This is a genomic window from Ensifer sp. Root142, from assembly GCF_001426785.1.
In the GTDB taxonomy this organism is placed as follows: domain Bacteria; phylum Pseudomonadota; class Alphaproteobacteria; order Rhizobiales; family Rhizobiaceae; genus Ensifer; species Ensifer canadensis.
In genome coordinates this window covers 57,148-113,112 of record NZ_LMFK01000015.1, presented here as the reverse complement: position 1 = coordinate 113,112, position 55,965 = coordinate 57,148, and the positions used below count along the sequence as shown (strand labels likewise).

The following is a 55,965-nucleotide window of genomic DNA, read 5'->3' as shown; positions in this document are numbered from 1 at the left end:
TAGCGATCGCATGCGCCGGGCTTTTCTGCGGGCACTCGGACAGCCGCCCCAGACTATCCGGCGCAACGCCCGCGACAGTGAACTGGCACCCTGAATCGGGAGAACGAGGGTGTCGCGGCACAGAAGAACTGTGCACTGCTGGAGATGGTGATCGAGTTGTCGTGTGATTCCCTAATCTTGGGGTTCATGGACTCTGCTGGCAGGCATAGCGAGGTCGGCGGTTCGAAACCCTTCAAGGCAAGGGTTCACAGCTGGCTTTCCGAAGGGCGGCCGGTTCATCGGCCCGCCCCTTTTCGTCTGGAATGGGTGGGTGCGCCAAGAGCGGACAGGTGCTGAATCTGAGCTAGCATCCCTGTATTGCGAGCTCGCTGAACGGGCGTAGTATGATCGTGCACTGGGCTTCCGATCGCGATGAAACCGCAATGCGCGCTTCTTGTCTGCTTTGGCCTTCTGGGGGGCAGCACGCCCGCTCAGCTTTCTCAATTTGACGTTGATCTTGAGTTGGTTCTTGCCGTCGATGTCTCCTACTCAATGGAGATCGACGAACAGCGTGCGCAACGTCAAGGCTATGTGAATGCATTTCTCCAGCCCGAACTCGTCAATGCAATAGAGGACGGGCCTATCGGCAAAATCGCCGTGACATACGTTGAGTGGGGTGGCTCTGCTGTCCAGATCATGCCTTGGACGCTGATCGATGGCCCCAGCACTGCGGGCCAATTCGCCGATGCTCTGCGCCAGCAACCGATGAGGAGGATATCGTTCACCTCGATTTCCAACACGCTGGCGTTTTCACGAAACCTCTTCTTAGCTAGCCCGTTCCAGGGAATGCGACGCGTGGTCGACATATCGGGAGATGGGCCGAACAACTCCGGTGTGCCGGTACCCGTTGCCCGTAATTCGACTGTCGCCCAAGGCATCGTGATCGATGGACTGCCCATCATGTTGACGCGTCAGGATTCCGCATCGATTCCGGACCTCGACGCTTATTATGAGAATTGTGTGATCGGTGGAGATGGGGCCTTTCTGTTGAAAGTCTCAGATCCTGGCGATTTTGCGGAGGCTATTCTGAGCAAGCTCATTGTCGAGATACTTGGACCGAACGTGAGCGACCTGAAGCGGTTCGAGCCACTGTTGCAACGCGTCGACGACCGAGCAGACTACAATTGCTTTGTGGGCGAAGAAATGCAGGAGCGTCGCATTGGGCAATAGTTCAATGCGCTTTGCGTTCACGCTGAACCGCGACCTGCGGGCTTTGAGAGGCTGACCGGTGCGCCTGATCTGCGCGCGCGTTTCTGGCGGAAGACTTCGGCGGGTGGTTTGTAGCCGAGGCATTTGCGCGGTGTTGCGTTCAGATGATTGCAGATTTCGGTTAGATCGCAGTCGCTGAGCGACAGGGGATCGACCTCTCTCGAAAGCCATTTCCTGGCCCGTCTGTTGGTGTTTTCGACGGTTCCTTTCTGCCACGGGGATTGTGGATCGCAGAACCATGTTTGCGCTCCGATGGTGGCTTGCAGGCAGGGCCGCGGGCGGCAACAATGTCGTGATCGGCGAACCATGGCATCCCGGCTCCTCGCGGTCATCCACGACCTCGACACGGCGTATGGACCGGCGGCGTCATCCCATCGATGGACGCCTGACCACGGTGGCCAACGAAGCCGCGGCTGCAGGCGAATGCGGGCCTCCGGAAAGCTGAGGCCTAGCGTGCCGTCAGCCGAGACCGAAGACGACATCGCTTTCCATGAGAGCCGAGAGCGAAACATGCTCAATCAGAATGCCTTCGACATCGGAGCCGTTGAAGGCGATGAACAAGCCGTCGGTCGTATCGCTGGCGGCGGCAAGAAAATCGGCATAGCTGTGAATGCCTGTGGCGTCCTGGGCCTCTTCGGAAAAGGCGATCCGATCGCCCTGCCTGCCAACGAAATCGAGAATGTGATCGAGGCCCGCCTGGCCGGAGGTTTCCGACGACCACAGAAACGTGTCGGCGCCGCTGTCGCCCTTCAACAGGTCGGCGCCATTGCCGCCACTCAACAGGTCGTCCTGCGAGCCGCCGTCGAGAAAATCCGCACCTTCGCCGCCGAAAATCTGGTCGTTTTCCGAGGCGCCCCTCAGCGTGTCGTCCCCACCACGCCCATCGAGGATATCGTTGCCGCTCGACGAATAGAGGGTGTCATTGTCGTCGGCGCCGCGCAGCACGTCGTCGTAGCGCCCGGATGAGACGTTGAAGTACTCCACATTGGTGAAGGCCAAGCCGGTGTGTGTTGCGCCGCGTGTCGCGTCGAAGTCGGTTACCTGCGGCAAGCCGCCATAGTTGAGGTTCAATAGATCCCGGCCTTCGCCGCCATCGACCTCTCCGAGGTAACGGGCATTGATCGTGTCGTTGCCCGCGCCGCCGCGCAGGATCGACGCGACGCCAAGGGTGCCGCTGCCGGGAAAGGTGTCCTGCAGCCAGTCATCGCCGGCGCCGCCATCGAGCATGTCGCTGCCGCCGTCATTGGCAAGCGTATCCCTGCCGTCGCCGCCAAAAGCCACGTCATCGCCAGCGCCTGTCTCTATCATGTCGTCTCCGGCGCCGGCATCGATGTAGTCGTTGCCCTCCTCGCCATCGAACCGGTCACGCCCGGCACCGCCTTCGAGATGATCGTTTCCCGCGCCGGCATCGACCACGAGATAGGTAAGATCACCCGCGATGACCCGATCGTTGCCGCTGCCAAGCGCGAGGCTTGCCTCCTCTATGCCGCGCAACACTGTGCCGGTCGAGGCCTCACCGGCAGCGAAATCGACAGTGAGGTCGCTCGTGCTCTGCGTCTCCTTGATATAGAGCCAGTCCTGGCCGGCGCCGCCATCGATCTCGGCGGAGTAGAGTGTCGAGACGATCTGGTCGCGGCCGTCGCCGCCAAAAAGACGGTTGGCACCGAGCCCGTCGGTGATCATGTCATCGCCCGCGCCGGCGTCGACGAAATCGTTGCCGCCTGCCGTCTCGATAACGTCGCCAAGTGCGCTACCCGTAATATGATCGCTTCCGCGTCCCGTCGTCAGCACAATCCGCTCGACATCCTGGTACTGGATGAAGAGATGCCGCTCCTCCTGCGTCCCGTATCCGATGATGCCGTGACCATTCTCCAGGTTGAACACGACCGGAGCGGCCGATGCCGAGAGGTCGACGGCCAGCGTATCGTCTCCGGCACCGCCGAAAACGGCGCTGCCCGTCCCGACAAGCACGAAGCGGTCATTTCCATCACCGCCGTCGAGACGGTCGTGACCACCCGTATTGGTGATGATGTCCTGTCCCGCGCCCGCATTGACGACGTCGTTGCCGGCACCGGTCGAAATCCGATCGCCCCCGGCAGTTCCGGTGATCCGGTCGTCACCACTGCCGGCGAGCAGGCGCAGCCACTCGATATCGTGGAAGAAGATGTGCCGGTTTGTGGCGCTCGGGTCGCCAACATAGCCATGGCCGCTGGCACCGTTGAAGACCATCCGGTCTGCGCTTTGCGAGAAGTCGACGACAAGGCCGTCGTAGCCGCTGCCTCCGGTAACTGCGCCGCCGGTCCCGGTGAGAACGATCTGGTCATCACCGGCACCGCCGTCGAGGCGATCGTAGCCGTTCGAACTTGTCAGGGTGTCGCTTTCAGCCCCACCATCGACAAAATCGCCGCCGCCGCCCCCATCGATCGTATCGCTGCCGGGCAGGCCCCAGATGTAGTCGGTTTCCTCCGAGCCTTTCAAAGCATCGTTTGAGTACGAGCCTACGATCTTTGCCATCTCGCCATCCCTTTCGATAGACTTATGCCAATACTTGCGATCACTCGAATAAGATCACCAAGCATTCAAATCTATTTAACTAATTGCGTAAATCAACTCCGAATTAATCTTCCAAATGGAGGCAATTTAATTTGAAATCTATATTAGATATCGAAAGGGAACTGCGGAGAATTGCTTTGAAGTAAAGCCAAGATCTGCGGAAAGACGAAGCCATAGGTCAGGACGTGCTGTGACATGCTCGAGGACGAGAAGAGGTCCGTCATGTTTCTCCAGAGCCCCAGAGAGGATGTGGACAAGGGTGCAATCTGCGGCCTCGGCGGCGCGGCGCGGCGTGTTGAGTTGGATCGCCCCTACCGCTTCTGACTTCTCGATCAATTCGATGGTTGAGGACCGAACGCCGATGCGTGCACCGACGAGAAGCCTGGTCCGTACGTGACCCTATGTCGTGCCGTTGGCCAGAAGCGAGATCTGCATCGAGGATCTGAAGGGCGAGAAGATCATCTCGTTCTCGCGTCAGAACCTGTCGTTCACCGAGCGCTGCTTTGCTGAAAAGTTCGAGGCGCACGATCTTGCAAAGAGCGTCGCCTATACCTGCGACAACACCTTCTCGGTGGTGTCACTGGTCTCGGCCGGTCTTGGCATCGGCTTTGCGCCGGAATGGACGCTGGATCTTCCCAACCGCAATTTCGAGCTCAGGAAGGTGAGGGGTATCGACTTCCGGATCGGTCTTGGGGTCGCCTGGAGTAAGGACGATCCAACCGCGGCCCGGGACGACATCATCGAAATTGCTCGGTCGCGGGTCAGAGCGGGGAAGTCAGGGGCGAGGTCTCGAAAACCTCGTGGTCTGCGATCCCTCAATCAAACGGAGCGGCTTGCCGGGCCTAGGCCTCCCGGATCCCGGCCGTTGGCCGTCGCGATGCTGATCCTCCGAGACGAGGCTTTTAACCGGTCAAGCCGCGCGCGAACGGGCTCTGGCAGCGCTGTTGCCGTCGCCTGGTACGCTCATTATTCTCCCAAGCTGCCGGCGGGGTCCGCGTTCGACCTCACTCAAAAGCTACAGTTCACGACTATCTGACGTTACTGCAGCTGCGATGTTCGAATCTGTCCTCCTGCACCATGACGAAATCGAATGCGGCCTGCCACGAGGTCGCGCCGTCGATGCGCTCGAAATCAGCGATCAGGGAGGATTTGACACCGAAAACGGCGTCGGAAGTGAGGAAGGGGTCGCCGCCGGTGAAGATGTGGGTGACAATCTTCTGGTGGCCCGGAGCAGTTACAAGGAAATGCATGTGGGCCGGGCGACAGGGGTGGCGATGGAGCGCCTCCAACAGGTCCCCAGCAGGCCCGTCGTCGGGAATGGAATAACTGACAGGCTTGATACCGACGAAGCTGTAGGCGCCGTCGGCGCCCGTGACGAAGCGTCCGCGGTTGTTCCATTTCGGCTGCAGGTCCGGCTGCTGAACGTCGTAGAAGCCATCGGCATTGTCTGACCAGACGTCGATCGTTGCCCCTTCTATTGCGTTGCCGTCGAGATCAATCACCCGGCCGTGGAACAGGCAGCTTTCGCCCTTAGCGTCCAGACTGATGCTTTCCCCCATCGCCCGGATCGGCGCGTTGGCGACGTGGAACGGGCCGAAGACGGTGTTCTCCGTCGCGCCTTCGGGACGACGGTTGCCGATGGCGTCGACCAGCATGGAAAGCCCAAGGACGTCGCTGAGCAGGATAAACTCCTGCCGTGTGTCGGTACAGGTCTGGCCGGCGCGGGTGAGGAAATCAACGGCCAACTCCCATTCCCGCTGGGTCAACTCCACGTCCTTGATAAAATCATGCAGATGTCGAACGAGGCTCGCCATGACCTGACGCATGCGCGGTGCCACGTCTACGCCAATCCTGCCGTTCACAGTCTCGGCGGAGTGTTCCTCAGTGAAATAACGGCGCATCAATCGCTCCCTGTCAGGCGGATCGGTCGAGCCGTGCGGCGAACCAGTCGCCGACGAGTGCCGTCCGCTCGAAGCTGTGGTTGTATATCGTGTGCTCACCGTCCGGCCAGACGCGGAGGGCGGCCTCGCCCGTCGCGGCATCGAGGAAGGGTTGCTGGTCCTCCAGTGCCACCAGCGGATCGGCGCCTCCGTGCAGGACGAGAAGCGGGCAGGCGATTCTGTCCCGCGCCGGATCGAAACGCAGCTTTTCCATGACAGCCTCAATCATCGCTCGATCCTCGGTGCCGATCATTGCCGCGCTCTGCTCGAAGGCCGTGCGGAAGGGCAGGATGGCGGGGTGGGCGAAGGAGCCGTTGACGCAACAGGCGCGGATGCGGCTGTCGCTGCCCGCAGTGCGTGCCGCCCACAGGCCGCCGTAGCTGTTGCCCCAGACGCCCGGCGCGCCGAGGCTCGGATCGTCCAGGATTACATCGACCCAGCGGCTATAGGCGGCCTCGACCCCCGCCTGAAGATAAAGGCCTTGCTCGATGCGGGTCTCGCCCTGGCCGGGGCCTTCGGCGAGAAGGGTGGCAAGCCCGCGGCGCGCCAGCTCCCGGGCGATTGGCAGATAGGCGATGCCCCAGCCGCTCTGGCCGCCGAACAGGATGACGGTGCCGTTTGCACTTCCGCTTGCGGGGCGCACCAGCCAGCCGATCAGGCTTTTTCCCGAATATCCGGTCTCGACCCGCTCGAAGGGCAGGCCGAAGACAGGGGTGAGCTTCCGACAGGCGGCGACCAGCCTGCGATACAGCGCGACCTTGCGGGGTTCGTCGAAATTGAAGGCCATCTGGGCGTAGACCAGCGCGGCGATGCCGCGCTGCCGTGCCTCGCCGGCGGTGACGATGTTTCCTTCAGCCTCGGCCCGGTCGGCCTGTTGCAGGCGCTCGGTGGCGATGGTTTCTGCCACCGCATCCCAGGGCTCGCCCTCCGAGATGCGGGCATGAAGCCGGCGCGCATCCCCCGGGTCCATGCCGCAGTCGAGAAGCCGCGTCAGTGGCATGGCCCGCTGATGGGCAAGGTTCGCCTTGATGACCGAGTCCTCGGTCATGCCCGTGCCTCCATGGTGGTCTCAAAGGTGGGTACAGGCTGATGCAGCCAGTGCAGCCTGTCGCGAAGGCCGCGCAGCAGGGTGGGGAGATCGGAGAGATCCCGGACTGCACCATACATCAGGAAATCGGGACGGCGCAGATAGGCGGCGAAACCATTTCTCTCCAGAAACGCCAGTTGCACGCCGTCAAGATCTGCGACTTGATCGGGCGCAGCATCGGTGTCGCCGACGACGATCCAGCGACCGCCGATGGCGTCGAAGAAAGCGTGGGTCGCGGGATCCAGATGGAGGCTCGGGTCGGTCCGGCTGACGATCAGGAAGCCGCGCCCCACCACGTCGTCCATCAAGCCTTCGCGGCCGCCGGCGCGCACGAGGCCCTGTGGCGTTGGTGCACCGGTGGGGGTGAGGAGGTTACCATCGGGCTCCACATGCACCACGCCGGTCTCGATCTTGGGGAAGGGCGGGGGCGGCGGCATGTTTCCGGACAGGAAGAGTGCATTGCGTTCAGCCACCTTCGCCGGGTCGTCCTCGTTGGCGACCTTGCCGAGCATGGTCGAGGTCTTGGTGATCTGCGTGACATGCGGGCGCCGCTCCGCTTCATAGGTATCGAGAAGCTCCGGCTCGGCCTTGCCCCGCAACACGAGGTCCAGCTTCCATGCAAGATTGGCGCTGTCGCGAATGGCCGAACAGGCGCCCTGGCCCATATAGGGCATCATCGTGTGGGCGGCATCGCCCACCAGCATGACCCGGCCTTCCTTCCAGCTTTTTGTGATCGCGGGGTCAAATGTATAGACAACGTTGCGGATCGGCCGGATTTCGTCGAGCCCGATGCCATGCTGCTCGCTGAGCCAGGCAAGGCCATTCTTGATGTCTTCCCAGTAGCTGGTTTCCTCGCCCGGCAGCACGCGCATCTCGAAACGCACGCGGGATTTGCCGATCGGCATGTACATGTGCGCCCGTGCCGGGTCGCAATAGATCGAGGTAATGGCAAAGCGGTCGCCGAGATCCTTGACGTATTCGGAATCAAGATTGAGCCAACGTTCATGATGGCCGTACTGGTGACGCGCGATGCCGAGTGCGCGGCGCGTGAAACTGTTGGCGCCATCCGCGCCGATCACATAGTCCACCTCGATCCTGCGGACTGGATCGCCCCCGTCAGAAACCGCCTTCCACGAACCGTCCCAGGGTTGGGCTTCCAGAACGACCTTATCCGCACTCTGCTCGAGCTTGGAGACTTCCCAGCCGCGTAGGAACTCGACGTTCGGCAGAGGCTGTGCGCGGGAATAGATCGCGTCCTCGATTTCCGGCTGGAAGATCGAAATATGGGCGGGAAAACCGCATTGCTGCCCCTTCCAGTCCAGATCGATCAGAATGTTTCCCTGATCGTCGAGGTAGTGGTAGGTGTCGATCGCCTGCGCGTCGCGAAGGGCATGACCGATATCCCCGGCCGAGGCGACCAGGCGTGCCGTCTCGCCGTCGATATGGCTGAGGCGGGGCAGGCCGTAGGGTTCGGGCCAGCGCTCGATAACGATGACATTATGGCCGGCTTGTCCGAGGAGCGAGGCGGCAGTCAGGCCCGCAGGCCCGCAACCGATAACGGCCACTTGCCGGTGCACCACAGGCGGCGTTGCCTTGGATTGATTCATGTTATCCTCCCGTTTTGCAGATATGTCTCGGCGCGCGCGTTCAGGGCGCGTCGCCTCGCCATGCCGCGGCGAGCAGCGCGTGAATATCGGCCCGTGTCACTTCCCGCGGGTTCCAATAGGGGTTCGCTGTGGCGATCTCCGCGGCGCGGCCGATATCTTCCTCCCGAAAACCGATCTCCCTGAGGGCTGTCGGGGCGCCGATCTTGACCGCAAAACCGTGTATTGCCGCACCGGGGGAGGTTTCCCCGAAAATCGCACTGAGCGGCCGAAGTTCGTCGGCAGCGGCGGCCGCGTTGAAGGCGATTGCGTGGGGCAGAACGATCGCATGGGTCTCCGCATGCGGCAGGTCGAAGGCCCCCCCTAACACATGGCAGAGCTTGTGATGCAACGACATGCCGACTGTGCCAAGCACAGTGCCGCACAGCCAGGCGCCGTAGAGTGCATCGCTTCTGGCCGACAGATCCCGCGGCGCCATAGCGATGCGCGGTAGGGCCTCAGCGAGGGCTCTCAGGCCTTCCGTCGCCATTAGCGAGGAAATCGGGTTACGATCGCGAGCGTAGAGTGCCTCGGCGGCGTGGGCCATGGCGTTTAGGCCGCTGGTCATCGTCATTGGGACCGGCAGGCTGAGCGTGAGTTCCGGATCATAGATCACCAGTTCCGGCAGAATCGACGCTGCACGTACCGTCTCCTTGCGCCCCGCCTGAGTCTGCCCAAGGATGGGTGTGACCTCCGAGCCGGCATAGGTTGTGGGTATGACGATCTGAGGCGTATCGAGGCGATAGGCGATCGCTTTGCCGAGCCCGGTAGTCGAGCCGCCGCCGAAAGCGACAGTGCAGTCCGCGTCGTTGTCGCGCATGGCCTTGAGCGCCTGTTCGGTGATCTCGACGGGCGTGTGCATGGTCGCCTGCGTGAACAATCCGGCGGCGCGATCCGCCAAAAGGTTGACGATGGCACCGGCATCGTTGGCTTGCTGTGGTGTGGAGAGCACGAGGGCACGCTTGCAGCCCAAGGCTTCAACAGCTTCTGCCACCCCCGCGCGGGCGCCGGCGCCGAACCTAATTCTTGCCGGGGACCCCTGATAGTCGAATTCCCTCATCGGTTCCTCCCTGAACGGGGCCGCGAAATCGCTTGCGGCTCCATCTCGAGGAAAACAGTAGCGACGGACGAAGGTGAATTCGAATAATGATATCTCCAGATAACATACCATTATGTTATGTTGTGAGCGGAACACGGAACTTGGGAGAATCTCTTCTTGCAGATTGATCCGCGCCATCTGCTACAGCTCTGGGCGATCGTCGATGCCGGCGGCATGTCCGAGGCGGCGGAAATGCTGGGAATGACGCAGCCCGGCTTGTCACGCACAGTCGCCTTTCTGGAAAAGCGGCTGGGTGAGCCATTGTTTCTGCGCAACCGCCGCCCGATGGAGCCGACTCCCTTGTGTCGGGATCTTGCCGATCTCGGTGCAGCGGTACGGCGCGCAACGGCGCGAGCGAGCGACGTGGCCCAGTCATTCAGGCGTGGCGAGCGCGGCGATATCAGGATCGGCGGCACGCCGTTTTTCATGGACGCGCTGGTCTCGGCGATGGTCGGCCAATTCCAGCGGACAAGGCCGAACGTTAGAATCGAGCAGGTCTATGGTTACACGACGAGCCTTGCCGAAAAGATCAGAGCTGGGCAGCTGGACCTCGCGATCTGTCCGGTCGAGGTCTTCGATGCAGATAGCGATCTGACCTTCGACCCGATCCTGACAGGGCGCAATGTGGTTGCCTGTCGCTCGGGACATCCGCTTCTTGCATCGGACAGGCTCCTGCCTGCCGACCTGCTGCGGTATCCCTGGATCGAGCCACCTGCCGGAAGTCCGCTGAGCGCCGATCTCAGAACTGCGCTAGTCAATCTGGGCGCCGAGCATGTGCGCATCAATTTCTCCGGCGCCTCGCTCGCCGGCATTCTCGCCCATCTCGCCCATTCTGACAGCCTCGCCGTGCTGCCCTTCGGCGTGGTCTTCGCTCGGCGGGAAACCGACAACATCACCGCGTTACCCATCCTGCCGAGCGGCGTGCCGCGCGCGCTTGGCTTCGTGCAATCAAAACTGATGCCGCCTGGGCCGGCAGCGCTGCAACTCAAGATGCACGTGCTCTCGGCTTTTGCCGGGCTGAAGCCCGAGATGGAGGCCTATGCGCAACGGTGCGGCGTTTCTCCAATCAAGGCGACCTTTACGTCGGATTGAGATTAGGCGTTCCACAGGCTGCAAGCGCACGTCTCAAATGTTCTTTGATCCCGTCGTGTGCGAGCAAGCGCAAATGGCGGCGCGAGTTCTTAAATCCCCGACCCGTCGAGCTCTCGCTCGTCTTCGCCTTCCCAGGGTGAGGGCATTGAGGTGCGATTGAGATTGGCCGAGGGCATCGGCATCCAGCACTTCAATTCGGGCTCGGCGTATTCGATGATGCGGCCGGGCGAGGAATCAGAGGCGCGCCAGCCTTCTGCACCGAACTGATCGCCATTCGACCAATACGCGAGGTCAACTTCTGCCGCCCCCTGTTCGGACGGGCGGATCGTAACGAGGATCCGACTGCCGTTTTTCGGCGCGCTTGCCATGTGGCGCCAGGGATCTGGCTCGGCCATCATTTTCCTCCTGTCTTGCTGCAGGTTGCAAGTGTCGCCTCGCCATCGGAAACGGTCAACTCAAACTTTGCACAACCCATCGTCTATCGATTGACTACCCGATCAGGATGGACGCTCCGAATTGAGGTGTACCATCGCTCCTCGGCTGGCATTTCGTAGCGTGGGTCCGCCGATGGCGCCGGCTGGAGGAGTGTCTACGACATTTTGAAGCAGGACGGCTGCACCATCAGCATCGTCCAGAACCCGACGATCTCGCCTGCCGATGACGTTGCCGCCGCCCGCACAAAGGCTGATGGCAAAGCGCGCCGGCTCAAAGTTCACCAACGTCATGTCCTTCGCACACTGGCGGCTCCGGTATCCGAACAACAGACAAATTCCAGGGGCGCAGGCATAATGAACGAACGCCAAAAACGAACGCGCCCGCTTGAAGCAAGCAGGCGCGTGACGGGACGTCCACCGCGGGTGGGCCGAGGGGTTGTAAAATCTCAGCTCCGCGGCTTCAGGTTCTCCGGGTCGTAGAGTGGCTTGTAGCCGACGCCGGCGACTTCGACGGGGTAGGTCTCGGCGAAGTATTCGACGTTCAGCTTGCGGCCGACCTGGCAGTGGGACCAAGGCAAATAGGCAAGCGCGATGTTCTTGCCGATCGTCGGGCCGTAGGCGATGGAGGTGGTATAGGAGCGGCGGCCGAGTTCGTCGACCAGCACCGCGCCGGTTTCCGGGTCCATGACCGGCAGGCTGCCGACCGGGTAGCGCTTCACGCCGTTTCTATCGGTATTCTCCGTGAGGATGAGCGTGCAGAGCATGGCCGGCTGGTGCTCACGTGCCTTGTATTCAAGATGTTTCGCCTTGCCGCGGAAGTCCACGTCCTTCACCTTCGGACGAGCCAGATCGGCCTCGATGAGGTTGTACTGTGTGAGAAGATCGGCATTCTGCAGGCGCAGGCTCTTTTCCAGACGGCGCGAGTTTGCATAGGTTTCGACGCCGAAGGCCATGACGCCGGTTGAGCGCAGTGCGTCCCAGACGGCGAGGCCGTCCTCATATTTCATGTGCAACTCCCAGCCCTGCTCGCCGACATAGGAGATGCGGAAGGCGGTGACCTTCCTGCCGGCGATTTCGATCGGTTTGATCGCAGCGAAAGCAAAGTTCTCGAGATCGAGGCCGGCCGGATCGGCAACCACCTTCTTCAGCGTTTCGCGGGCGTTGGGGCCCCAAATGCCGATGGTGATGAACTTCTCCGAAACGTCGGTGATGGTGACGTCAAGGCCGCGATCTTCGGCGACGCGGCGCATGTACTGGAAGTCGCGCGGGCCGGCATCGGCGCCGTTCACGAGACGGCAGCGATCGGCCATGCGGAAGACGGTGAAGTCGGCCCGTACCATTCCTTCGTCATCGAGGAAATGGGTGTAGATGCCCTTGCCGATATTGCCGTCGCCGCCGATCTTGGCGGCGCAAAGCCACTCCAGCAACTCGACGTGGTCAGGGCCTTCGATGTCAACCATATGAAAGTGCGAGAGGTTGACGATACCGCAATCCTCGCTCATCGCCAGATGTTCGGCGTTGGACACGCGCCAGAAATGGCGGCTGTCCCACTCGTTCTGGCGCACTGGAACGCGGTTGCCGTATTTTTCTAGGAGGTGCTCGTTGGCGGCGTAGCCATGGGCGCGCTCCCAGCCACCGAGTTCCATGAAGTAGCCGCCGAGCTCTTTCTCGCGCTCGTAGAAGGGCGAGCGCTTGACGTTGCGGCCGCTGGCATAGGGCTCGCGCGTGTGCACGGCCGGATAGTAGATCTTCTGCGCCGCCTCGAAGCAGCGGCCCTCGATGAACTTCTCCTCCAGCTGGTGCGGGTAGAAGCGAGAATAGTCGATCGAGGCGTGGTCGATCTCAGTGCGCCCGTCCGTCATCCAGTCGGCGATCAGCTTGCCGTAGCCGGGACCGTCCTTCACCCAGATGGCGACGCAGTACCAGAGGCCGCGCACCTTCTGGCTCTCGCCGCAGGAGGGGCCGCCGGCGGCCGAGACCTGCAGCAGGCCGTTGAAGGAATGGCCTTCATTGTAGCCGAGTTCGCCGAGGATCGGCGTCAGTTCCATGGCGCGCTCGAGCGGCTCGATGATCTGCTCCATATCGAGGTCGCGCTGCGAGGGCGACAGGCGTGCCTCGTGCTTTTCGAGAATGTTGCGCGGATGGCAGAGGCGCGGGTTGGTGGTCTCGTAATAGCCCCACTCGATCTGGCCACCTTCGGTGGTCTTCGGATCGCCGGTGTCGCGCATATAGGCGGAGTTGCCCTGGTCGCGCAGGAGCGGGAAGCCGATTTCCTTGCCGGTGCCTTCGAATTCGTTATACGGGCCGAAGAAGGTGAGCGGATGGTCGACCGGCATCACCGGCAGATCCTCGCCGACCATTTCGGCGATCAGGCGGCCCCAGATGCCGGCGCAGACGACGACATGGTCGGCCATGATCGTGCCGCGATGGGTGACGACGCCCTTGATGCGGCCGTTCTCGACGATGAGCGACCTTGCCGGCGTGTTGCCGAAGATCTGGAGCTTTCCGGATTTCTCGGCCGCATCGACCAGTTTGCCAGCAACTGTCTGCGAGCGCGGGATGACGAGGCCGGCATCCGGGTCGAACATGCCGCCCATGACCTGATCTTCCTCGATCAGCGGGAACATCTTCTTGATTTCCGCGGGCGAGACATAGTGGGCGCGGGTGCCGAAGGCCTTGGCGGAGGAAAGCTTGCGCTTGATCTCTTCCATCCAGACATCGTCGCCGGTACGCGCGACTTCCAGGCCGCCAATGCGGGCGTAGTGACCCATCTTCTCGAAGAAGTCGATCGAATACTGCGTCGTCCAAACCGAAAGATAATCGTGGCTGGTCGTGTAGCAGAAGTCGGACGCGTGCGCCGTCGAGCCGATATCGGTCGGGATGCCGGACTTGTCGATGCCAACGATGTCGTCCCAACCGCGCTCGATCAGGTGATGCGCGATCGAGGCACCAACGATGCCACCCAGCCCGATGATTACGACCTTCGCCTTTTGAGGAAACTCTGCCATTGATTGCGACCCTGATTGAAACTGAAGCCGGATTTTAGGATTTGCGGCGCTGCGATTAGAGCCTGTCTACGACATAATTATCGTGCTGCACGACCAGAGCCTGCACTCTGCAAACAGGATTTCTCCATCACGACAGAGCCGTCGACAAGGGTGCATCTCCTCGAACTCGGGTTTTTTCTTATCACCGCGACGACGCAGGGCCGCTGCAGAGTGGATCGCACGTGGCGCTGGCAGCTTCATAAGTCACAGGCCCTTGACGTCGTTAGCTCTCGACGTCGTTCATTTTCTCCTGATGCGCGGAATGCGCGCCGAAAATTGCGGCATGGGGAGTGTTCTCCGCTGGGGGAAACGCCAAACTTTTCAGATAAATAAGCCGGCCGCGATAGATTGGTGTTGACAATACACAACAGTCTTTGGCAAATGTCATCGCCGGCCTCATCAGGTCGGCCGTCGCGGCATCCGAACTCGAAAGAGGTCCGGGTGCGCGCTCACGGAGCGTGCCTAGGAGCACGCTGGGAGCCGTGATTGCGCTTGCCTGCGAACGACAATGACGGAGGGCGCGCTTTGGAATTTCGGGTTGATCGCCAGTTGGCATTTTTGGCCGTCGTCAACGTTGCTGTGCTGGTAGCGGGCGGCGTGTTGGTCGGTGCCAGTTTCCTCGACATCTACAACCTGCAATCCATGGCGGGCCAAGTGCCCGAACTCGGCCTTCTTGCGCTCGGCGTGATGCTGGCGATGATCTCGGGCAATGGCGGCATCGATCTGTCGGGCATCGCCCTTGCCAACCTTTCGGGTGTCATCGCTTATCTCGTGCTGCGCGACACGGTTTCGCCCGATGACGCGCCGCTGCTGTTCAGCTGGAGCTTTGCCGGCATAGCACTGCTCGTCGGCCTAGTTGGCGGAATGCTGAATGGGTTTCTGATTTCGAGCGCCGGCTTGACGCCGATCATCGCGACGCTTGGCACGCAGCTGTTCTTTACCGGCCTTGCGATCGCTTTCACCAACGGTTCGGCGCTGGGCCTCGGCTTCATCGAGCCGCTCGACGCCTTCGGTAACACACCGGTTCTGGGTGTGCCGCTGTGCTTTGCGCTCTTCTTACTGATTGCTCTCATCCTCGGCGGCGTGCTGCGCTACAGCCCGTTCGGCCTCAGGCTCCTGCTGCTCGGCAACAATGCCAAGGCCGCGCGCTATGCCGGCATTGCGGAAAAGCGCATCCTGTTTTTGACCTATACCGCCTGCGGCGTGCTTGCGTCGGTCGCCGGCATCGTGATCGCCGCGCGCACATCGAGCGTGAAGTGGGACTACGGCAATTCCTACGTGCTGATCGCCATTCTCATCGCCGTCATGGCGGGCGTTCGCCCTGAGGGCGGCTATGGCCGGGTGATCTGTGTCGTCCTGTCGGCGACGTCGCTGCAGATCCTGTCGAGCCTGTTCAACTTCATTGACATTTCCAACTTCTTCCGCGACCTCGCCTGGGGCGTGCTTCTGCTCGTCTTTCTCGCGACATCCGGCTTCGACGCCAAGGCCTGGTTCAAGGCATTGCGCGGCTGATCCAAGTTCCAGGGCCGGCGAGATGCCTTCGCACGCCGGTCGATCTGTCAAAATTCGAAGGTTCTTTGTGAGGAATGCATGCTTGCCATTCGTAAATTCGCTGCCTGCGCCGTCGCGCTTGGAGCAATGACTGCAACCACGGCCGCCATTGCCGAGGAAAACCCCAGCATCGTCACGGTGGTGAAGGTCACGGGCGAAAACTGGTTTACTCGCATGAACGAAGGCGTCGATGCCTATGGCAAGGAAAATCCCGGCGTATCCACCAGCCAGGTCGGACCGGGCAAGGCCGACGCAGCCCAGCAGGGCCGGCTGATCGAAGACCTGGTTGCCAAGAAGGTCGCCGCAATCGCCGTCGTGCCGATGGATGCTTCCGCCCTTGAAGGCGTGTTGAAGCGCGCCGCCCAGCGCGGCATCAAGGTCATCACCCATGAAGCCGATAATATGAAGAACACGCTCGTCGACATCGAAGCCTTCGACAACAAGGTCTTTGGCGCGCGCTTCAACGAGAAGATCGCCGAATGCATGGGCAAGTCCGGCAAGTGGACCTCCTTCGTCGGCTCGCTCGGCAGCCTGACCCATGTGCAGTGGGCCGATGGCGGTTCGGAAAACGCCCAGAAATACCCCGAGATGGAACTGGTCTCCGAGAAGAACGAATCCTTCAACGATGCCAACCGCGCCTATGAAAAGGCGCGCGAAATCCTGCGCAAGTACCCCGACATCAAGGGCTTCCAGGGCGGTTCGGCCATCGACGTCATCGGCATCGGCCGTGCCGTCGAGGAAGCCGGCCTGCAGGACAAGACCTGCGTATTCGGCATCGGCCTGCCCAAGGACACCGGCTCCTACCTCGAATCGGGCGCTGTCGACGGCATCAGCTTCTGGGATCCGAAGGATGCCGGCTACGTCATGAACAAGGTCGCCGACATGGTGCTGAAGGACGAGGAACTGAAGGACGGCATGGACCTCGGCGTTGCCGGCTACGAAAAGGTCACCGTCAAGAAGGGTGCCGGCGACGGCGTGATCGTGGTCGGCCAGGCATGGGTCGACGTCGACAAGTCAAACTACGCCAAGTACCCGTTCTGATTGGGTCGAGATGATGGCGATGCCGGGCCCGACAATGGGCCCGGCGTTGCGCGTCGAGTGCCGCTACAGCGTCGCGCGTCGAATGTGATGCGCCAGAGACACTGTAACGCTTTAGACCTGCTGCAATCGTCTCCTGGATCTATGGCGATCCAAGGAAACGTGCAGCAGGCCCGTTCTTTTTGGTCAGGACAGTGCCATGCAGCTCAAGCACGAAGCCGGCGCGCCGCATCCCGGCGGCGAAACCTCGAAAGCCGCAATTCCCTATCTGGAAATTCGCGATGTCCAGAAACGCTTCGGCGGCGTTCGCGCGCTGAAGGGGGTCAGCTTTTCGATCGAGCCCGGACAGATCTACCATCTCATGGGCGAGAATGGCTGCGGCAAGAGTACGCTCATCAAGATCATTTCCGGCGCGCAGCCGGCCGATGCCGGCGAACTGCTGATCGATGGCAAGCCCGTGGGCCATCTCACACCGGTTGCCGCGCTCGCGGCCGGGATCGAGACCGTCTATCAGGACTTTTCTCTGCTGCCCAACCTGTCCGTCGCCGAAAATGTCGGCCTGACGCAGCAACTGGTCGCAGCCTCCGGCAAGCTTGCCCAGCGGCTTGATCTCGGACGAATGCGCCAGACGGCGGAACGGGCGCTCGCGGCCGTGAACCTGCCGACGACCCGCGCCTTTCTTTCGACCCGCACGGACGAGCTGCCGATGGCCACGCGTCAGCTCATTGCCATTGCGCGCGCCATTGCTTCCGATGCGCGCCTCGTCATCATGGACGAGCCGACGACGGCACTGACGAAGCACGAAGTCGATAATCTCATCTGCATAGTCAACCGACTGCGCGCCAAGGGCGTCGCAGTGCTGTTCGTCACCCACAAGCTCGACGAGTGCAAGTCGATCGGCGGGCGCGCCGTCATCATGCGCGACGGCCAGAAGGTCGCCGAATGCGACATCGCCGATCACACCAAGGCCGAACTCGGCTTCTGGATGACGGGCAAGGTGCTGGACGAGGCGCGCTATCGTTCGGCGCCGAAGTTCGGCGAGGATCTGCTTGTCGTCGACGCGCTGTCGCTGAAGGATACCTTCGCCAATGTTTCCTTCTCCATGCGCCGCGGCGAGATCGTCGGTATCACCGGGCTTCTGGATTCCGGCCGCAACGAGCTGGCCCGGGCGATTGCCGGCGTCGCTCCAGCCGATACCGGACGCATCCGCCTCAATGGAAAGGATGTGACGCCCCGCAAGCCCGCCGACGCCATTGATGCCGGCATCGGCTACGTCCCCGAGGATCGCCTTTCGGAAGGTCTCTTTCTCGAGAAGCCGATCGAAGAGAACATTGTCGTGCCGGTGCTCGATCGCCTGCGCGGCGCCTTCGGCATCCTGGACGGCCGCCGCAGCCGCGCGCTGGCGAAGCGCTCGGTCGAAGACCTGCAGGTGGTCACGCCGGATGTCGCCAACCCGGTGCAGTCGCTGTCGGGCGGCAACCAGCAGCGCGTGCTTATCGGCCGCTGGCTGACCATCAATCCGAAGCTTCTGGTCCTGCACGGGCCGACCGTCGGCGTCGATGTCGGATCCAAGGACACGATCTACCGGATCATCCAGCGTCTCGCGGACGAAGGCATGGGCGTCATCATCATCAGCGACGACCTGCTCGAACTTCTGCAGAACTGCGACCGGATCATGGTGATGCGCAAAGGCGAAGTGGTGGAAACCTTTCAGGCCGAGGCGCTGGAGGAAGAGGCGCTTTACCGCGCCCTTGTAGAAGAGACGACCGTGAGGACCCCGCAATGACCGATACGACATTCAATGGGGCCACCCCAGCTGGCAACGACAAGGTTTCGCTTGGCTCCGCCTGGCGCTGGCTGCTGCGTCATCCGCCGGTCGTGACCTTTGCGCTGATCGTGCTCGTCTGCCTGGTGGTCGGCTCGATCAATACGGACTTCTGGCAGGTGTCGAACCTGTTCGACATCCTGCGCGCTTCCGTCGTGCGCGGGCTGTTCGCGCTCGGGGTCCTGGTGGTGCTGGCGTCCGGCGGCATCGACGTTTCCTTCACCGCCATTGCCGCCTTCGTCATGTATACGGTGACGATGCTGGTCACGAACCTGCTGCCGGGGTTGCCGATGCCGGTGATTTTGCTGGTCGCTGCCGCCGGCGGCGCCTGCTTCGGAGCGCTCAACGGCGTGCTCGTCCACGCGCTGCGCGCGCCGTCGCTGATTGTGACGATCGGAACGCAATACGTCATTCGCAGCTTCCTGCTGACCTTTGTCGGCACTGCCCTGTTCATGAACATTCCGGGCTCGATGGAGGCGTTCGGCAAACTCGCGCTTTTCACCCATCAAAGCGCCAACGGCTCCATCTCGGTGCTGCCGGCCTTCGTGCTTGTGCTCGCTGTTGCGGCCGCGGTGACCTGGTGGATCCTAGAGCGTACTTTGATGGGCCGGGCGGTTTATGCGGTCGGCGGCAATCCCGGCATCGCCGAACGCCTCGGCTTCAATCTGCGCACCGTGCATATCTTCGTCTTTGCCTATGCGGGCCTGCTGGCCGGTATTGCCGGGATCATGCATGTGGCGAGCAACCGGCTTGCCAATCCGTTCGACCTTGCCGGAACCGAGCTTGAGATCATCGCCGCGGTCGTTCTCGGCGGTGCGCGCATCACCGGCGGTTCGGGTAGCGTGATCGGCACGTTGCTCGGCGTGGTGCTGATCACGCTTGTCAGCAACGTCCTCATTCTCGTCGGCATTCCGAGCACGTGGCAGCTCGCCATTATCGGCGTCTTCATCGTTCTTGCCGGCACCGTCTTCTCGCTTCGTGCAAAAGACTAACGGGCTTCGGCCGTCGTCCAGCGGGTCAAGGACTGCTATCCGCGGTCACCAATTCAGTAGGGAAGGTTGAGTGCATGGCGCACGACGTATCTGTAATCGGACTTTACATTCTAGATATTCTCGGCCGACCGGTGGACCGGATCCCGTCCGGCGGCAACGTCGAATTCATCGACGAGATCCGCTTGACCGTTGCGGGCACTGCCGGCGGTACGGTCGTCGACCTTGCCAAACTCGGGCTGAACTGCCTCGCGGTCGGTGCGGTCGGTGACGATGAGAAGGCGGACTTCGTGCTCGCCACGCTCGACCGCTTCGGTGTCGACCGGTCGGAGATGCAGCGCATTGCCGGCGTGCCGACATCCGCGAGCATTCTCAACATCCGCCGCAATGGCGAACGGCCAGCTTTGCACGTACGCGGCGCCTCCGGACATTTCGAGATCCCCGCGGATGCGCGCGAGCGGGTGCTGGCGCCGCCGATCGTCCATCTCGGCGGCACTGGGCTGCTCGATCGCCTCGACGGCGAACCCAGCCGCGTTTTGCTCGAGGAAGCCAAGCGCTTCGGCAGGACCACGACCTTCGACCTCCTGGGCGCGAACGACAACACGCTGTCGCTGATCCGGCCGCTTTTCCCCTTTATCGACTATTTCATGCCTTCAGTGGAGGAGGCGATGCTGATTTCCGGCCAGAAGACCGCCGAGGATGCCGGCCGTTTCTTTGCCGATCTCGGCGTCAAGCACTGCATCTTTACGCTCGGCGGCGACGGCGTCTGCTTCCTCGATGCCGACGGTAAGAGCCTGCGCCTCCCGGCATTCGAGATCGACGTGGTTGACACCACCGGCTGCGGCGACGCCTTCAATGCCGGCTTCATTGCCGGGCTTCATCATCGCATGGAGACGGAAACCGCCTTGAAGTTCGCCCAGGCATCCGCCGCGCTCGTGGCGACGGGTCTCGGCTCTGACGCCGGGATCACCTCTTTCGAGGCGACCTGGGACTTCATGAACAATGCCCGCGTGAAGGCCAACTGACGCCAGTCGTGGCTGCTGCCCGATCCTGTATCGGGCAGCAGGACGGCTATTGCAGCAGCATCTCTGCCGTCGCGATGTCAGTGACAAGATGGGTTGCGTAGCCGCCCTTCAACGTCGCCCTGATGGCCGTCAGCTTGCTGGCGCCCCCGGCAACGCACAGGCGCCGCGGCACCTGGCTTAACTCGTTGAGTTCGATGCCGACCATGCGGTTGTCGAGATCACCGCGCACCGGCCGGCCTTCCGCGTCGATGAAGCGGCAGATCAGCACCCCGACCGCTCCTCCGGCCTGGTAGGCGTCGATGTCTTCCTGCCCGGTGATATTGGCCGAGCGGATCAGCGTCTCGGGGCCGATGTCGCCGACACCGAAGAGGATGATGTTGGAGGAATGAATGAGCTCGAACTGCTTGACCAGCACCTGTTCGGCCAGAAGCGCCTGCTTCAAGGCGGGTGTCGACAGCAGGGCCGGCGCAAGCAGGTTGATGCAGCGGGCGTGGATGCGGCGCGACATCAAGGATGTGCAGAATTCAGGCGCGAAATCCGGATTGGCGATCGAGCTTCCGGAGACCTGCACCACCGTCAATCCCTCTACCGGCTCGGGAAGCGAGATGCTGTCGGCCACGGCCAGCACCGTCCGGCCCCAGGCGACGCCGATCGTGTCGCCTGGCTGAACCATATCGGCAAGCAGGCGAGCACCGGCCTCGCCAAGCCGTTGCACCAGGTCGCTGTTGTCGAGGGCGGGAATGACCAGCGCACCCTCCAGGCTGAACTTGTCCTTCAGACGCCGTGCGATACCAGTCCGGGAGCCGACTTCCGTGTTCAGGCGAATGTTGACCAGGCCACGCTCGCGCGCTTCCTGCAGGTAGTTGACGATCGTTGCCCTGGATACACCGAGCATCTTGGCGATTTCGCTCTGGGTGAGCTGGTCGACATAATAGAGCCAGGCAGCCCAGACGACGCCGTCGTCGAACTCCGCAGGCAAGACTATGCCTTCGCCGACTGCCCGGTTTCCCCGCGCCGTATCCATCATCGTCTGCTCCCCTGGATTGTCATGGCTTCTCCTGAAGCGGAAAAAGTGTCCGCCGTCAAACAAATTTGCCATGCGTGTTGACACATGACACAGCATGGTGGCAATTGTCTCGACGAAGGTTTTGGGAGACGCCGAGATGGAATGCTCGACTATAGGCGCGTGCCAGTGGGTTGGAAACGAACCAATCGGCAAAGCGCGGCTTGGTGTCTTTCCCGCCCCCACAAATCGGCTGCAGCTCGCTCTCGACGTCGACCGCAATCCCGAGGCCATGCAGCCTTGGCGTGATGGCGCAGACGCAGGTTGCCGCCTGCAGCCAACCGACGGATAGCGTCGCCGTTTTGTCCTCACGGCGTGCGGGGAACGGTCGTCCGTTCGGCGCGCAGGCCGAGCAAGGGCTGCTGACGACAGGACTTGATTTTCAAACCCCATGGAAAACGCTGCCAAGCGCGGGAAGACAGGAGCCTTTTATGAAATCCAGATGGTCAGAAACCGAATTCGCCCGTGTCGTCGACACCTACGTCAACGCCGGCGTCAACCGGGACCTAGCGATCCGCACCTACACGACACGGCTTCTGGGTTCGGATTCCGAACTAGTACTGCATGGCGGCGGCAACACCTCCGTCAAGACCACGTTTACCGAGATGGACGGTTCCGAGGTTGCCGTTCTGTGCGTGAAAGGCAGCGGCTGGGACATGGGCACGATCGAACCGGCGGGCCTGCCTGCCGTCAGGCTGGAGCCGCTTCAGGCCATGGTCAAATTCCCGACGCTCAGCGACGACGACATGGTGATGCTGCAGCGCCGGCTGCTGCTTGATCCTGCAGCGCCGAACCCTTCGGTGGAAGCGATCCTGCACGCCAACCTGCCGTTTCGGCATATCGACCACACCCATGCCAATGCGATCGTGTCGCTGACCAATCAGCCGCATGGCGAGGATCTGGTGCGCGAACTGTTCCCCGATTCCATCATCGTTCCCTACGTGATGCCGGGCTTCGATCTCGCCAAGGCCTGCGACGAGGCGTTCCGCGCCAATCCGGGCGCCGACGGCATGATCCTGCTGAAGCATGGCATTTTCACCTGGTCGGAAGATCCGCGTGAATCCTATGAGAAGATGATCGCCACCATCGACAAGGCCGAGCGCCGCATCGCACGCGGCAACCCGCGTCCGTTCATGGTCGTCCAGCCGGCGGCCCCGCTTGCCACGGCAGCTCAGATCGCCCCGGTTCTGCGCGGCGCCATCGCGATAGACAGCGGCATCGAGGGCTGCCCGCGCCGCTTCGTGCTGGAACATCGCTCCGGCCCTGATGTCCTCGATTTCTGCAATGCCGAGAATGTTGCCGATCTGGTTCACCGCGGCAATGCGACCCCTGAGCACGTCATCCACATCAAGCGCTTTGGCGTGGCGCTGCCCGCCCCCGTTGCCGGCGACATGGCCGGCTGGGCCGACAAGGTGCGCGCAGCCGTCGCCACCTACAAGGACGAGTATCGCGCCTATTTCGAGCGCAACAATGCGCGCGTCGGTGGGATCAAGCGCATGCTCGATCCGATGCCGCGTGTCTTCTATGTTGCCGGTGTCGGCCTGTTTGCCGCCGGCCCGACAAAGAAGGCCGCCCGTGTCGGCGCCGACGTTGCCGAGGCGACGATTGCCGTGATCCGCAATGCCGAAGGCATCGAGAGCTTCGAGGCATTGTCGGAAGAGGACCTATTCGACATCGAGTACTGGTCGCTCGAGCAGGTTAAGCTGACGAAGCAGGCGGAGAAGCCGCTGAGCCGGCAGGTCGCGGTGATCACCGGTGGTGCGGGTGGCCTCGGGCTGGCGATTGCCGAGGCTCTGCACGCCGAAGGCGCCGAGATCGCGCTCTTGGACCTTGCCGAGGATGCCTTGCAGAAGGAAGCGGCAAGGCTTGGTGGTGTCGGCCTCGTCTGCGATGTGACGAAGCCCGAGGCGGTCGACGCGGCGCTCGCCGATGTGGCCCGGCATTTCGGTGGCATCGATATCGTCATCTCGAACGCCGGTGCGGCCTTCCAGGGCGCCCTGCTCGATGTTTCGGAGGAGGTCTTCCAGAAGGCTTTCGCGCTGAACTTCTGGGGGCACCACTATATTGCCCGCAGCGCGGTCCGGATCATGAAAGCCCAGAGAACTGGCGGTGCACTGGTCTTCAATGTCTCGAAGCAGGCGGTCAATCCCGGCCCCGACTTCGGCCCTTACGGAACGTCGAAGGCGGCGCTGATGGCATTGATGCGCCAATATGCCGTCGAACATGGCGCCGACGGCATTACCTCGAACGCGGTCAACGCCGACCGCATTCGCACCGGCCTGATGACCGACCAAATGATCGAGGAGCGCAGCCAGGCGCGGAGTATTTCGCCGGAAAGCTACATGCGCGGCAACCTGGTTCGACGTGAGGTAACGGCACGGGACGTCGCGGCCGCCTTCGTCCACCTCGCCAAGGCGCGCACCAGCACAGGCGCGGTGCTCACGGTCGACGGCGGCAATGTCGGGGCGATGATGCGCTGAGTTTAAAGCGTCCGTTATTCCGCCAAGTCCGAAGTAGCTCGGCCCCGGTCAGTCCAACTTGACCGGGGTTGGGCATATCCGTCCTTCAGGGCAGTCGCTCCCATTGGCTGTTCCCGCCGATCCATCTGCCGGCCGCCGCAGTTCCCTGGGGCACAACGATCCATGCGCGGCTTGCAGGGGTGGAGTGAAGTCTTAGCGCTGCTATCTGCGGGGGTGATCGACTATATATCCCTCATNAAAGGGGATCATCATGAACGTAGCACGCTCTTTCAACAACTGGCTCAAGTACCGGCAGACGGTCTCCGAACTGGGCCGCATGTCCACGCGCGAACTGCGCGACCTCGGCATCGACCGCGCCGACATCCCGAGCATTGCCCGCAATGCCTTCGGCCGCTAACCGCGCCTGAGACCATCAAAGATTTCATGAAGCGCCCGCTCGGAAACGAGCGGGCGCTTTCTATTTCTGACGCTGCTCGTTCGGTCCGGACACTGTCGCTGAGCGCCGCGCTTCGAGCCCCGGAGCCATTCGGCAGGTCGGCGCTTGCGTCCCATATTTTCCTCGGACTGGATGCGTTGAGGGCCTGCGACGCTTGGCGCGTCGACGCGGCAATTTCGATCGGCTAGATCAATGCCGCATGCGCGGAGGCATGGTGGCTCGGCCGCCGCAGAAAACCGTGCCCGCTTCCAACTCGACCAAGCCTTAGATTGAGGCATGCCCGAGCCCGACAGCTCGCGCCGTTGACTCGAGGCGACCCAAGCCCGTCGCACCGGCAAAGGATCTTCATGACCGCGCTCATACAACACGGTTCTGCTCTGTTTCGTGACTATTCACTGGAGATTACCGGCAAGGATATCTGGCAAATCGAAGCTGCGAAATCCGAGATTCCTGCCGGCACGCCAATCAATATCGCCTACCTCGGCAACGAGAGCCACGCGCAACGCATCGAGGCGGCCGCGCGTATCCGGCAATGGGGCTTCGAGCCTGTCCCCATCATTTCGTCCCGGCGGCTGAGATCGGTGCAGGATCGGGACGAATTGCTCACGGGCCTGATCAGCGCAGCGCGTCCTGCCCGGTTCATGTTCGTGGGTGGCGATCCGTCGTCGCCAACCGGTCCCTATAAGGACTCGCTCGATCTAATTGCCGGCGGCATCGTCGCGGACCATGGCATCGTCAACGTCGGGATCGCCGGCTACCCGGAAGGCCATCCGAAGATTGACCAGGCGCGCCTGTGGGAGGCCCTTGGCCAGAAGACCGAGCTTCTGAAGGCCCGCGGCTGCAGCGTCGAGATCACCACCCAATTCGGCTTCGATGCGGATGCGGTCGTCGACTGGATCGCGCAGGTCAGGGCGCGTGGCATCGATGCGCCGATCCGCATCGGCGTGCCTGGACCTGCGGATGTGAAGCGATTGCTGCGGTTTGCGGCGCAATTCGGTGTGGCTTCGTCCGCGGCGATCGTCGGGAAATACGGGTTCTCGCTGGCCAACCTCGTCAACAAGGTGGGGCCGGATCGTTTCATGAGCCGGCTTGCAGGCGGCATGGCGGGCCGCGATCTCGGCACGGTCATGCTGCATCTCTACCCCTTCGGCGGCATTGCCGACACGGTCGCCTGGGCTGCGCGCGCCGCTGGCCGGCAAACGAATGAAAGCGTCGGTGCGCTCGACAGGCCCCGATATTATTGATCGGGCGGAAAACACGTCAACCAAGCGGTGCGAATGCCGTCGCCTTGATCTCGACCAGCCCACCGTCCGGATTGAGGTCGGCCACGGCAAGCTCGACCGCGGCGGGGTAGGGGATAGCAAAGAACTCGTCCCGCACCGCGGCGATCGCGGCCAGTTGCCCCGCCGTGTCCAATGCCAGGCGGTCACTTCCGAACACATGAAACATCTGGAGTTCGACGACGTCATCGAGGTGCGCCTCGCACGCAGCCAGCAATTGCTCGATCAACGTGAAGACACGGCGCAGTTCGCGACGAAATCCTTCGGCGTCCATCGGTTCGGTGTGCCGTTTGCGGCAACAATGCCGGACAGGTAGACGAAATCACCGGCACGGCGCGCGGGCGCGTAATGAAACTGATCCACATCCGACTGGAGTTCGGCCGGTATCACGACCTTTCCGGTCCGGGTGGGCACAGCGTTGACGGTCGTTCCGATGGGCTGCATCATATTCTTTCTCAAGGTGTTGAGACTTCTTGATCGGCAGCCGGTATTCCCTGCAGTGCGGCGAGGGATGGACCGACGAGGGCTTCGAGCTCCTGTCGGGTCGCGCCATCGCGGGCCTGCATGGAAATGGCTTGCATCATGGCACCGTAATAGGTCGCCAGTGTCGGTATGTCGGTGGTTTGCGGGAGGTCGCCGTCGGCCACGCCGCGCTCCAGCCTTGCGTGTACGCGCTCCACCGTTTCTTTCCTTATGCCTTTGAGCAGGTCGTAGAGTGGCCCGGTTTCTGGCTGGCAATTCATCACGCCGAGAATCAACAGGCAGCCGTTCGATTGCGGTGCCCTAAGCGCGACCTCGATACTGGCGAGAAGCATCGCGCGTATCGCCTGTCGCGCCGTTTCACCCTCATCGAGTGCGCGCATCGGGCCCGATCCTGCTGTCGCGGCATAGAGGCTGACCGCCTCGCGAAACGCGGCTTCCTTCGACCCGAACGCGGGGTAGAAGCTCGGCGGCGTGATGCCGATTGCCGCCGTCAGGTCGTTGAGCTGGGCGGCCTCGTAACCCTTCGCCCAAAACACCTCCGTGATTTTTTGAAGCGCAAGATCGCGGTCGAAACCACGTGGCCGTCCCCTGGTCGCCATGAGCACTCCTTTCTGTAGTGAAGTTTATATAAATAGCAAAAATATCTCCCGCAACCCTGACCGCAGAAATATGTAGTGATAATTATAGAAAGCATTCGCCGGTAGCGAACACCGCTGATCGCCAACCAATTGCTTCTCCGATGCAGACGGATGCCGGGCGGCACTAGAAATGGATTCCACTCAGCCTTACGCGCAAGGAACAGCGCCTCCATATTTGTTCAGCTATGGACAATATCCGGGGCTTGATTACAGTCCCTCGAATAAACGGTTGCGGATCGGCGATGCCGGTCGTTGTTGGGCAATAAGGGCGAGCCAGTCTCGCTGATAACGAGGGACGGGCATGAGGCAGAGCAGTACTTTGAGCGCGCGAAACAACGCATCGATCTATGCGCTGTTTGCCGTTTGCGCGGTTCTCGCCATCATCGGCAGTCTCTTGGCCGGCGGCGATCAATCCGGCTGGCGGTGGTTGCATTACGTCACCAAGCCGACGGCAACGATACTTTTGCTCATTGCTGTTCTACGCAACATCGGCCCGCCATCGCGGGCCTATGGGCTGGCGATTGTCGCCGGGCTCGCCTTTGCGGCGGCAGGCGACTTCTTTCTGATGTTGCCGGGCGACTATTTCCTCGCCGGCCTCGTCTGCTTTCTCCTGACCCACTGCGCCTATATCTGGGCGCTGACCCGCGATAGCCGCTTTGCCGCCGACAAGGGGATATTCGCGATCTTCGCAGGGATCGGTTTGATCGTCATTACCGGATTGTGGTCGTCCTTGCCGCCCGGTATGCGCCTTCCCGTTGTCATCTATGCGCTGGCGCTGGCAGCAATGGCCGCACAGGCAATTTCCCGTGATCGACAGCTGGCGGTTGGAGCGCCGCAGAAATCCGCCGCGCGGTCGGCAGCCCTCGGCGGCCTGTTCTTCATGGTCAGCGACACGCTGCTTGCCTATGGGCGGTTCCGCTGGAACATTCCCTATAATGCCGTCTGGGTGCTGGGTACCTACTACACGGCGCAATGGCTGTTCGCGCGCTCGACTAAAGGCAATGCGCATGCAAGATAACCATCCGTTTCAGCTGCAGCCCAGCTTCGAGCGGCTGCGTGCCGCCTGGCTCGAACAGCGTCCGTCCTACGAGCAGCGCCGGGACGATCTGAAGCGTCTGCGCCGTCTTTTCCGCGAGCGCCTGGATGAGATGTCGAAGGCGGTCAGCGCCGATTTCGGCCATCGCTCAGTTCACGAGACGCTGCTCGGCGAAGGCAGCGTGGTTCTTTCGGAGATCGATCACACGCTGGCCAGGCTCAAGGCCTGGATGAAGCCCGAACGCCGGGCGGCCGGATGGAAGCTCTGGCCGGCAAAGGCAGAAATTCGGTTCGTTCCGCTTGGTGTCGTCGGGATCATTTCGCCGTGGAACTACCCGGTCAATCTGGCGCTCGCGCCTCTGGTCGCGGCGATCGGTGCCGGCAATCATGTGCTTCTCAAGCCGTCCGAACATACGCCGCGCACGTCGGAGTTTTTGCGCACGCTCATCGCCGATGTTTTCCCAGACACGCGCGCGACGGTGGTGCTCGGCGGTGCTGATCTCTCGGCGGCCTTTTCCGCCCTGCCGTTCGACCATCTGTTCTTCACCGGCTCCACCGCCGTTGGCCGTAAGGTGATGGCGGCTGCCGCTCAAAATTTGACCCCGGTCACGCTGGAGCTCGGCGGCAAATCACCCGCCATCGTCGGGGAGACGGCGGATTTGCCGCGTGCTGCGAACCGCATCGCCACCGGCAAGTTCTTCAATGCCGGCCAAACCTGCATCGCGCCGGACTATGTCCTTGTTCATGAGAGCAAACGCGATGCTTTCGTCACCCTGCTGAAGCAGCAGATGGGCGAGCGCTACGGTGCCGGCAACGGTTATGAGGACTACACGTCGATCATCAACGAAGCCCAGCATGACCGCCTCGCCACTCTGGTAAACGATGCGCGCGCGCGCGGATACGAACTGGTTTCGCTGCTGGACATGAAACAGATGCCACCGTCGCGGGTGCGAATGCTCGAGCCCACCGTAGTGCTCGATCCGGACCAAGACAGCGCGGTTATGCGCGAGGAGATCTTCGGGCCGATCCTGCCGGTCATCGGCTATCGCACCCCGGCCGAGGCGATCGGCTATGTGCTCGGTCGCGATCGGCCGCTGGCGCTTTATTGCTTCAGCGCAGATGCGGCCGAGATCGAAGCGATCCTCGCCCGCATCGTTGCCGGTGGCGTTTGCGTCAACGATACGCTCTACCAGTTTGCCTGCAACGACATGCCTTTCGGCGGTGTCGGGGCGAGCGGCATGGGCCACTACCACGGCAGGGAAGGCTTCCTGACCTTTTCCAAGTCGATGTCGGTGCTCAGAAAATACGATCCGGCGCCGAGCGATTTGATCTCGCCGCCGTACAAGGGGCTGACGGACAAACTCGTCCGTTTCATCACCTGGATCCCCGGGCGCTGAATGTTTCGGCTGCCCGGGATCACGCCTGGAAAGCGGGCGTGATCGTGCAGTTCGTATTGCAGCCGGTGGTGTATCGTCCTCATATAGGTGATGCCGCCTGTGGCGCCCACGCCGTAGACGCCGCCGGGCGGCCCCGCGCAGAACATCGCAAGGCGAAACTGCAGCCAGTCGGGTTGTTGGGCGAAACCGAGTGAAAGCTGTCAGTCTGTCATCGAAGTCTCTGGAGGAAAGGCAATCGGCAGGTGATGATTGTCGCATGACCGATTCTGTTGCGAGCACCCCTTCATGACCAGTCCCTCCGGGCACCCACTCAATCCGCTGCATCTCCTGGCCGCCTTTGGTACCGGCGGGCTCTTGACCCTCATGGTTCACTTCAACGGCGAACTGGGACGCTACGGCAACGCGTTGTTCTCGTCCTGGGCGGCGCATGGCACGGGGACTGTGGCGGCGCTTGTGATGCTCGCCATGCTTTATCCCTGGCGCAACCGGAATGCCGGGACGAAACCGCATGCGCCGCTCTGGGCCTATCTTGGCGGGATTTCCGGCGGCGTGACCGTCATGTTGACCTCTTTTGCCGTGAACTCACCGCTTGCACTATCCGGGACTCTTGCCTTGGGGCTGGCGGGCCAGGTGGTATTCAGCATCGCTGCGGATCGCTGGGGGCTGTTCGGCCTGCCGATGCGCCGCCCGGATCGCCGCGATCTGGCAGCCATGGCACTGATCGTTGCCGGCAGCGCCCTTATCATCCTGTTCGGCAGAGGCAGCGCATGACCTTGCCGATCCTTCTCGCCTGTCTCGCCGGTGTGCTTGTTGGTGTCAGCCGGCAGGTCAATGGCCGGCTCAGTCTCTCGACGTCACCGCTGATCGCATCGTTCTGGAACCATGTCGTCGGCTTCGTCGCGTTGAGCATTCTTGGGCTGTCGGTCGGCGGGCTGATCCCGGCGGGCGCTGCGGACGCGCCTTGGCACGCCTATCTCGGTGGTTCGATCGGTGTGGTCTTCGTTGCCGCCGGCAGCTGGCTCATCGCGCGCATCGGTGCCGTCAATACCGCCCTGCTGGTGATCGGCGGGCAGATGGTCTCGGGCGTGGCGCTCGATCTGTTGCGGGGAACATCCGCAACCTTCCTTGCAAGCGCCCTTGGCGTGGTTCTGATCCTGGCAGGCATGGCGCTGACTCAACGACGCCGCTAATCGCCGAATTGCGCAGGCAAGCGCCATAGCCGTAATAGGCGGCCTCTGACATCACTCGCTCTGATAGATACTGGCGACAGGCGCCTTGCCGATCATGCCTTGCGCAGGCCCTCGTTCGATCCCGCGCAAGGCAATGGGTCTTAGGCCCGCCGACAGGAATGGTGCCACTGCTTTCGTGGCCTCAATAAGGCGTCCAGACGCGTCGGGAGCGGGCACATCGCGGGCTGCCGGTTGATCCCCAACTTATTGCTCAAGCTGTGGACAGCCTCCGTCCGCATGGAAAAAGCGACGCTGAGCGAAAAAAGCGTCATTCGGGTGTCACGGGCGGCCACTGCCGATCGTCATCAAGGTATCGCGCTTGAGCGTGCAGGCCCAACCCATGGTGATATCGAAATGACTCAACCAACCTCGCTTCTTCTGATCAAAGCCGTACTGCTCTCCGGGCTCGCGCTCTGGCTTGCCGTTATCGTCCTCAACAACGTCGTCGCATTTCGCAATGGCGTCTTTGCGGTTGGTATGCTGATGGGCATGCAGCTCTTCGATCAGGAACCGCCCATCCGTACACCGCTGTTGTCGCGCCGTGTAACGAACGCTGTGTGGCATCGTATGGTCTTCAGCTTCGTTCTGGTGATGGAGGTGGCAACCATGATGCTTTTGGCGGCGGCCGCCATCATGCTTATCGGCACATTCTTCGGACTATCGGACGGTGCCGCCGCGATGATATGGGCGAACCCCGCTCTCGCAGCCTTCATCGCTCTCAGCCTGATCATGCTGCTCGGCGGTGCCTGGTTTGCCTACTATGTCCGTCAGGAGACCATGCAGATCACCCATTTCATCCTGATTGGGCTCGGGGTGGCCGGCACCCTGTTGGTGAACATGCCGATGCAATAGAGTAGCGCCTGACCCTGCGGTTGACGGAAGGGTCAACCTCAGGCTCTGCCTGCTATCGCCACCGCGCGTTGCTTTGGAAGGACACGCCGACAAGGACTCCGATGGCAAAGCCGATCAGTCCCGCCGTACTGACGACCGTCGTCGCGGTGCCCGGGTTGTCCTTTGCCGCTTCGACAACGCTTTGTCCCTGTGCACGCACAACACGTGCGGCCGAGCTCACCCGTCCTCTTGCGTCCTCCGCCAGATCGGCGGCACTGCCTGCAGCCTCGCCAGCGCGTGCGGAGATCGATCGTGTCAGATCGGCAACCTGTGCCCGCAGCTCGGAAATCTGGTCTTCGACGGATCGCTGAATGTCATTTGCCATTTTTTGCACCTCGTTTGTTCTACAGCGACCTTTGCGCGTCTTATTAGACGCGCAAAGGTCGCTGTAGCACTTTGAATGGCTGCCTGTTTTTATCCTTAAATCGAATAGGATTTAAGGAAACATGCAGCAGCAAGGTACCAACGACGACGGCCGGCTTAAGTTCCGCATGGGATCGTAACCGGGGGCAACCGCCGATGCCATATCTGAGTATGCGTTGAGTTCTAGCGCGGCTTGAGCGTCTTGCTCATATTGGTGCCGGTGACCCGAAACCCTGTTGCCTCATAGACATGCCGGGCGCGGCTGTTGTCTTCGGCGACGCGCAATTTGATCTGGTCGAACCCGTTTGCCAAGAGCTCGGCCTCAAGTGCTTCGATCGCGAGCTTTCCAAGGCCTTTTCCCTGGTGGGTGGGCAGAATATGGAAATCGCTGATGAAGGCTGAGCGGCCCTTCGCGTCCGGTCGATACCAGAGATAGCCGACATGCTCGGCGCTTTCGCTGTCGATCAGGCACAGCAGGACGTTGCCTGGCGTGCCGACGCCTTGCGGCAGGTCCTCGGCGATTTCACCGGTTGCCTGGGCGAGGGCGTCTGCGTCGGGGAGCCCGTAGTTGGCGGCGATCTCCGTGGCATAGTCGGGGATGAAATAGGCGAGATATCCAGCATACTCGCTCTCAAGCATAGGTCTGAATGAGATCATGGCTCTTTCGCATGTCAGCGGCGCCGCCATTCCGACGGCTCATGCCGCGGAAAATTCGTGAACGGCCACGTGGTCTCGTGGCAGCGAGGTAGACGTCAATCGCCCGCCCGACCCCACCCTAAAACTGATGGCGATCGCGTTCCCGGGTCTTCTGCCAGACAAAGGCAGTCGAGCGCAACCGATCTGTTCGGATTTTGATGAGACCGAGGGATCCCAAAACAAAAAAGGCCGGCAATGCCGACCTTTTCCCGTTCGCTGCTTTACCCTGCCAGTACATCCGTGGTCAGCGGTTTAGCGCAAACTCTGACCGGAACACATCCGTCTCACCGAGACTGTCTATGCTCAACGATCAATTCGTTATGCCCCATATGGCGAGCGATTGCGGCTATTTCAAGCCCTTATAATCACATCGTCCAAATCCTGTCTTCGGCCCCGGAGACCTGAGGCGGCCAAGGTGCCGATGCTCCGCCACCATTGACGGACCTCAGGTCGGACCTAAATTTCTGCCGATTGCGAACGGAGGATTTCCGGATGGAATTGCACCGCGGTCGGCTGATCGACCATATTCAACTCGTGATCAAGGATCTCGGCGCCAGCCGGAGGTTTTACGAAGCCGTGTTTCAAGCTCTCGATGTGCCGATGGGAGGCGAGGGCAAAGACTACTTCTGGGCCGACGAGCTTTTCGTGTCGACCGCCGATAGCGAAGCGGCCCAGGGAAAGCTGACCGGGCGCCATCATCTCGCGTTCCAGGCCCGGGACCGCACCATGGTCGACGCCTTTCACAAGGCCGGCGTTGAAAACGGCGGTAAGGACAATGGGCCACCCGGCGAACGCCCCTATCACCCAGGTTACTACGCCGCCTTCCTGCTCGATCCCGATGGCAACAACATTGAGGCGGTGTTTCACGGGCCGGCCAACCGCAGCGCCAGTTCGGTGAAGATCACGTTCTAAAGCATGTCGCGCAGTGCGCAGCGGTTTTGCGATAACGGCATGCGCAGAACCAGAGCTTAAAGCGCAACAAGAGAATCCTGGAGATCGCGACGCGCTTTAGCGGCTGCCGGGGTGACCCGCCGCTCACGTGCTGCTGTCGCGCCGACCGGCCCGCGTTGCCGCTGTTCTCAACCTGGGATCTGGTCACTTGACATTCTGCTAAAAATAGAACAAAAAGAGAACAGATGTGGAGATGAACGATGACCCGCACTGACATCATCAATCGCGCACTGGCCGCCGTCGCCGATTCTCGCCTGAAGCGGGAGCGCGACAGTGAGCGCCGCAAGCAGATTTTTGGCCGTATCGACCTCACGGCACCTTTGCCGAAGCTGAGCCGCGGCGTGCAGCTCAGCTTGAATCTCGATGGCGGGCGGAAACGATCCGAGCCGACGAGGGCGAAGTCCCATTGACCCCGAAGGCCACCGCGATTGGTGGCGCGCAAAGTCGATGCCGAGCGGTTGCTTTCCAATGAAAGAGCACTGTACGCCTTGGTGCGGGACTGCCTGCGGTTATTGCCACGAACGCGGCGGCGCCGAGGATAATCGGTACGACGGGCGGGTATAAAGGCATCTGTCGCGGCCAGAGTCATGTTGACCTCAGTGATAGAACCGCTTGGCCACGGTGCCGGAGGAGGCATCCCATCTTCCAGAAACCGTTGTCGGAGGGAGCCGGAGCCGCCGCTTTCGCTTCGCCCGCCGCGGCATGCCATGCTGTCTCAATCTAGATCCGTAAGGTGTTCGAACGGTCGGCGCCGACATCAATGTCGGCCCGGCTGGATCAGCCCGCGGACGGAGCGAGATGGCGATGAACTGCGGAGAACGATGGGACAGGTGGCATCTCGTGCGGTCAGATGTTCGCGATTTGCGGCGGTTATGGATCACCGCCGGCCGCGTCCTGAGGAGAGGCGTCCTTGTCGGCGCCATGATCTTGTCCGGCTGCATGGCGCCTGATACGCGCCCGACCAACAAGCCACTTGTCTTCACCACCGGGAGCATCCAGTTCCGGGACGCGCAAAACTTTGGCGACGTCGGCATCATCATTGCCTTTTCTGGCGGTGGTGCCAGATCTGCCGCCTTCGGCTATGGCGTACTGTCCGCCCTGGCTGATCAGCCTTCGCCCGGTGGTAAGAACCGAATGCTCGCCGATGACGTCGCAGTCGTTGCTGGGGTTTCGGGCGGTGCGGTCCTTGCCTCCCATTTCGCGCTTCGCGGGCGGACCGGTCTTGACGATTTTCGCCGGAATTTTCTCGGTCAGGATGTGGAAGCCTCGCTGCACACGGCCTTCACGCCGCAAAATCTGCTGCGCGGTTATCAGGGTGGCATGAACGACCTCTCGGGGTTCCCGTCCTGGCTCGATCGCAAGCTCTTCCGGGGCGCGACACTTGGCGACATGAGCCGTCCTGACCGTCCTCGGCTGGTGATCCACGCCACCGACCTCTACAATCGCAACCCGTTCATTTTCGATCGTCCATCCTTTGCCGCAATCTGCAGCAACTACAATGACTATCCGCTGGCCTATGCCGTGGCGGCGTCCGCCGCTGTCCCGGTGGTGTTTGCGCCGGTCACCCTGCAGAACTTCAGCAAAAGCTGTTTGCCAGGCGATGGCGGAAGCCCGCGAGCACAGTCGTCTGCTCGTGGCGCGACGTCGCTTGTCGAGCGCGAATATTGGAATGCGCTCGGCCGCTACGAGACGGCGCCGGATCTGAACTATCTCAAATTATACGACGGCGGCCTGGTCGATGGCATCGGAACACAGAGCCTGCTGCATCTGATGGGCCGGCCAGCGCCGGAACCGCTTCCTGCCGCCCGCGCGCGACGGCTCCGGCACCTGCTGGTCATCGTCGTCGATGCCTCGACGCGGGTTGGAGGTGATCTTTCCATCAATGCAAAGAGCCCGAAAGCCCCCGATGCGATCGTGGCCGCGATCGATGCGATGATCAACATTCCGAACTTCCAGAGCTTCGATGCCCTGCAAAATCGATTGCCCGTCTGGCGTGATCAGGTCATCAGATGGCGCTGCGCCACTCAGCGTTCCGGCAAAGGCTGTCGCGATCTCGATGTCGGCATCGTTCGCCTGGCGCTCGCCGATACCGCCGATCCGCCAACGGCAAAACGCATCATGCGGCTGCACAACCGCCTGACGTTGAAGCCCGACGATGTCGACTTTTTGTCAGGCCTTGGCCGACGGCTTCTCATCGAGCATCCGGCTTATCGACAGTTCCTGCAACGCACGGGCAAGGGGATGCCGCTTGCGCGTTCAACGCCAGATCTCCGGCGAGGCGGACTCGTGACGGCCCGGCGGATCACCAGTATGTTCTGACGTTTACGCTCGGCATCGAAGCGATACGAATGCCCATCAGTGGTATCGGCTGATCGCCAGGTCCGCCGTTTCGATCTCGGGCTTGGTGCCGCTGATCAGATCGCTCAGCACGCGGCCCGAGCCGCAGGCCATGGTCCAGCCGAGCGTGCCGTGCCCGGAGTTGAGGAACAGGTTGGCGAAGCGCGTTGCACCGACCACCGGTGTTCCATCCGGCGTCATCGGCCGCAAGCCGGACCAGAAGGTTGCTTGCCTCTGGTTGCCAGCGCCGCCGAACAGGTCTTCGACCGAATGTTCGAGCGTCGCGCGACGTGTCTGGGGAAGGGCACTGCTGAAGCCGGCGATCTCCGCCATGCCGCCGACGCGAATTCGATCGCCAAGCCGGGTGATGGCGATCTTGTAGGTCTCATCCATGATCGTCGATACCGGCGCCCGCGTCTCGTCGACGATCGGAACGGTGATGGAGTAGCCCTTCACGGGATAGACGGGCAGGCGAAGGCCGAGCGGCTTTAGGAGCGCCGGCGTATAGCTGCCGAGGGCGGCGACGAAGATGTCGGAACGGATCTCGCCCTCTGCCGTCTCGACGGCGACGATGCGGTTGCCCTCCTGTCGAAGCCGGCGGATATCGACGCCGAAGCGGAACTGCACGCCGAGAGCCTCGGCGCGTCTCTGCAGTTCGTTGGTGAACTTGAAGCAGTCGCCGGTTTCGTCATTCGGCAGCCGAAGGCCGCCGACGATCTTGTCGCGGACCGGTTGCAGGCCTGGTTCAGCGGCCACGCAGCCGGCCGGGTCGAGCACTTCGAAGGGCACGCCATCGGCCTTCAGCACTTCGATATCCTTGCCGATGCCGTCGAGTTGCTTGGCGGTCCGGAAGAGCTGCAGGGTGCCCTGCGTGCGGTGATCGTAGGCAATGCCCGTTTCCCCGCGTAGCGCAATCAGGCAATCACGGCTGTATTCGGCAAGGCGGACCATCCGCCCCTTGTTGACGGCGTAACGCGCCGAGGTGCAGTTGCGCAGCATTGCCGTCATCCAGCGCCAGGTGGCAGCGTCCACCATCGGGCGGATGATCAAGGGCGCGTGCTTCATGAACAGCCACTTGAGTGCCTTCTGCGGGATGCCGGGTGCCGCCCACGGCGAGGCATAGCCGGGAGAAATTTCGCCGGCATTGGCAAAGCTCGTTTCCAGAGCAGGGCCGGACTGCCGATCGAGGACGGTCACCTCGTGACCCGCCTTGGCAAGATAATATGCGGAGGTGACGCCGATCACACCGGCGCCCAATATGGTAATCTTCATCGCATCCTCAGGATCACAGATCGATCGTCAAACGGGCTGAGGTACGCGCAAAATGCTCGCTGTTACCAGCCCCCAAACCCGGCAGAAGTTGCGCTCGAACATAGTGAAATAATCGAGCACGATCATGCGAAGTAGCGCTTGAATATTCGAGTATTCGCTGATCTTAAGAATTATCGGCGGGAAAATGAAAGAATCTGCATGTCCGGTTTGGATGCGATCGATCGCAACATCATTCGTCTGCTGCGTCTCAATGCGCGCATGAGCAACACAAAGCTCGCCGCCGAGGTGGGGCTGTCACCTTCGGCCTGCTTGAGGCGCATCAATCTGCTGGAGCAGGGCGGCGTGATCCGCGGTTATACGGCGCTGGTCGGAAACGCCGATGGCGACAACGCCATTGCGGTGATCATCAACATCACGCTCGAACGCCAGACGGAGGAGCACCTCAATCGCTTCGAGGCGGCGGTGCGGAAACACCCGGAAATCCAGGAATGTTACCTCATGACCGGCGGGTCCGATTATCTGTTGCGGGTGGAGGTCGAAAATGCCGGCGACTTCGAGCGCATCCACAAGGAAATCCTTGCGAAGCTCCCGGGCGTGTTGCGCATTCATTCCAGCTTTTCGATCCGCAACGTGCTTGTGTCACGCGCGAGACGGCGCTAGCTCATTCGCGCAGCGAGAGCCGTAGCGCGCGGCTTCTACCCTATGGAGCGGTTCCAGCGGACGATGGCCGATACCAAGCATGTTTCCTCAACCAACCCGTTCACTGGCATTGTCCAAGCGGAGGCCATTGCGACGGCCTCCGCACAGACTTCCGAACGCGGATCAGTGAAGCGCGCGCTGCTCGGGTGGTGTGGATTGCAGCCACGGCGGGAACGCCCGGCTCGAAACCAGACGCGCGATCAGGCGCCCGCTCGGGGATAGGACGTCGACGATCGCGCCCCGATATTCGTATTCCTCGGCGAGTTCGTCGACGATGAGTTGTCCGTAAGCGACCGCACGGCCGTCATTGGGGTGCTGTTTGCCGGCCTGATCGCGGCTCGTCACGCCGGCCGCATGGATATGGTACATGTAGCGGGGCATAGTCCGCCGATCCTTTCCGATTTGCATGGGCTTTCAATGCTTCTCGCATCCACAACCGATGGCGGAGGGATGTCCGAGACACGCGATGACGGGATTTTATAACACGGTTTGTGGGACCGTTCCCGTGACATGGGCGTGACGCTTGCAGGCGCTGTCGCTAATATTCAACTAACCATTTGGAATATTATCGTTTTTTGCCGACTTGGTGGGCGCGCCCACGCGAAGGGGTAACCGTGCGCCGGCATTTCTATGGTCTCTTCAGTCAAGACCACTGCATGTTTCCCTAAATCCTATTTAGAAACATGCAGCAATTCAAAGTGCTACAGTGACCTTTGCACGTCTCATAAGACGCGCGGCGCTGTAGAACCTGCATGGTGCCCTCGGAGTGCCTGACCGGCGCTCCGCGCATGGCTGGTCTGCGAAGTCAGATCTACGAAATCGCGTGCATTCTTGTATAATCAACTCATCGAAGCGATGCATCTCCTCCCGCAGGACTTCGAGTGTGCAAGCGCTTTCTCCTCCTCCCAACGAGCGCTTGCCGGAATGGCGACACTCCTCCTCCCGGTTGCCATTCAATCCCTTTGAAAGCCTGCCGCACCTCCTCCCGCGGCAGGCTTTTTCTTTTGGGGAGCTGCCTTTATGCAAGGCAGGTTGTAATCACTCAGGATTTGAAACTGGGCCCGGAGCGCGCGGCTGCTCCCGCGCGCAATGCGGCGGCCCAAGTGCATAGGGACGGCACCACAGCAGGCTTCGGCTCAGGGGCAACGCAGCTGTGAAATAGAGATCAGGCCAGCCAGGCACACGTCAGGCGCCTGGTCTGTCGCAAAACCTAGCTTGCCCGCCTGGCGAGCCAGTTCTGCCATTCGTTCTCGTTGCCGTGGAACACATTAAGGTCGATCTTGCCTTCGACGCCGTGCGACAGGCCCGAGCCCGAATACTGCCAGAAGATCCACTTGCGGCCTGGATATCTCTTGGAGGGATGAGCTGCCACCGAGCGCAGCCAGAACGGGTAGTCGAGCAGTTCGCCGGTCAGGTTGTCCTGATAGAAATCCGGGGCGGTGTAGATGATCGGTCGCTGGCCGTAATGCGCCTCGAGCTTGTCCATGAAGACTTGCATCTTTTCAAGCACACGGGCGCGCGACAGGCGTCGCTTGCAGCTGGACTCACCGTTGTATTCGACGTCGATGACAGGCGGCAGAGCGCCGGCTTCTCTTGGAACATTGCGGATGAACCAGTCGGCCTGCTCGCCGGCCGTGCGGCACCAATAGAAGAAGTGGTAGGCGCCGCGCTTCAGCCCGGCTTCTTTTGCCTTGCGCCAGTTCTTCTTGAACATCGGATCGAGGTGGTCGCCGCCATCGGTCGCCTTGATATAGGCGAAGTTGGCACCCTGCGCGCGCAGCTTGGGCCAGTCGATCTCGCCCTGCCAGCGCGACACGTCGACACCATGAACGGCCATCTTGCGCGGGGATGCGCGGCCGAAATTAATCGGCTTGGCATCGCGGAAGCGATGGCTGTAGATCTGCGTGCGTGTCCCCGGTGTCGTCAGGACCGCGGGTGTTGCCGGGGCGATCACGGCAACGGGCCGCTCCAGCGGCATGGGCGTTGCCGCCGTCTTAGCCTGCGGTCGGAAGGCTTCCGGTTCCGGAACTGCTCCGGCCCAGGCCAGCACCTCCTGCGGCGGGGCGGCTTGAGCCGCTGCGACGCCGACATTGGCCGAAGGCACGGGAGACGTCGGCACGACCGAACTCGTCGTTTCGCGCGAGGGCTGCTGCGGCACGATCGTGTCCAGCGTCGAACTGGACGTGCAGCCCGCCAAAACCAGACAGGCAAGGAACATTGCTGGCACAGCTGAAAAACGCATGAGCACCCGTACGCAAAACATTGTCGACGGCGAACAACAGTACCGCCGGGACCCCATTGATGTGAAATTGCTAACGGAAACTTACCGGAAAAGATTAAATACAATCTTTACGATCGACCCCCTTTCCGAAAAGTCGAAGCGGCGAGCATGGCGCAGAGAGAACACGCTTCTTTACAGCGCCGCGCGTCTTATCAGACGCGCAAAGGTCGCTGTAGCACTTTAAATTGCTGCATGTTTTTATCCTTGAATCGGATACGATTTAAGGAAACATGCAGTAGCGCGTCATGCCGGCGGCAGGTCGATCCTGAAACATGCGCCGCCCGATGTCGCGTCGACGATCGCGACATGGCCACCGTGGAGGTGCACGATCTCCCTGACCAAGCTCAAGCCCAGCCCGGCGCCCTTGCCGCCGGGATGAAGCCGGCTGAACGGCTCGAAAATTCGTTCGCGCTCTGCAAGTGGGACGCCGTCACCTTCGTCGCAGATTTCGACGCGCGCCGGCGCCATGACGCGAAAAGTGATCTTGCCGCGACGACCGCCATGCTCGATGGCATTCTGCACGAGATTGGTCAAAGCCCGTTCGAGCGACGAATGATCGCCAAGGACGATCATCGGCTCGTCTGCCGGATCGAAGGACATTTCGTATCCGGCGGCAAAGGCAAGTGGCGCCAGATCGACAATGACGCGTTCGGCGAGTGCCCTGAGGTCGAGCGGGCAAAACGGGGTCGTTCGTTTGCCGAGGCGCTGCAGGTCGAGCAGCTGGCCGGCGAGTGTCGCCAGGCGATTGGTGTCCTCGATCAGCCGCGCCTTGCCGTCGCTCGGCGGCAACGTTGCTACCCGCGTGTTGAGGATTGCAATGGGGGTGCGCAACTCGTGAGCCGCCTGGGCGAGAAAGCGCTTGTGGCGGGCATATCCCTCGTCGAGGCGTTTAAGGGCATTGTTGAAAGCTTCGACCAGCGGCAGGAATTCGGCCGGAACGCCCTTGATCGGCATCTGCACGCCCTGCTGGTCAAACTCGATATGGGCTGCATGGGCTGCTGCATGCGAGAGACCGGCCAGCATCCGGCGAACGACGATCGGCGTGACGATGATGGTGGCGAGTGCCAGCAACAGCAGCATAGGCACGAAAATGGTCAGGAACGCGCCAGAGGTGCCGAGCAGCAGCCGGCGAAGCGTGAGTTGCCCCTCCGTGCCGGTGAAGATCTGGATATTCCCCGCGGGCGAATCGACCCATTTGACGACGGCTTCCGGCCGCGAATCCTTGTCGGGCGAGAGCCTGAAGCGTCCGTCGTTCATCCGGTCGAGACCGGCCGTGGCAAAGGCGAATGCCAGAGGCACCGCGCCTTCGGAAAGCCTGTGTCCGGCGCGGTCGCGAGCGATGAACCAGATCTCGCCTACTTCGCGCCGCAGCCGCGCCAGCTCTGGGGTTTCCTGGACCACGAGGTTGTTCTGCCCATCGCGCACGATCGCGTCCGTGAGCACATCGATATTGCCGTTCTCGTAGCCGTCGATAAGATAGCCAGTCGCCCAGAGCAGACCGACCGCGATGGCGATTACAAGGCTGATGGCGGCTGTTTCGAAGAGCACCAGCCAGCGGACGAGCCGCCATTTGAAGGAGTGCGGCGTGCCGGTGATCATTGCGCTTCCCGCAGGAGGTAGCCGACGCCGCGAATGCCATTGATCGTGACGCCTGCATTGGCGTCGAGAAGCTTTCTCCGCACACGCGATATGTGGGTATCGAGGGCGTTCGACTGGATTTCGTCGTCAAGGCCGAACACGGCTTCCATGAGGGCCGCACGCAGCACCATCCGCCCCATGCGCCGCGTCAGGGTTTCGAGAACCAGCAGTTCACGGCGTGGCATTTTCAGGGGCACGCCATCGACTTTGGCTTCAAGATGGGCGAGGTCGAACGACAGGCGGCCGACCGCCACGACGTCGGATTGTACGGCGACAGGGCGCCGCGCCAGCGCCCGCAGGCGCGCCAGAAGCTCCTCGAATGCGAAGGGCTTGCCGATATAATCGTCGGCGCCGCCATCAAGTCCGGCGACACGATCCGCAAGTTCGCCCAGCGCCGTCAGCACAAGCACCGGCACGCTGTTGCCCCGCAATCTGATCGCCGGGATGAGCGAAAGCCCGTCTCCATCCGGCAGCCGCCGATCGAGCACGACGACGTCATAGACCGCATCGCTGAGAACGAGGGTCGCCTCCGCCAGGTCACGCGCATGATCGACGACCATGCGGTGTTGGCTAAGCGCTGTCTTCAGCGCCCCCGCAAGTTCTGCCTCGTCCTCGACCAATAGCACCCGCATGAAACCGCTTCACTCCGCACGACGCTCCGACGCGCGGCGATCCTCGCGCACGTTCATTGAGGGAACCTGTCATCAGCCGGAAAAACAAACGATGTCCGGTTCAATCAGTGACGAGGTCTTCAACTCGGCTCTGTCGGATGACCTTTGCACGAGGACAATCGGTTGCCCGTGACAGCGCCATAGCGCCGCTCGAAATCGGCGGCGATATCGGAGATGGCGATCTCGCCCAATCGCGCGAGCAGCAGGGTCTCTGCCTCATCGAGTGTTCGCTCCAGCGCCGAATTGACAGCCTGTTCGACCAGGCATTGCGGTTCGTCGGTTGCGACACCCATGGCGAAGAAGCCGGGACTGCCGATGGTTCGATAGACGTCGAGGAGGGTGATCTCGGAAAGCGGCCGCGACAACGTCCAACCGCCGCCATGGCCCTTCTCGGACGACACGTAACCGGCATCGCGAAGGCCGGCCATCGTCCGGCGCACGACGACGGAGTTCGTGCCGAGCATCCGGGCAATGGTTTCGGATGTCATCGGCGCTGCGTGCTTTTCCATGTGCAGCAACACATGCAGCAGCCGTGAAAGCCGTCCGTCCTGGCGCATTGGCAATCTTCCCTGTTTCGCATCTGATAGCATGGATAGTGCCGCCTAGGGGAGGCCGCCGTTTCATTGTCCAGCGGCGTGACGCCCGGACCCGCTGCAGTCGCTGTCAGTCGAACATCAGCGAGCGGTGGGTTGCAGCTCCGGCCATGGCACCGTCTCCAACGGCGAGCGCGACCGACCCCGTCGGCCTTGCCGCATCTCCGCAGGCAAAGACGCCCGGAACCGTCGTTGCCTTCATCGCATCGGTTCGGATGTAGCGTCCGAGCGGGCCGTCGTCCAAGGTGCAGCCGAGCTGTTCGGAAAATGGCGCCGAGACCACCGTCCTGGTGGTGGTGAATATGCCGTCCATCGGCAACACCCGCCCGTCCTTCATGACGACATCGACCCGTTCACCCTCGATCCTGTCGATAAGCCCGTGCTCCAGCGTGACATTGCGCCATGCAAGCTGCTGTAGCTGGTCCGCGTCGGGCTCGAATGCACCGTTGAGAAAGAAGGTGGTCGGACCCCAGTCCGGCAGCATCAGCGCCTGATGCATCGAAAGGGGCGACGTCGCGAGCACGCCGATCCTACCCTGGTCGAGTTCGTAGCCATGGCAATAGGGGCAATGGAAGACGCTCCTGCCCCAGCGTTCGGCAAGCCCGTCAAGATCCGGCAGGACGTCGGTGACGCCGGTGGCGAGGACAAGCCGTTTGCCAGTGACATCGGGGCCCTGCTGCAGGGCGACCTTGAAGCCATCCTGCACACGTTCGGCACTTATGGCGGCAGTCTGCAGCCATTCGACCGACCGGTATTCCATCAATTGCGAGCGGGCTTCGGCGGCGATTTCAGCCGGCGCGCTGCCATCCTGGGTCAGGAAACCGTGCGATGTCGCGGCGAAACGGTTCCGCCGCATTCCGGTGTCGATAACCAGCACGCTCCTGCGGGCGCGGGCGAGTTGAAGGCCGGCGGAAAGGCCGGCGTAGCTGCCGCCAAGGATGATTACGTCATGGGTCATATCGGGCCTCTTCGTCTCAAGATCGTATCTTTATAAGTTACGTGAAGTTGGCTTTCAATATCACGAAACAACAAAAGTTCCATGACTGAGCCTGGCGGCGATGGCTGGCGCCTCAGGATCGGCTCCGGCCGAAAGACGCGAGGCTACGGATAGCTTTGCTGGCGGGGCGGACCAATAGGACCGTCGCTCAAGTTGCTCTGGCGCGATTTCAAGGCAGACAAAAATCCGCCTGTTTGGTAGTCGACTGGATATTATCGTTGCGTGTTCAGCCTCTGTCCCCGGCATCGGGGATCGGAACGCTTCCCGCCAAGGTCCCGCACGGGACGCCCCCGATGAACGACCGGATTTCCCATGCTTCGCAGTTTGTACAATTGGACGATGGACCTCGCTGGCCGGAAGTCCGCCGCATGGTGGCTGGCGCTGGTAGCCTTTGTCGAAAGCTCCGTCTTCGTCGTTCCGGCAGACGTCCTGTTCCTGCCGATGGTGCTGGCAAAACCGCATAGGGCCTATCGTTATGCCTTCATTGCCACACTGTTCTCGGTGCTCGGCGGCATCGCGGGCTGGTTCCTCGGACACTACGCCTTCGACGCGATCGCCCGTCCAATCCTGCAGTTCTACGGCAAGATCGATGCGTTCGAATCGATGCGCGCTTCGGTCGACATGGAGGCAATCGTGCTTCTGCTGGTGACATCGGGGCTTGCGCACGTGCCGCCGATGAAGGTCGTCACCATCCTCTCTGGTGCCGCCAATGTCAGCCTTGGCATGTTCATCGCGTCGGCGGTGATCACGCGCGGCGCGCGCTTCTTCATTTTGGCGGCGGTTCTTCGCCGGCACGGCGAAGCCGTCCGGCATTTCATCGAGAAGCGCCTGGGGTTGATTGCAGCCGTCGCTGCGGCCGTGCTGATCCTGCTTTACGGCGTCTACGTTCTCGCAAAATAACAACAGCGAAGCTGTGCCGAAAGCCTGCCTGCCGTCGGTGGAGGCAAAGGCTTAACGGCCATTTCGGCCCGACAGTGCGCGCCTTGAGGTATTTGGCAAGGCGTTATTCCGTCCATCCGCGCGCAGCGTCTACCGCAAATTGATATCTTGCAAACCGTCGGCAAGCGGCAGCCAAATGGGGGAGATCCAGGTCGCCCAGTAAAGTCTCCGAGAGGCAAGTGTTCATGCGGCTTATCGTTGTCAACGACGTGTCGGAGGCCCTGGGCGGTGCGACCAAGGTCGCGCTCCAATGCATTGAGGCAGGCGTTGCGGCGGGGCTCGACTGTTCCGTTCTGGTCGGGGATGACGGTGCGGGCATTCGCTTGCGATTCCCGGGCGTACAGGTGGAGGCGCTGGGCGAGCGCCCCTTGCGCGACGGCGTCCGCTTCGCAAACCTGTTCGACAGGAATTTCAACGGCCGCGCCTACCGTGCCTTGCGCCGATTGCTCAAGTCCGGAAGTGACACGGTCGTTCATGTTCACGGTTGGTCACAGATCCTGTCCCCTTCGATTTTTCACGCGCTGGAGCGCAGTGACGCCAAGGTCATCGTTACCGCGCATGATTTCTTTCTGAGCTGTCCGAACGGCGCGTATGCTCATTTCGGGAAGGGCGATATCTGCGAGGAGAAACCGCTGACTGCCGGTTGCTTGGCCAGCGCCTGCGACAAGCGCAACTACCTTCACAAGCTGTGGCGTTTCGGCCGTTCGATGACCCAGAGCGCCGCGGGTGAGGTCTTCTGGGGCCGCGTCGGTGTCATTCTCGCGCATGAAGCCATGGAACCTTACCTGAGCACGGGCTCGCTTCGAAACTTCCTGACGTTGCGCACGCCGTCGACGCCGCTCACGCGGTTTCCCGTTGAAGCCTGGAAGAACGAACGCGCCATGTTTCTTGGCCGCATGACGGTAGAAAAGGGCGTCCGTACGCTGGCCGAGGCGCTCAACGTGACGGGCAAGGCGGCGACCTTGATTGGACAAGGGCCGTTGCTCCAGGAAATACAACACACACTTCCTCACTGTCATGTTCCGGGATGGCTTGATGACGGCGAGGTTACCGCCGTCGCGGCCAAGGCACGCTATTTTTTCATGCCGTCGCGGATGCCCGAACCCTACGGTCTCGTCGCCGCCGAGGCGCTGATGTCGGGCATACCGGTGATCGCCAGCAGCAATGCGCTCATTGCCAGAGAAATCGAAGAGAACCAGGCGGGGCTGGTTTTTCAGAGCGGCAATGCCCGATCCCTCGCCGAGAAGATGGTGCTGATGGAAAACGACGATCTCGTTCGGCGTTTGAGCGAGGGTGCATTCGCCTATGGCAAGAGGATCGCGCCTTCGCGCGATGAATGGCACCAGCGGATGGTCGATATCTATGCCGGACGGATCAAATTTTCGATCCGTGATGTGATGACAGGGGCGGTGGGGCGACCTGGACATCCAGAGTTTGGGATGGCCAGCCGGATCTGAAAGGGAGAGAGGATGGCGCGTGCATTGGTGACCGGCGGAGCCGGATTTGTGGGACGCCATCTCTGCGGCAAGCTGATGTCGGAAGGTGTCGAGGTCGTTTGCGTCGATAAGCTCGCGCGCGGAACCGGGGCAATGCGTCCTGAGGATTGGCCGAACCCGCCGAGGGGCGGCTTCTCCCTCATCGAGGAGGATTGCCGCCGCTACTTCGATCGCTCCGACGACCGTTTCGACATGGTGTTTCATCTCGCCGCGATGGTCGGCGGTCGTGTCATGCTGGAGACCCAGACGCTTCTGGTTGCTGAGGATCTCGCGGTGGACACCGATATGTGGCGCTGGGCCGCGCGCACGCGTCCGGGATCCGTCATCTATTTCAGCTCGAGTGCCGCTTATCCCGTGAGCCTCCAGCGCCCGGAAGGGTACCGCAAGCTGAGCGAAGACATGATCGACTTCGAGCACACGATCGGCGTCCCGGATCTGAGTTATGGCTGGGCGAAGCTCAGCGGCGAATACCTCATGAAGCTTTATGTCGAGAATTATGGCGGGCGGGCGGTCGCCTACCGGCCGTTCAGCGGCTACGGCGAGGATCAGGACCTGAGCTATCCATTCCCGGCGATCTGCAGACGGCTCCTCGATGAGCGCGGCACGGAAGAGGTTTTCGTCTGGGGCTCGGGCCGGCAATGTCGCGACTTCATCCATATCTCGGATTGCGTCGATTTCGTCTGGCGAACCTTTACCCGGTTGCAGAACGGCGCATCTCTCAACATCTCCACCGGCATCGCCACCTCCTTCATTGAACTCGCCCAACTGGTCAGCCGGTGCATCGGCTGGGAGCCGAGAGTAAGCGGCCGGTCAGACAAGCCCGAGGGCGTGTTCTTCCGTTGTGGCGATACGGCGCTGCAGGCGTCCTATGGCCTTGCGCCGCGCATCGATCTTCAGGCCGGCGTGGCGCGGGCGCTCGACCAAATGCAATCGAAGCGACCCTATGCACTCGGTGGCGTTGCCTCTCAATAGCCGGATGCGGGCGGCGCAACCGGCTGTTCGGCAAAGTTCGCACGCAGGCGGCTGGTCGCTCCCACGAGCAGGCTAACATCGTTCCCAACAGCGACGAAGAGCGCGCCCAGTTCGAGGTAGCGCTTGGCGAGTGCGGTGTCCGAGGTCAGGATGCCGGCAGCCTTGCCGTGCGACTGTATGCGCGCGAGTGCAGCCTCGACCGCCTCCTGCACCTCGGGTGCCCCGGGCCGGCCAAGGAAGCCCATGTCGGCCGCCAGATCCGCCGGACCGATGAAGACGCCATCGACCCCTTCGGTCGACGCAATATCGTCCAGTGCCGCCAGTCCCGCACGGCTTTCCACCTGCAACAGCAGGCAGATCTCGGCATTGGCGGTCGGGAGATAATCATCAATGCGGTTGAAGGCCGACGCGCGGGCAAGCGCTGCGCCGACGCCGCGCATGCCGTGGGGCGGATACCGCACGGCACGGACCAGCGCGCGGGCCTGTTCGCCGGTCTCGACCATAGGCACCAGCAGCGTCTGCGCGCCGAGATCGAGAAGCTGCTTGATCAGCCACGCCTCGCCGATCGGCGGGCGGATGATCGGATGGCTCGTCGAACTGGAGAGCGCCTGGAGCTGCGCCATCATCAGCGGCACGTCGTTCGGGGCATGTTCGCCGTCGATCAGCAGCCAGTCGAAACCGGCACCGCCGCAGATCTCGGCGGCGTAGGGATTGGCGAGGGCCAGCCAAAGGCCGATCTGCGGCCGGCCCTCGGAAAGGGCAAGCTTGAACATATTGCGTGGAGCAGGCATGGGCGCACCCTATTCGAAGAAGCAGCTGACGGTTCCCTGCGGCCCGAAATCGGCGACGATGGTGTCGCCGTGCCGGGCCTCGACGGGGCGGATGAACGAGCCGGCAAGCACAATCTGGCCGGCGTCGATGCGGTCGCCATAGCTGGCAAGCCGGTTGGCAAGCCAAGCGATGCCGCGGGCCGGATGGTTGAGGACGCCTGCACCAAGCCCGGTTTCTTCAACCGCGGCATTGCGCGAGACGATGGCGCCCATCCAGCGCATGTCGACATCCTGCGGGCGCATGGCGCGGCCGCCGATGACGATGCCGGCATTGGCGGCATTGTCGGAAATGGTGTCGACGATGGTTCGGGCCTTCTTCGTTTCCGGATCGACACGCAGGATGCGTGTGTCGAGAATCTCGAGCGCTGGAGTGACGTAGTCGGTAGCATTGAGGACGTCGAAGACGCTGACATTGGGGCCGGCGAGCGGCGCCTTCATGACGAAAGCGATCTCGGCCTCGATGCGCGGCTGGATGAAACGATCCCTGGGGATCGTGGCGCCGTCCTCGAACATCATGTCGTCGAACAACACGCCGGAATCGGGAATATCGATGTTCAGCGCATATTGCATCGCCTTCGACGTCAGCCCGATCTTCCAGCCGATGACCCTGCGTCCGCGGGCGATCTTCTGCTTCACCCAGGCCGATTGCACGGCGTAGGCGTCGTCCATGGTCATGTCGGGATGCTTCAGGGAGAGAAGGCCGGTCTGGATACGGCTCGCCTCCGCCGCATCGAGCGTCCTTGCGGCATCGGCGATTTCGCTGGCGTTCAACACGGCTCACACCTCGTCGGCGATGGGGTTGCGAAGCAGGCCGATGCCATCGGCCTCGACCTCGACGACATCGCCGGGTTTCAGCCAGATCGGCGGGTCGAAGCGGGCGCCGGCACCGGTCGGCGTTCCCGTGACGATCACGTCGCCGGGCACCAGCGTGGTGAAGGTCGAGACGTAGTTAATGATCTTGCGGAAGGAGAAGATCATCCGGCTGGTTCGGTCCTGCTGGCGGACCCAACCATTGACGCGGGTTTCGAGCTTGATGTCTGCGATCTGCGCCTCGTCGGTGAAGGGAACCAGCCATGGCCCGATCGAACCCGTGCGGTCGAAGTTCTTGCCTTGCGTGACGTTGAACTTGGCGTGGCGCACCCAGTCGCGGATCGTGCCTTCGTTGCAGAGCGACAACGCAGCTATATGGTCGAGCGCCGAGCCTTCGGGGATGCGCCGGCCGCCCTTGCCGATGACGATGACGATCTCGCCCTCGTAGTCGAGCTGCGGGCTTTCAGGCGGGCGGATCAGCGGCTGTCCGTGCCCGGTGAAGGAACGCGGGAAGCGGATGAACAGCGACGGATTGGACGGTGCTGCCTGCCCATCGCGGTACTCTTCGTTGCGATCGGGGAAATTGACTCCGACGCAGATGATCTTTTCCGGCGCGGGGATCGGGATTTCGAAGCGGATTTCATCCAGCGAAAAATCCGGGGCGAGGGTGGCGGCTTCGTCCGCAAGCCTTGTCAGGGCGCCGTCGGCAATGACCTCGCGCAGCGTCGGCCATTTCGAGCAATAACGCCGGGACAGATCGATGATGCCGTGGTCGCTGACAAGGCCGTATCCCTGACCGTCGCTCGTGTAAAAACTGGCGAATTTCACAAGCGTCATTTCAATCCTCCGGCCTGGTCGGGCGATGCCGACGGGCAGACATGTTTGATCCCGCAGATCACCGGTTAGCCATGCCCGCAGCGACCTCGGTGATGACATCGAAGGCGACATCGGCGTCCGCCTCGGTCATGTCGAACTGGCCTGCCTGGAAGCGGATGGCGACGCGGCCGTCGACCCGCGTCTGGGTCAGGTAAATGCGGCCATCGTCGTTGATGGCATTGACCAGCGCGATGTTGTGGGCGTCGCTGTCGGCGCCACCGCGATGGCGGAACGAGAACAGCGAGAAGCGCGGCGCGGTGACGATTTCGAAGTTTTCGTTCGCGCCGAGGCGCGCGGCCAGGCGATTTGCCCAGGCGACGTGGTTGCGGATCATCGTCTTCAGACCATCCAGCCCGTGGAAGCGCAGCAGGAACCACAGCTTCAGGGCGCGGAAGCGCCTTCCGAGCGGGATCGTCCATTCAGAATAGTTGATGATGCCGTCGCGGCCATGGGTCTTCAGATATTCCGGTTGGATCGCCAGCGTGCGGACGAGATCATCGGGATTGCGGATGAAATGGGCAGAGCAGTCGAACTGGGCGCCGAGCCATTTGTGCGGGTTGAAGACGACAGAATCCGCCTCTTCGACACCGGCCCAGAGCGAGCGGAATTCCTCGCAGATCATTGCCGACCCGGCCCATGCCGCATCGACATGGACATAAAGGCCGTGCTTGTGGGCGACGCGAACGACTTCGGCGATATCGTCGCAGGCGCCGGTGCTGGTGCCGCCGGTACAGGCAATGACGCCGGCCGGCAGGAAACCTGCGTCTTTATCCCTGATAATGGCCGCTTCGAGCGCTTGGCAGTCCATTGCGTGGAGCGGCCCGGCCGCCGGTATGCGCACGAGGTTTTCCTCGCCGATGCCCGACACCCAGATGGCCCGGTCGATCGAGGTGTGGACTTGGTCCGAGGAGTAGATGCGCAAGGGCGCGTGTGCGCTCAGTCCTTGCTTGTTGCCTTTCCAGTTCAAGGCGCGCTCGCGCATGACGAGTACGGCGGAGAGCGTGGCGGAGGACGCCGAGTCCTGGATCACGCCGGAAAAGCCGTCGGGCAGGCCGATCGCCTGGCGCAGCCAGTCGATCACCCTGGTTTCGAGCTCCGTGGCAGCGGGGGAGGTCTGCCACAGCATGCATTGGGCGGCCATCGCCGTCACCAGATATTCGGCGATGACGGAAACCGGGGCGGCGTTGGCAGGGAAATAGGCGAAGAAGCGCGGGTGCTGCCAATGGGTCATGCCCGGCAGGATGATGTTTTCGAAATCCTCGAAGATCGCCGCCATGTCCTCGCCGGTCTGGGGCGGCTTGCTCGGGATCTGGGCTGCGATCGCGCCCGGTGCCGTCTGGGCGCGAACAGGCCTGTCGCGTAGCGACGCCCGATAGGCCGATCCCCATTCCGCCGCTTTCTGCGACCACTCACCGAAAGTCTTCTCGTCCATAACGTTCCTCCCCTTGCGCCATTGGTGCCGGCCCTGTTGTGCCGGCATCCACCTTTCATGCCTCGATTTACGGGGCGATGATAGGTTGCGCCTTCAACGCCGGTTCCACCGTCTCGGCGTCTGCAAATTGGCTGCCCTCTTCGAACCAGGAGCGTGGCGCAGGCGCGCCCCAGAGCGTTTGGCGCTGCGGGTCCTTGAGATCCCATTTGATCGGTTCGAGATCGGGATCAACGGTCTGGTAGTCCGAGCAATAGATCTCGATGCGGTGGTTGTCGGGATCGCGGACATAGAGGAAGAAGGCATTGGAAATGCCATGACGTCCGGGGCCGCGCTCGATATTGGCGAGCCAGCCGGAGGTCGACATCAGGTCGAGCAGGTCGATGATGTTGAGCGGCGTCGGCACCCAGAAGGCGGTATGATGCAGGCGCGGGCCGCGACCATTGGTAAAGGCGATGTCGTGTACGCCGCCCTTGCGGTGGGTCCAGGCCGCCCAGAGCCGGCCGGTCTCCTCGTCGGCCGTATACTCGGTCACGCGGAAACCGATCTCGTTATAGAAGGCGACGGCGTCGTCGACATTGGGCGAGAAGCAGTTGAAATGGTCGATGCGCAGCGGCTTTACGCCGCGATAAAGCGCATATTTCTGATGGATCGGCGGCAGGCGGTCCATCTTCGAATAGAATTCCAAGGGAATGCCCTGCGGATCGCGGGTGCGGAAGGTGCGCGACTGATAGGGCCGCTCGATCCATTCGACCGGCAACCCCTTCTGCTTGAAGAAATGCGCCGCCTTGTCGAGGTCCTCGTCACCAAAGACCTTGAAACCGAGATCGCGGGCTTCGGCAGTCGCTGCCTTCTTCAGCACGATGCAGTGATGGCCGCGTTCTTCCATGGCGCGCAGATAGATCGTGTCGGCCGTCTCGTCGGTCACCTGCAGGCCCAGCACATAGACATAGAAGGCGCGCGATTTGGCGAGATCGGTGACGGCGAGTTCGACATGGCTCAGCCGCACGATGTTGAAAGGCGGGTGAAGGTTCGGCTTCGGTAAGGGCATTCTTGTCTCCTCCAGTTTTGGGCGGCGCGGTTCGTGTCTCGCGCTCAGCCGCCGAGCTTGGCGATCGCATGCGCCGAGCTGGCAAACGCGATGTTCTTGGTTTCCATGTAAAAGTCGAACGACCAGTCGCCGCCGTCGCGGCCGATGCCGGAGCTTTTGACGCCGCCAAAGGGCGTCGGCAGATGACGGACATTTTCGGAATTGACCCAAATCATCCCCGCCTCGAGATGATCGGTGAAGCGGAAGGCGCGCGTGATGTCGGAGGTCCAGAGGTAGCCGGTAAGGCCGTATTGAACGTCGTTGGCAAGCTCCAGCGCCTCCGCCTCGTCCTTGAAGGCAATGGCGGTCAGGACCGGCCCGAAGATCTCCTCCTGCGCGATCCGCATGGAATTGTTGGCGCCGGTAAAGAGCGTCGGCTGGACGTAGCAGCCGCCACCGGGGCCGTCGAACTTTGCACCGCCGGCAGCAACCGTCGCACCTTCTTCCTGGCCGATGCCGATGTATTCGAGCACCTTCTTTTCATGCTCCGGGTGGATCAGCGGCCCGACTACGGTTTCCGGATCGAGCGGATGACCGATCCTGATGCGCTTGGCCTTCTCGGCAACCAGCGCGGTAAAGCTGTTGTAGATGCTGTCTTCCACCAGCAGCCGAGAAGAGGAGGTGCAGCGTTCACCGTTCAGCGAATAGATCATGAACACCGCGGCGTCAGCGGCGCGCTCCAGATCGGCGTCGGCAAAGACGACGACCGGGTTCTTGCCGCCGAGCTCGAAATGCACCCGCTTCAGCGTGTCGGCGCCCTGTTTCATGATCAGCGATCCCGTCCGGCTTTCGCCGACGAAGCCGATGGCCTTGATGGCAGGGTGCTCGGTCAGCGCCTTGCCGGCGTCCTCGCCAAAGCCGTTGACCAGGTTCCAGACACCCTTGGGTAGACCGGCTTCCTCGGCGATCTCGACGAGCAGGCGGGCCGTCAGCGGCGAGAACTCCGCCGGCTTGTGGACGATGGTGCAGCCGGCCGCGAGCGCGGGCGCTATCTTCCAAGTCGACAGCATGAACGGCGTGTTCCAGGGCGTGATGATGCCGACCGGGCCGATCGGTACGCGCGTGGTCATGTTGATCTGGTTGTCACCGCGTAGCACCTTGCCGTCGCGGGCCTCCGGTGCGCGATCGGCAAAGAAGCGAAAGTTCTCCGCACCACGCAGAGCGGCCTTGGCCATGAACTTGAGCGACTGCCCCGTGTCCATGCATTCGACGAAGGCAATCTCCTCGGCGCGCGCGACGATGGCATCGGCGATCTTGTGCAGAAGTTTTTTGCGCGTTTCGCCCGGCATGGCGGCCCAGGCTGGGAAGGCCTCCTTCGCGGCACGGGCAGCGCGGTCGATATCGGCTGCTTTGCCGCGTGAGACGGTTGCAAGCGGCTTGAGATCGACTGGCGAGATCGTCTCGAAGCTGTCGCCATCCAGCGCCGGCACGGCTTCGCCATTGATGTGGTTCAAGACGCCGTGCGTGCCGAAGCGGGCGAGATAGGCGTCCGCCTTCTTGAAGTTCTCGTCGAGTTTGGACATGTCATTCTCCAATCGTGGTGCGCTGCCGTTGTGCGGGCGCAGAAACTCTTGCCGACTTCTGCCGGGGTCAGTTGCCCTGCTTTCGAAGGCGCGGGTGGATCGCGTTCTTCTTCCAGCTGAGATCCGGGTCGATTTCGCGGATCTCCAGGCTGAGGGCGAAATGAGGTGTGTCGAAAAGGCTTGCGAGCTCTTGTGTGGCGGCATCGAAGATGGCCGTCCCGGTCGCCTGCTTTTCGGCGTCCGAGCGGCCCCAGCCGATTCGGAAGGACATGTCGATGAAACTGTTCTCAGGCAAGAGATCGGCAATCGCGTAGTCGGCGCTGCGGATTGCGCGCACGCGAACGGCGCCGGTTTCAAAGAGACCGGTGCCGAGGATGGTCTTGTGGATCGTGCGGCACAGGCGGTCGAAGTCGACGCGCGCGTCGAGATTGGCGGAATGTTCGATCGTGAAGTGCGGCATTTCCTGTCCTCCGTGTCTCTCTGTTTATTAATTAACACGTTAACAATATGCCGTTCCGTGTCAAGCGACTTTCGCTGTCGCCCGAAGCTCGCCGGCAATTGCAGAAAGGTGAAAAATCGCCCATAGATCGCGCATGAGCCGTGCGAAAACCCCGATCGAGCTTGGGCCCGACGCCCTTCTTCCCCACAATACGCGTCGGTCGCTGCCGATCGCGCTTCTGCGCGCGCGCGAAGCGGTGATGGGGCATTTCCGACCGATGCTGGCGCGTCACGAAATCACCGAGCAGCAATGGCGCGTCATCCGGATCCTCGCAGAATCCGGCAAGGTCGACGCGTCCGAGATGGCCGACAAGGCCTTCATTTTGGCGCCGAGCCTCACGCGTATCATCCGCTCGCTCGAGGAGCGCGGACTGATCACCAAGCACAAGGACGCCGACGACGGTCGTCGCGTGCTGCTCGAGATCGCGCCCGCGGGCATGCGCGTCATTGCCGATGTCAGCCCGGAAAGCCGGGCGATCTACGACCAGCTCGAAGCGCGTTACGGCCGCGAACGTGTTGAGGTGTTGCTCGACATGCTGGACGAGCTCGCAACGCTCGGCGATTGATAAGGCATCTGCATTCCTCATGCGAGGACCGGTAGCGCTTGCGCCAAGAGCAACGCCTCATCCGCGTAACGACGCACACGCGCCTCCGCGTCCGGAAGTTCCGGGCGCGCGGCAAACCAGCCGATATAGGTGAGGCTACGAAGCGCCATGAAGATCGGCAGCGCCGAAAGTGCCGGATCCGTCAATGGGCGCTTGCTTCTGTATCCTTCGATCAACGCCCTTTCGATCGCCTCGTAGGCCGGTTCATTGCGGTTCTTCAGGAGCGCCGTCGCGATATCGAACAGGCGAAAGCCGAAGCCCGCGTCGTCGAAATCGATGAACGCCACGCCGTCGTCACAAACCAGCACGTTCTCGCGCACGAGGTCGGCATGGACGAGGCCGTAGTCGAACTCGCCCGCAGGCACGTTTTCCAGAATGCTCCGAAGCCGATCGCGCAGAATGCCGAGCCCACACCTCTGCTCGACCGACAGGCCCTCGCAATCCCAGAAGCGGCCCCAGACCGGCCTTTCGCCAAGCAGGCCCGCGATGTCCCAGGCAGGACGTTTGAAGCCTGATGGCGCCGACCAGCGATCGGCAAGGTTGTGCATGTCGGCCATCATGGCCCCAAGCGCATGAAACAGGACGATCTGCCTCTCACCGCTATGCGCGAGCGGAACGCCGCTTTCACCGAACGGCGAGCCGTCCAGCCAGCTGACGATATCGGCATGCTGTGCGCCAAAATCATCGGTCGGGTCGAGATGCACGAGTAGACGGCCGTCCGGTGTCGCAATCGCGCTCGGCACCGCAAGGCCGCCGTCGCCCAAGGCTGTCATCCACTGCAGTTCGGAGCGCAGCGCGGCCTCGTCGTGATAACCCGGTCGGTGCAGTCTGAGCGCAGCCGGCTCGCCGTCGGCGAGGGTGACCCGGAAGACGGCGTTCTCCCGATATTTCAGCAG

At 61.9% G+C, this 55,965-nt stretch carries 52 protein-coding genes and 4 pseudogenes (2 of these 56 cut by a window edge); 26 read left to right on the top strand and 30 right to left on the bottom strand.

Annotated elements, in window-relative coordinates:
- Together ASD52_RS18235 and ASD52_RS18230 are read left to right on the top strand one after the other, a co-directional pair.
- Positions 1 to 94 carry the final stretch of a GlxA family transcriptional regulator gene (locus ASD52_RS18235; protein WP_057225098.1) on the top strand. 854 nt of this gene lie to the left of the window's left edge, so the window shows 94 of its 948 coding nt (coding positions 855-948); its start codon lies off the left edge, out of view; it ends in the stop codon at positions 92 to 94.
- A 317-nt stretch (positions 95 to 411) separates the two neighbouring features.
- On the top strand, positions 412 to 1,209 hold the full coding sequence (locus ASD52_RS18230) for a DUF1194 domain-containing protein (RefSeq protein WP_057225096.1): 798 nt from the start codon (positions 412 to 414) through the stop codon (positions 1,207 to 1,209).
- Between the two features lie 17 nt (positions 1,210 to 1,226).
- Here the strand turns inward: ASD52_RS18230 and ASD52_RS40090 are convergent.
- From ASD52_RS40090 to ASD52_RS40085, 3 genes and pseudogenes are all read right to left on the bottom strand, one after another.
- Positions 1,227 to 1,514: pseudogene (locus ASD52_RS40090) on the bottom strand (hypothetical protein); the annotation flags it as partial.
- A 193-nt stretch (positions 1,515 to 1,707) separates the two neighbouring features.
- The gene (locus tag ASD52_RS18220; RefSeq protein WP_057225093.1) at positions 1,708 to 3,762 is read right to left on the bottom strand and encodes a calcium-binding protein; all 2,055 of its coding nucleotides are present in this window, start codon (positions 3,760 to 3,762) and stop codon (positions 1,708 to 1,710) included.
- A 288-nt stretch (positions 3,763 to 4,050) separates the two neighbouring features.
- Positions 4,051 to 4,185: pseudogene (locus ASD52_RS40085) on the bottom strand (transcriptional regulator); the annotation flags it as partial.
- Positions 4,186 to 4,210: 25 nt separating this feature from the next.
- On the opposite strand from ASD52_RS40085, the pseudogene ASD52_RS40080 reads away from it, so the two are divergent.
- Positions 4,211 to 4,576: pseudogene (locus ASD52_RS40080) on the top strand (LysR substrate-binding domain-containing protein); the annotation flags it as partial.
- 253 nt (positions 4,577 to 4,829) lie between these two features.
- On the opposite strand, the gene ASD52_RS18210 reads toward ASD52_RS40080, so the two are convergent.
- From ASD52_RS18210 to ASD52_RS18195, 4 genes are read right to left on the bottom strand one after another with little or no spacing between them, the layout of a single operon-like run.
- Complete coding sequence (locus ASD52_RS18210; RefSeq protein ID WP_057225091.1) at positions 4,830 to 5,702, bottom strand: dioxygenase; 873 nt, start codon at positions 5,700 to 5,702, stop codon at positions 4,830 to 4,832.
- Positions 5,703 to 5,715: 13 nt separating this feature from the next.
- On the bottom strand, positions 5,716 to 6,789 hold the full coding sequence (locus ASD52_RS18205; protein WP_057225090.1) for a prolyl oligopeptidase family serine peptidase: 1,074 nt from the start codon (positions 6,787 to 6,789) through the stop codon (positions 5,716 to 5,718).
- Entirely contained in the window at positions 6,786 to 8,435 is a 1,650-nt protein-coding gene (locus tag ASD52_RS18200) for a bifunctional 3-(3-hydroxy-phenyl)propionate/3-hydroxycinnamic acid hydroxylase (protein WP_057225088.1), read from the bottom strand. The genes ASD52_RS18205 and ASD52_RS18200 overlap by 4 nt, the downstream gene beginning before the upstream one ends.
- A gap of 40 nt (positions 8,436 to 8,475) precedes the next feature.
- The gene (locus ASD52_RS18195; protein ID WP_025428238.1) at positions 8,476 to 9,531 is read right to left on the bottom strand and encodes a maleylacetate reductase; all 1,056 of its coding nucleotides are present in this window, start codon (positions 9,529 to 9,531) and stop codon (positions 8,476 to 8,478) included.
- Between the two features lie 156 nt (positions 9,532 to 9,687).
- Here ASD52_RS18195 and ASD52_RS18190 point away from each other — a divergent pair, with 156 nt between their 5' ends.
- Positions 9,688 to 10,662, top strand: a complete 975-nt coding sequence (locus tag ASD52_RS18190; RefSeq protein ID WP_057225086.1) for a LysR family transcriptional regulator — start codon at positions 9,688 to 9,690, stop codon at positions 10,660 to 10,662.
- Positions 10,663 to 10,751: 89 nt separating this feature from the next.
- On the opposite strand, the gene ASD52_RS18185 is transcribed toward ASD52_RS18190, so the two are convergent.
- On the bottom strand, positions 10,752 to 11,057 hold the full coding sequence (locus ASD52_RS18185) for a hypothetical protein (RefSeq protein ID WP_025428240.1): 306 nt from the start codon (positions 11,055 to 11,057) through the stop codon (positions 10,752 to 10,754).
- Positions 11,058 to 11,228: 171 nt separating this feature from the next.
- Between ASD52_RS18185 and ASD52_RS40075 the strand changes: the two are divergent.
- Positions 11,229 to 11,339 (top strand): annotated as a pseudogene (locus ASD52_RS40075) (alpha/beta hydrolase); the annotation flags it as partial.
- A gap of 203 nt (positions 11,340 to 11,542) precedes the next feature.
- Here ASD52_RS40075 and ASD52_RS18180 read toward each other — a convergent pair.
- The gene (locus tag ASD52_RS18180; RefSeq protein WP_057225083.1) at positions 11,543 to 14,104 is read right to left on the bottom strand and encodes an FAD-dependent oxidoreductase; all 2,562 of its coding nucleotides are present in this window, start codon (positions 14,102 to 14,104) and stop codon (positions 11,543 to 11,545) included.
- A 564-nt stretch (positions 14,105 to 14,668) separates the two neighbouring features.
- On the opposite strand from ASD52_RS18180, the gene ASD52_RS18175 reads away from it, so the two are divergent.
- The 5 genes from ASD52_RS18175 to ASD52_RS18155 all read left to right on the top strand — a co-directional run bounded on the left by ASD52_RS18175 (position 14,669) and on the right by ASD52_RS18155 (position 20,571).
- Positions 14,669 to 15,655, top strand: a complete 987-nt coding sequence (locus ASD52_RS18175) for an ABC transporter permease (RefSeq protein WP_057225082.1) — start codon at positions 14,669 to 14,671, stop codon at positions 15,653 to 15,655.
- A gap of 78 nt (positions 15,656 to 15,733) precedes the next feature.
- A complete protein-coding gene (locus ASD52_RS18170) occupies positions 15,734 to 16,735 on the top strand; it encodes a substrate-binding domain-containing protein (protein WP_057225080.1) in 1,002 nt (333 codons plus the stop codon).
- 196 nt (positions 16,736 to 16,931) lie between these two features.
- On the top strand, positions 16,932 to 18,518 hold the full coding sequence (locus tag ASD52_RS18165; protein WP_082571838.1) for a sugar ABC transporter ATP-binding protein: 1,587 nt from the start codon (positions 16,932 to 16,934) through the stop codon (positions 18,516 to 18,518).
- A complete protein-coding gene (locus ASD52_RS18160) occupies positions 18,515 to 19,549 on the top strand; it encodes an ABC transporter permease (protein WP_057225078.1) in 1,035 nt (344 codons plus the stop codon). The genes ASD52_RS18165 and ASD52_RS18160 overlap by 4 nt, the downstream gene beginning before the upstream one ends.
- A gap of 74 nt (positions 19,550 to 19,623) precedes the next feature.
- A complete protein-coding gene (locus ASD52_RS18155; protein WP_025428246.1) occupies positions 19,624 to 20,571 on the top strand; it encodes a sugar kinase in 948 nt (315 codons plus the stop codon).
- 46 nt (positions 20,572 to 20,617) lie between these two features.
- Here ASD52_RS18155 and ASD52_RS18150 read toward each other — a convergent pair whose 3' ends face one another.
- On the bottom strand, positions 20,618 to 21,598 hold the full coding sequence (locus ASD52_RS18150; RefSeq protein WP_225906433.1) for a sugar-binding transcriptional regulator: 981 nt from the start codon (positions 21,596 to 21,598) through the stop codon (positions 20,618 to 20,620).
- A 467-nt stretch (positions 21,599 to 22,065) separates the two neighbouring features.
- On the opposite strand from ASD52_RS18150, the gene ASD52_RS18145 reads away from it, so the two are divergent.
- The 3 genes from ASD52_RS18145 (at position 22,066) to ASD52_RS18135 (ending at position 25,794) form a co-directional block, all read left to right on the top strand.
- Entirely contained in the window at positions 22,066 to 24,114 is a 2,049-nt protein-coding gene (locus tag ASD52_RS18145; protein ID WP_057225076.1) for a bifunctional aldolase/short-chain dehydrogenase, read from the top strand.
- Positions 24,115 to 24,364: 250 nt separating this feature from the next.
- Positions 24,365 to 24,511: a DUF1127 domain-containing protein gene (locus ASD52_RS37440; RefSeq protein WP_067698903.1), complete on the top strand. Its 147-nt coding sequence runs from the start codon at positions 24,365 to 24,367 to the stop codon at positions 24,509 to 24,511.
- A 386-nt stretch (positions 24,512 to 24,897) separates the two neighbouring features.
- On the top strand, positions 24,898 to 25,794 hold the full coding sequence (locus ASD52_RS18135; RefSeq protein WP_063991850.1) for a methylenetetrahydrofolate reductase: 897 nt from the start codon (positions 24,898 to 24,900) through the stop codon (positions 25,792 to 25,794).
- Between the two features lie 16 nt (positions 25,795 to 25,810).
- On the opposite strand, the gene ASD52_RS39390 is transcribed toward ASD52_RS18135, so the two are convergent.
- Genes ASD52_RS39390 through ASD52_RS18120 form a run of 3 tightly spaced genes read right to left on the bottom strand, consistent with a single transcriptional unit; the run spans position 25,811 to position 26,912 of the window.
- Positions 25,811 to 26,104, bottom strand: a complete 294-nt coding sequence (locus ASD52_RS39390; RefSeq protein ID WP_200954058.1) for a Rid family hydrolase — start codon at positions 26,102 to 26,104, stop codon at positions 25,811 to 25,813.
- Positions 26,056 to 26,277, bottom strand: a complete 222-nt coding sequence (locus tag ASD52_RS39385; RefSeq protein WP_057225070.1) for a hypothetical protein — start codon at positions 26,275 to 26,277, stop codon at positions 26,056 to 26,058. Before ASD52_RS39385 ends, ASD52_RS39390 begins: the two co-directional genes overlap by 49 nt.
- An 8-nt stretch (positions 26,278 to 26,285) precedes the next feature.
- Positions 26,286 to 26,912: a TetR/AcrR family transcriptional regulator gene (locus ASD52_RS18120; RefSeq protein WP_057225068.1), complete on the bottom strand. Its 627-nt coding sequence runs from the start codon at positions 26,910 to 26,912 to the stop codon at positions 26,286 to 26,288.
- A 340-nt stretch (positions 26,913 to 27,252) separates the two neighbouring features.
- On the opposite strand from ASD52_RS18120, the gene ASD52_RS18115 reads away from it, so the two are divergent.
- The 5 genes from ASD52_RS18115 to ASD52_RS18095 all read left to right on the top strand — a co-directional run bounded on the left by ASD52_RS18115 (position 27,253) and on the right by ASD52_RS18095 (position 31,464).
- Positions 27,253 to 27,969, top strand: coding sequence for a lysoplasmalogenase (locus ASD52_RS18115; protein WP_057225067.1), 717 nt, complete (start codon positions 27,253 to 27,255; stop codon positions 27,967 to 27,969).
- Positions 27,959 to 29,383, top strand: coding sequence for a coniferyl aldehyde dehydrogenase (locus tag ASD52_RS18110; protein WP_057225065.1), 1,425 nt, complete (start codon positions 27,959 to 27,961; stop codon positions 29,381 to 29,383). Before ASD52_RS18115 ends, ASD52_RS18110 begins: the two co-directional genes overlap by 11 nt.
- Before the next feature lie 285 nt (positions 29,384 to 29,668).
- Positions 29,669 to 30,154, top strand: coding sequence for a DMT family transporter (locus tag ASD52_RS18105; protein WP_057207383.1), 486 nt, complete (start codon positions 29,669 to 29,671; stop codon positions 30,152 to 30,154).
- On the top strand, positions 30,151 to 30,573 hold the full coding sequence (locus ASD52_RS18100; protein ID WP_038577720.1) for a DMT family transporter: 423 nt from the start codon (positions 30,151 to 30,153) through the stop codon (positions 30,571 to 30,573). The genes ASD52_RS18105 and ASD52_RS18100 overlap by 4 nt, the downstream gene beginning before the upstream one ends.
- A gap of 276 nt (positions 30,574 to 30,849) precedes the next feature.
- Entirely contained in the window at positions 30,850 to 31,464 is a 615-nt protein-coding gene (locus ASD52_RS18095; protein ID WP_057225063.1) for a DUF2165 family protein, read from the top strand.
- Positions 31,465 to 31,516: 52 nt separating this feature from the next.
- Here the strand turns inward: ASD52_RS18095 and ASD52_RS18090 are convergent, their stop codons facing one another.
- A complete protein-coding gene (locus ASD52_RS18090) occupies positions 31,517 to 31,828 on the bottom strand; it encodes a hypothetical protein (RefSeq protein ID WP_057207381.1) in 312 nt (103 codons plus the stop codon).
- Positions 31,829 to 32,049: 221 nt separating this feature from the next.
- On the bottom strand, positions 32,050 to 32,523 hold the full coding sequence (locus tag ASD52_RS18085) for a GNAT family N-acetyltransferase (RefSeq protein WP_057214676.1): 474 nt from the start codon (positions 32,521 to 32,523) through the stop codon (positions 32,050 to 32,052).
- Positions 32,524 to 33,054: 531 nt separating this feature from the next.
- Between ASD52_RS18085 and ASD52_RS18080 the strand changes: the two genes are divergently transcribed.
- The 3 genes from ASD52_RS18080 to ASD52_RS18070 all read left to right on the top strand — a co-directional run bounded on the left by ASD52_RS18080 (position 33,055) and on the right by ASD52_RS18070 (position 35,832).
- A complete protein-coding gene (locus ASD52_RS18080; RefSeq protein WP_025428258.1) occupies positions 33,055 to 33,474 on the top strand; it encodes a VOC family protein in 420 nt (139 codons plus the stop codon).
- A 239-nt stretch (positions 33,475 to 33,713) separates the two neighbouring features.
- Complete coding sequence (locus ASD52_RS18075; protein ID WP_025428259.1) at positions 33,714 to 33,923, top strand: hypothetical protein; 210 nt, start codon at positions 33,714 to 33,716, stop codon at positions 33,921 to 33,923.
- A gap of 430 nt (positions 33,924 to 34,353) precedes the next feature.
- On the top strand, positions 34,354 to 35,832 hold the full coding sequence (locus ASD52_RS18070) for a patatin-like phospholipase family protein (RefSeq protein WP_158071722.1): 1,479 nt from the start codon (positions 34,354 to 34,356) through the stop codon (positions 35,830 to 35,832).
- A 36-nt stretch (positions 35,833 to 35,868) separates the two neighbouring features.
- Here the strand turns inward: ASD52_RS18070 and ASD52_RS18065 are convergent, their stop codons facing one another.
- Positions 35,869 to 37,122, bottom strand: coding sequence for a D-amino acid dehydrogenase (locus ASD52_RS18065; RefSeq protein ID WP_057214645.1), 1,254 nt, complete (start codon positions 37,120 to 37,122; stop codon positions 35,869 to 35,871).
- A 198-nt stretch (positions 37,123 to 37,320) separates the two neighbouring features.
- Between ASD52_RS18065 and ASD52_RS18060 the strand changes: the two genes are divergently transcribed.
- Positions 37,321 to 37,782, top strand: a complete 462-nt coding sequence (locus ASD52_RS18060; RefSeq protein WP_025428262.1) for an Lrp/AsnC family transcriptional regulator — start codon at positions 37,321 to 37,323, stop codon at positions 37,780 to 37,782.
- Positions 37,783 to 37,944: 162 nt separating this feature from the next.
- Here ASD52_RS18060 and ASD52_RS18055 read toward each other — a convergent pair whose 3' ends face one another.
- The 6 genes from ASD52_RS18055 to ASD52_RS18025 form a co-directional block, all read right to left on the bottom strand.
- The gene (locus ASD52_RS18055) at positions 37,945 to 38,202 is read right to left on the bottom strand and encodes a hypothetical protein (protein WP_128090487.1); all 258 of its coding nucleotides are present in this window, start codon (positions 38,200 to 38,202) and stop codon (positions 37,945 to 37,947) included.
- An 829-nt stretch (positions 38,203 to 39,031) separates the two neighbouring features.
- Positions 39,032 to 40,063, bottom strand: a complete 1,032-nt coding sequence (locus ASD52_RS18050) for a GH25 family lysozyme (RefSeq protein WP_057214642.1) — start codon at positions 40,061 to 40,063, stop codon at positions 39,032 to 39,034.
- A 282-nt stretch (positions 40,064 to 40,345) separates the two neighbouring features.
- The gene (locus ASD52_RS18040) at positions 40,346 to 41,701 is read right to left on the bottom strand and encodes a HAMP domain-containing sensor histidine kinase (protein ID WP_057225059.1); all 1,356 of its coding nucleotides are present in this window, start codon (positions 41,699 to 41,701) and stop codon (positions 40,346 to 40,348) included.
- Positions 41,698 to 42,372, bottom strand: a complete 675-nt coding sequence (locus tag ASD52_RS18035) for a response regulator transcription factor (protein WP_057225058.1) — start codon at positions 42,370 to 42,372, stop codon at positions 41,698 to 41,700. The genes ASD52_RS18040 and ASD52_RS18035 overlap by 4 nt, the downstream gene beginning before the upstream one ends.
- A gap of 119 nt (positions 42,373 to 42,491) precedes the next feature.
- Positions 42,492 to 42,968, bottom strand: a complete 477-nt coding sequence (locus ASD52_RS18030) for an Rrf2 family transcriptional regulator (protein ID WP_025428268.1) — start codon at positions 42,966 to 42,968, stop codon at positions 42,492 to 42,494.
- A gap of 106 nt (positions 42,969 to 43,074) precedes the next feature.
- Complete coding sequence (locus ASD52_RS18025) at positions 43,075 to 43,962, bottom strand: NAD(P)/FAD-dependent oxidoreductase (protein ID WP_057225056.1); 888 nt, start codon at positions 43,960 to 43,962, stop codon at positions 43,075 to 43,077.
- Between the two features lie 351 nt (positions 43,963 to 44,313).
- Here ASD52_RS18025 and ASD52_RS18020 point away from each other — a divergent pair, with 351 nt between their 5' ends.
- The 3 genes from ASD52_RS18020 to ASD52_RS18010 all read left to right on the top strand — a co-directional run bounded on the left by ASD52_RS18020 (position 44,314) and on the right by ASD52_RS18010 (position 47,408).
- Positions 44,314 to 44,901 carry a YqaA family protein gene (locus ASD52_RS18020; protein ID WP_057207375.1) on the top strand — a complete coding sequence of 196 codons (588 nt, stop codon included), beginning with the start codon at positions 44,314 to 44,316 and terminating at the stop codon, positions 44,899 to 44,901.
- A 224-nt stretch (positions 44,902 to 45,125) separates the two neighbouring features.
- A complete protein-coding gene (locus ASD52_RS18015; RefSeq protein ID WP_063991849.1) occupies positions 45,126 to 46,397 on the top strand; it encodes a glycosyltransferase in 1,272 nt (423 codons plus the stop codon).
- 12 nt (positions 46,398 to 46,409) lie between these two features.
- Positions 46,410 to 47,408, top strand: a complete 999-nt coding sequence (locus ASD52_RS18010) for an NAD-dependent epimerase/dehydratase family protein (RefSeq protein WP_057207374.1) — start codon at positions 46,410 to 46,412, stop codon at positions 47,406 to 47,408.
- On the opposite strand, the gene hpaI is transcribed toward ASD52_RS18010, so the two are convergent.
- The 7 genes from hpaI to ASD52_RS17975 form a co-directional block, all read right to left on the bottom strand.
- A complete protein-coding gene (hpaI, locus tag ASD52_RS18005) occupies positions 47,402 to 48,199 on the bottom strand; it encodes a 4-hydroxy-2-oxoheptanedioate aldolase (RefSeq protein WP_057225053.1) in 798 nt (265 codons plus the stop codon). The genes ASD52_RS18010 and hpaI overlap by 7 nt on opposite strands.
- 9 nt (positions 48,200 to 48,208) lie before the next feature.
- Positions 48,209 to 49,012, bottom strand: coding sequence for a 2-oxo-hept-4-ene-1,7-dioate hydratase (hpaH, locus tag ASD52_RS18000; protein ID WP_057214618.1), 804 nt, complete (start codon positions 49,010 to 49,012; stop codon positions 48,209 to 48,211).
- A gap of 3 nt (positions 49,013 to 49,015) precedes the next feature.
- Positions 49,016 to 49,885, bottom strand: coding sequence for a fumarylacetoacetate hydrolase family protein (locus tag ASD52_RS17995; protein ID WP_057225051.1), 870 nt, complete (start codon positions 49,883 to 49,885; stop codon positions 49,016 to 49,018).
- A 58-nt stretch (positions 49,886 to 49,943) separates the two neighbouring features.
- Positions 49,944 to 51,356, bottom strand: a complete 1,413-nt coding sequence (locus ASD52_RS17990; protein ID WP_025428276.1) for a pyridoxal-dependent decarboxylase — start codon at positions 51,354 to 51,356, stop codon at positions 49,944 to 49,946.
- Positions 51,357 to 51,423: 67 nt separating this feature from the next.
- On the bottom strand, positions 51,424 to 52,404 hold the full coding sequence (gene hpaD, locus ASD52_RS17985) for a 3,4-dihydroxyphenylacetate 2,3-dioxygenase (RefSeq protein WP_057225049.1): 981 nt from the start codon (positions 52,402 to 52,404) through the stop codon (positions 51,424 to 51,426).
- A gap of 44 nt (positions 52,405 to 52,448) precedes the next feature.
- Entirely contained in the window at positions 52,449 to 53,966 is a 1,518-nt protein-coding gene (hpaE, locus tag ASD52_RS17980; RefSeq protein WP_057225047.1) for a 5-carboxymethyl-2-hydroxymuconate semialdehyde dehydrogenase, read from the bottom strand.
- Positions 53,967 to 54,033: 67 nt separating this feature from the next.
- Positions 54,034 to 54,426, bottom strand: a complete 393-nt coding sequence (locus ASD52_RS17975; protein WP_057225045.1) for a 5-carboxymethyl-2-hydroxymuconate Delta-isomerase — start codon at positions 54,424 to 54,426, stop codon at positions 54,034 to 54,036.
- A 133-nt stretch (positions 54,427 to 54,559) separates the two neighbouring features.
- On the opposite strand from ASD52_RS17975, the gene hpaR reads away from it, so the two are divergent.
- Positions 54,560 to 55,030 (top strand): homoprotocatechuate degradation operon regulator HpaR, encoded by a 471-nt coding sequence (hpaR, locus tag ASD52_RS17970; RefSeq protein WP_057225044.1) that lies wholly within the window; start codon positions 54,560 to 54,562, stop codon positions 55,028 to 55,030.
- Between the two features lie 17 nt (positions 55,031 to 55,047).
- On the opposite strand, the gene ASD52_RS17965 is transcribed toward hpaR, so the two are convergent.
- Positions 55,048 to 55,965: the 3' portion of a phosphotransferase gene (locus tag ASD52_RS17965; RefSeq protein WP_057225042.1), read on the bottom strand. It continues 96 nt past the right edge of the window; only the last 918 of its 1,014 coding nucleotides appear in the window; the start codon falls outside the window, past its right edge; the stop codon is at positions 55,048 to 55,050.

Coding starts and splice junctions, on each gene's coding strand:
- ASD52_RS18230 (WP_057225096.1), top strand. CDS start 412: ATGAAACCGCAATGCGCGCTTCTTGTCTGCTTTGGCCTTCTGGGGGGC.
- ASD52_RS18220 (WP_057225093.1), bottom strand. CDS start 3,762: ATGGCAAAGATCGTAGGCTCGTACTCAAACGATGCTTTGAAAGGCTCG.
- ASD52_RS18210 (WP_057225091.1), bottom strand. CDS start 5,702: ATGCGCCGTTATTTCACTGAGGAACACTCCGCCGAGACTGTGAACGGC.
- ASD52_RS18205 (WP_057225090.1), bottom strand. CDS start 6,789: ATGACCGAGGACTCGGTCATCAAGGCGAACCTTGCCCATCAGCGGGCC.
- ASD52_RS18200 (WP_057225088.1), bottom strand. CDS start 8,435: ATGAATCAATCCAAGGCAACGCCGCCTGTGGTGCACCGGCAAGTGGCC.
- ASD52_RS18195 (WP_025428238.1), bottom strand. CDS start 9,531: ATGAGGGAATTCGACTATCAGGGGTCCCCGGCAAGAATTAGGTTCGGC.
- ASD52_RS18185 (WP_025428240.1), bottom strand. CDS start 11,057: ATGGCCGAGCCAGATCCCTGGCGCCACATGGCAAGCGCGCCGAAAAAC.
- ASD52_RS18180 (WP_057225083.1), bottom strand. CDS start 14,104: ATGGCAGAGTTTCCTCAAAAGGCGAAGGTCGTAATCATCGGGCTGGGT.
- ASD52_RS18170 (WP_057225080.1), top strand. CDS start 15,734: ATGCTTGCCATTCGTAAATTCGCTGCCTGCGCCGTCGCGCTTGGAGCA.
- ASD52_RS18165 (WP_082571838.1), top strand. CDS start 16,932: ATGCAGCTCAAGCACGAAGCCGGCGCGCCGCATCCCGGCGGCGAAACC.
- ASD52_RS18160 (WP_057225078.1), top strand. CDS start 18,515: ATGACCGATACGACATTCAATGGGGCCACCCCAGCTGGCAACGACAAG.
- ASD52_RS18155 (WP_025428246.1), top strand. CDS start 19,624: ATGGCGCACGACGTATCTGTAATCGGACTTTACATTCTAGATATTCTC.
- ASD52_RS18150 (WP_225906433.1), bottom strand. CDS start 21,598: ATGATGGATACGGCGCGGGGAAACCGGGCAGTCGGCGAAGGCATAGTC.
- ASD52_RS18145 (WP_057225076.1), top strand. CDS start 22,066: ATGAAATCCAGATGGTCAGAAACCGAATTCGCCCGTGTCGTCGACACC.
- ASD52_RS37440 (WP_067698903.1), top strand. CDS start 24,365: ATGAACGTAGCACGCTCTTTCAACAACTGGCTCAAGTACCGGCAGACG.
- ASD52_RS18135 (WP_063991850.1), top strand. CDS start 24,898: ATGACCGCGCTCATACAACACGGTTCTGCTCTGTTTCGTGACTATTCA.
- ASD52_RS39390 (WP_200954058.1), bottom strand. CDS start 26,104: ATGGACGCCGAAGGATTTCGTCGCGAACTGCGCCGTGTCTTCACGTTG.
- ASD52_RS39385 (WP_057225070.1), bottom strand. CDS start 26,277: ATGATGCAGCCCATCGGAACGACCGTCAACGCTGTGCCCACCCGGACC.
- ASD52_RS18120 (WP_057225068.1), bottom strand. CDS start 26,912: ATGGCGACCAGGGGACGGCCACGTGGTTTCGACCGCGATCTTGCGCTT.
- ASD52_RS18115 (WP_057225067.1), top strand. CDS start 27,253: ATGAGGCAGAGCAGTACTTTGAGCGCGCGAAACAACGCATCGATCTAT.
- ASD52_RS18110 (WP_057225065.1), top strand. CDS start 27,959: ATGCAAGATAACCATCCGTTTCAGCTGCAGCCCAGCTTCGAGCGGCTG.
- ASD52_RS18105 (WP_057207383.1), top strand. CDS start 29,669: ATGACCAGTCCCTCCGGGCACCCACTCAATCCGCTGCATCTCCTGGCC.
- ASD52_RS18100 (WP_038577720.1), top strand. CDS start 30,151: ATGACCTTGCCGATCCTTCTCGCCTGTCTCGCCGGTGTGCTTGTTGGT.
- ASD52_RS18095 (WP_057225063.1), top strand. CDS start 30,850: ATGGAAAAAGCGACGCTGAGCGAAAAAAGCGTCATTCGGGTGTCACGG.
- ASD52_RS18090 (WP_057207381.1), bottom strand. CDS start 31,828: ATGGCAAATGACATTCAGCGATCCGTCGAAGACCAGATTTCCGAGCTG.
- ASD52_RS18085 (WP_057214676.1), bottom strand. CDS start 32,523: ATGATCTCATTCAGACCTATGCTTGAGAGCGAGTATGCTGGATATCTC.
- ASD52_RS18080 (WP_025428258.1), top strand. CDS start 33,055: ATGGAATTGCACCGCGGTCGGCTGATCGACCATATTCAACTCGTGATC.
- ASD52_RS18075 (WP_025428259.1), top strand. CDS start 33,714: ATGACCCGCACTGACATCATCAATCGCGCACTGGCCGCCGTCGCCGAT.
- ASD52_RS18065 (WP_057214645.1), bottom strand. CDS start 37,122: ATGAAGATTACCATATTGGGCGCCGGTGTGATCGGCGTCACCTCCGCA.
- ASD52_RS18060 (WP_025428262.1), top strand. CDS start 37,321: ATGTCCGGTTTGGATGCGATCGATCGCAACATCATTCGTCTGCTGCGT.
- ASD52_RS18055 (WP_128090487.1), bottom strand. CDS start 38,202: ATGCCCCGCTACATGTACCATATCCATGCGGCCGGCGTGACGAGCCGC.
- ASD52_RS18050 (WP_057214642.1), bottom strand. CDS start 40,063: ATGCGTTTTTCAGCTGTGCCAGCAATGTTCCTTGCCTGTCTGGTTTTG.
- ASD52_RS18040 (WP_057225059.1), bottom strand. CDS start 41,701: ATGATCACCGGCACGCCGCACTCCTTCAAATGGCGGCTCGTCCGCTGG.
- ASD52_RS18035 (WP_057225058.1), bottom strand. CDS start 42,372: ATGCGGGTGCTATTGGTCGAGGACGAGGCAGAACTTGCGGGGGCGCTG.
- ASD52_RS18030 (WP_025428268.1), bottom strand. CDS start 42,968: ATGCGCCAGGACGGACGGCTTTCACGGCTGCTGCATGTGTTGCTGCAC.
- ASD52_RS18025 (WP_057225056.1), bottom strand. CDS start 43,962: ATGACCCATGACGTAATCATCCTTGGCGGCAGCTACGCCGGCCTTTCC.
- ASD52_RS18020 (WP_057207375.1), top strand. CDS start 44,314: ATGCTTCGCAGTTTGTACAATTGGACGATGGACCTCGCTGGCCGGAAG.
- ASD52_RS18015 (WP_063991849.1), top strand. CDS start 45,126: ATGCGGCTTATCGTTGTCAACGACGTGTCGGAGGCCCTGGGCGGTGCG.
- ASD52_RS18010 (WP_057207374.1), top strand. CDS start 46,410: ATGGCGCGTGCATTGGTGACCGGCGGAGCCGGATTTGTGGGACGCCAT.
- hpaI (WP_057225053.1), bottom strand. CDS start 48,199: ATGCCTGCTCCACGCAATATGTTCAAGCTTGCCCTTTCCGAGGGCCGG.
- ASD52_RS17995 (WP_057225051.1), bottom strand. CDS start 49,885: ATGACGCTTGTGAAATTCGCCAGTTTTTACACGAGCGACGGTCAGGGA.
- ASD52_RS17990 (WP_025428276.1), bottom strand. CDS start 51,356: ATGGACGAGAAGACTTTCGGTGAGTGGTCGCAGAAAGCGGCGGAATGG.
- hpaD (WP_057225049.1), bottom strand. CDS start 52,404: ATGCCCTTACCGAAGCCGAACCTTCACCCGCCTTTCAACATCGTGCGG.
- hpaE (WP_057225047.1), bottom strand. CDS start 53,966: ATGTCCAAACTCGACGAGAACTTCAAGAAGGCGGACGCCTATCTCGCC.
- ASD52_RS17975 (WP_057225045.1), bottom strand. CDS start 54,426: ATGCCGCACTTCACGATCGAACATTCCGCCAATCTCGACGCGCGCGTC.
- hpaR (WP_057225044.1), top strand. CDS start 54,560: ATGAGCCGTGCGAAAACCCCGATCGAGCTTGGGCCCGACGCCCTTCTT.